The following is a 55,455-nucleotide window of genomic DNA, read 5'->3' as shown; positions in this document are numbered from 1 at the left end:
TGCCCTACCCGGTCGTCCGCCGGCCGACGGGCATGCTGCTGCCCACCCGGTCCACCGCGCGGGCCGCGGTGGACCTGGCCCGCCGGTACGGCTGCGACACCGCCGTCTACGGCGCGGCGGCCCCGCTGGGCCTGATCGCGCCGGCGCTGCGGTCGGCCGGCGTGACCCACCAGCTCGGCATCACCCACGGGCACGAGACCGGCTGGGTCGCCGTCCCGGGCGGCCGGCAGCTCATGCGCCGGATCGCCGGCCACCTGGACGTGGTCACCTACATCAGCGAGTACACCCGCGGCCGCCTGGAGCCGGCGCTGCAGGACCGGGCGCGGCTGGCCCAGCTGTCCCCCGGGGTGGACGTCGACGCCTTCAGTTCCGCCGTGGACGGCGGCGCGGTCCGCCGCCGCTACGGCCTCGGCGACGCCCCGGTGGTCGTCTGCGTCTCCCGGCTGGTCGCCCGCAAGGGCCAGGACGTGCTGGTCGCCGGCTGGCCGCGGGTGCTGGCCCGGCACCCGCGCGCCCGGCTGCTGCTGGTCGGCGGCGGCCCCGAGGAGGCGGCGCTGCGGCGGGCCGTGGCCGACCGGGGGCTGGGAGAGTCCGTCGTCCTCACCGGCGCGGTGCCGCCGGCGCAGCTGCCCGAGCACTACGCCGCGGGCGACGTGTTCGCCATGCCCTGCCGCACCCGGCGCGCCGGCCTCGACGTCGAGGGGCTGGGCATGGTCTACCTCGAGGCGGCCGCCTGCGGCCTGCCCGTGGTGGCCGGCACCTCCGGCGGCGCCCCGGAGGCCGTGCAGGAGGGCGTCACCGGCTGCGTGGTGCCCGACCCGCGCTCGGCCGGGGCGGTCGCCGACACCGTGGGTGGCCTGCTCGACGACCCGGGGCGGGCGCGGGCGATGGGGCGCGCGGGCCGCGCCTGGGTCGAGCAGCGGTGGTCCTGGACGCGGATCGCCGAGACCTTCGCGCAGCTGCTGGAGCCCGGACGGCACTGAGCCCCCGCCCGCGGGTGCGGGACGGGGGCCCAGTGGCGGGGGCTCGGCGGCCGGGGCTCAGCGGGAGTAGAGGGACTCGACCTCGGCGTCGAACTCCTTGAGGACGACCGACCGCTTGAGCTTCAGGCTCGGGGTCAGCATCCCGTTGTCCTCGGTGAAGTCCGTGGTCAGCACCCGGTACTTCCTGATCGCCTCGGCCTGCGAGACGGCCTTGTTGGCGTCGGCGACCGCGGCGTCGAGCTCGGCGCGCACGTCGGGGTCGTCGACCAGCGCGTCGACCTTCGTGTCGGCCGGCTTGCCCTTCGACTCCAGCCACTGCGGCAGGGCCTCCTCGTCGAGGGTGACCAGGGCGCCGATGAAGGGCCGCTGGTCGCCGACGACGATGCACTGGCTGACCAGCCGGTGCGCCCGCAGCCGGTCCTCGAGGACGGCGGGGGCGACGTTCTTGCCGCCCGCGGTCACCAGGATCTCCTTCTTGCGCCCGGTGATCCTCACGAAGCCGTCGGCGTCGATCTCGCCGAGGTCGCCGGTGTGGAACCAGCCGTCGGCGTCGATGGCCTCCGCGGTGGCCTGCTCGTTCTTCCAGTAGCCGCGCATGACCACGCCGCCGCGGATGAGGATCTCGCCGTCGTCGGCGATCGCGAACCCGACGCCGGGCAGCGGCCGGCCGACGGTGCCGATGCGCAGCGCGTCGTCGTGGTTGACCGAGGCGGCCGCGGTCGTCTCGGTCAGGCCGTAGCCCTCGAAGACCGTGACGCCGATGCCGCGGAAGAAGTGGCCCAGCCGCTCGCCGAGCGGCGCGCCGCCGGAGATGGCGCCGAGGCACCGGCCGCCCAGCGCCGAGCGCAGCTTGCTGTAGACGAGCTTGTCGAACAGCGCGTGCTGGGCGCGCAGCGCCAGGCCGGGGCCGCCGGTGTCCTGGGCGCGGGACCAGTCGATGGCCACCTGGGCGGCCTTGTCGAAGATCTTGCCCTTGCCGTCGCCCTCGGCCTTCGCCTTGGCCTGGTTGAAGACCTTCTCGAAGACCCGGGGCACGGCGAGCACGAACGTCGGCTTGAACGCGCCGAGGTCCTCGACCAGGTTCTTCACGTCGGGCGTGTGGCCGATGACGGTGCGGGTCTTGACGGCGCCGACCTGCAGGACGCGGGCCAGCACGTGCGCCAGCGGGATGAACAGCAGTAGCGAGCCCTGCACGTTCATGAACCGGCCGAGCAGGCTCATCCCGTTGCCGACCTCGAAGAGGAAGTTGCGGTGGGTGAGCTCGCAGCCCTTGGGCCGGCCGGTGGTCCCGCTGGTGTAGATCAGCGTCGCCAGGCTGTCGGCGTTCAGCGTGGCCCGCCGGGCCTCGAGCTCGCTGTCGGGGACCTCGGCCCCGGCGGCGGTGAGGGTGCCCAGGGCGTCGTCCTCGATGACGTAGACCGGGCCGAGGCCGGGCGCCTGGTCGCGGACGGAGTCGACCGCCGCGGCGTGCTCGCCCTTCTCCACGATCATCGCGGTCGCGCCGGAGTCGGACAGGATCCAGGCCACCTGGTCGGGGCTGGAGGTCTCGTAGACCGGGACGACGACGGCGCCGGCGGTCCAGATCGCGAAGTCGACGACGGTCCACTCGTAGCGGGTCTTGGCCTGCAGGGCCACCCGGTCGCCGGCCTGCACGCCCGCGGCGACCAGGCCCTTGGCCACGCCGCGGACCTGCTCGCCGAACTCGCGCCAGGTGACGTCCTCCCACCGGCCGTTCCGTTGGATGCGCAGGCCGACCTCGTCGCCGTGTTCGGCGACGTTCTCGGCCAGCATGTCGGTGAGGGCCTCGTCCGGGCCCACCTCGGTCGTCGCGGGGACGCTGAACTCGCGCACGCCTGGTCCTCTCTCCGCCACCGCGCCCCGGGCACCGTCGCCCGGCCCACCTGGTGGGGACGCCTGGCCTGCAAATCTAGTCGGTGTCCGCTACTCGTGAGTAGCTGAGGCGGGCGTTCCCCCGCGGCGGCGACCGCACGAGCGGTTAGCCTGCTCCGCATGGCCGAGCAGTCCACCCAGTCGATCGTCGTCGAGGCCCCCGCGGCCGACGTCATGGCGGTCATCGCCGACTTCGACGCGTACCCGAAGTGGGTCGCGGCCGCGAAGAAGGTGGAGGTCCTGGAGACCGGCCCGGACGGCCGCGCCAAGCGGGTCCACTTCGTGCTCGACGCCGGCGCGGTCAAGGACGACTACGTCCTGGACTACACGTGGGAGGGCGACCGCCGCGTCTCCTGGACCCTGGTCAAGGGCCAGATGCAGAAGCGCCAGGAGGGCTCCTACACGCTGGCCGAGGCCGGCGGGCGCACCGAGGTCACCTACGCCATCACCATCGACCTCTCCATCCCGATGCTCGGCATGATCAAGCGCAAGGCGGAGAAGGTCATCCTCGACACCGCGCTCAAGGAGCTCAAGAAGCGCGTCGAGGGCTGATCCGGCGTGACCACCCTGCTCGTCACCGGCCCCGGCGGGGCCGGCACCTCGACCGTGGCCGCGGCCCTCGCCGTCCGCGCCGCCCGCGGCGGCCGGCGCGCCGTGCTGGTGTCCCGGCGGCCGGTCGCCGGCGTCGCGGGTCTCGGGGACGTCGCGGGCCTGCGGGTCGCGACGGCGGACCCGCAGCGGGCGTTCGAGGGGCTGTGGGGCTCGGTCGGTCCCGCGCTGTCCGCGGCGCTGCCCGACCTCGCCGTCCCGCCGGCCAGCTCCGTGACCGCCCCGCCCGGCGCCGCCGACCTCGCCCTGCTCGCCGAGCTCTCTGCCGCCGAGGCCGACGTCGTCGTGGTCGACGGCGGCCCGCTGGAGGCCGCGCTCGCCCTGCTCGCCCTGCCCGGCCAGCTGCGCTGGTGGCTCGGCCAGGTGCTGCCCACCCGGCTGCGCATGCTCGGCGCCGTCCGCACGGCCGCGGTCCGGACCGGCACCGTGCGGCCCGGCCCGGTCGACGCCGCGCTGTCGGCGGTGCCGGTCGTGGAGCGGCTGCTGTCCCGGGTGGCCCTGGACGACCCGGCCGCCACCGAGGTCCGGCTGGTGGCCCAGCCGCGCCCGGCGGCGGTGGCGGCGCTGCGCGACGCGCTGCCGGTGCTCGCCCTGCACGGGCAGCGCCCGGCCGCCGTCCACGCGCGGGTGCTGCCCGACGACGCCGCCGCCGGCGCCTGGTGGGCCGCCCGCGGCGCCGAGCAGGCCGGCGTCCTGGCCGAGCTGGCCGACCTCGCCCCGGTGACCACGCTGCCGGAGCTGCCCGCCGCGCCCGCGGACGCCGACGGGCTCGCCGCCCTGCTCGGCGCCGACGAGGCGCCGCCGGTCCCGCCGCTCGCGGTGCCGGCGCCGGTGCGGGTGCCCGGGGGCTGGCGGCTCGCCGTCCCCCTGCCGTTCGCCCGGCGTGGGGCCCTGGAGCTGACCCGGTGGGAGGACGACCTGGTGCTCACCGTGGGCGGCGCGCGCCGGTCGCTGCGCCTGGACGCGCTGCTGCGCCGCTGCGTGGTCACCGGCGGGTCGCTGGCCGATCCCGGGACGGCGGCGGCGCGGCTGGAGATCGACTTCGCACCTGATCCGCAGCAGTGGCCGGCCGACCTGCTGGCCGCCGAGGGGAGCACCGCATGAGCACCGGCGACGACTGGCTGGACCAGGCGCGGCGGCTGGCGGCCGGGCTGGGCCAGGCGCTCGCCGCCGGCTCCGCCGGCAGCGCACCGCCCGGGGGCGAGCCGGCCGGCGCCCACGGCGGCGACTGCCGGTGGTGCCCGCTGTGCCAGGCCGTCGCCGTGCTGCGCGGGGAGCGCCCCGAGCTGACCGCCGCGCTCGCCGACACGCTCAGTGCGGCCGCCGCCGCGCTGCGGGCGCTGACCCCCGAGCCGCCGCGGGACCCGGCCGAGCCGCCCGCCGAGGAGCGGCCCGACGCCGAGGCTCCCCGCCCCGCCGTGCAGCACATCGAGATCGCCTGAGGTGGCCGCGACCGCCGTCGGTGTCGACATCGGCGGCACGAAGGTCGCCGGCGGGCTGGTGACCGCCGACGGGGTGGTGGTCCGCACGGCCCGGCGCACCACCCCGAGCGGGTCGCCGGCCGAGACCGAGGACGCGATCGTCGCCGTCGTCGAGGAGCTGACCGCCGCCGCCCCCGACCGGCCGGTCGGCGTCGGGGTGGGCGCCGCGGGCTGGTTCGACCCCACCGGGGACACGGTGCTGTTCAGCCCGCACCTGGCCTGGCGGCACACACGGCTGCGCCGCGACCTCGCCGGGCGGCTGACCCTGCCGCTGTGGGTGGGCAACGACGCCGACGCCGCCGCCTGGGCCGAGTACCGCTTCGGCGCCGCGCGGGACGCGGAGCTGGCGCTGATGATCACGCTGGGCACCGGGATCGGCGGCGGCATCGTGCTCGGCGGCCGGCTGCAGCGCGGCGCGCACGGCGTGGCGGGGGAGTGGGGGCACATGCGGGTGGTCCCCGACGGGCGGCTGTGCGCCTGCGGCAACCGCGGCTGCTGGGAGCAGTACGCCAGCGGCACGGCGCTGGCCTCGACGGCGCGGGAGGTGGCCCGCAGCTCGCCGGCCGCCGCGGCCGGCCTGCTGGAGCGGGTGGGCGGCCGGGCCGACGCGCTCACCGGGGAGGACGTCGCGGAGGCCGCGGCCGCCGGCGACGCGCTCGCCCGGGAGCTGATCGCCGAGGTCGGGCACTGGCTGGGGCAGGGCATCGCCGACCTGGCCGCCGTCCTCGACCCCGACGTCGTCGTGATCGGCGGGGGCGTCAGCGCCCTCGGCGAGGCGGTGCTGGGGCCGGCCCGCGACCGACTGGAGCGCGCGCTGCCGGGCCGGGGGTTCCGCCCGGGCCCGCGGGTGGTGGCCGCCGAGCTGGGCGCGCAGGCCGGCCTCGTCGGCGCCGCCGACCTGGTCCGACCCCAGGCCGCCCCCGGCCCCGGCGACGATCAGCTCACCTGATCGTGGAGCGTCCTCCCTCACCGCACACCGTGAGGGAGGACGCCGGACGATCAGGGGACCTGATCCCGGCTAGACGACCGCGCCGTCGTCGCCGTCCTCGACCGACCGCTCGCGCATCCGCGACACCAGCATGTAGACCCCGCCGACGACGGCGGCCACGCCGAGCACCAGCCCGACGTCGAGGGTCAGCCCGACCGCGCCGGGCGCGATGACCAGCAGCGCGCCGACGGCGATCAGCAGGCTCGCGTACAGCGAGTTCGGCGACGGCAGGCCGACCGGCGGCGGGGGCGGGGGCTCGAAGTGCTCCTCGGGCCGGTCCAGCACGGGCAGCTCGTGCGGCGCCGGGGGTGCGGCGTCGGTGGGCTCCCGGTCGACGACGACCCGGCCGTTCTCCGCCTCGAACGCCGAGACGATCCGCGCCCACTCGGCGTCCTCGTCCAGGTCGCGGCGGGCCGGCAGCCGCTCGGGCGACGGGCCGGGGGATCGCCCGCCGGCCCGCTCGGCCGCGTGCTCGTCGCCGTGCCGCTCGACCAGCTCGCGGCCCTCGCGGACCCGCGCCCGGTCGACGAACAGCCGGTCGCTGGGCGGGCTGGGCAGGAACACCGTGCGGGTGTAGGGGCCGACGTCGGTGGCCGGCTCCAGGTAGGCGGCGATCCCGGCGTCGCGCAGCACGTCGAGCAGGTGCTCGCCGACCCGCGGGTCGACGTCCCGCACCGGCGACCACAGGGAGGCGTCGAGCCCGTTGTTGCGCCGGCCGCGGCCGCGGCCGCCCTCGCTCACGGCCCCACCTCCCGCGCCGGCACGCGCTCGCGGATCCACGCGGCCGAGCGCTCGAAGATCGTCGGCGCGTCGTTGTCGAGGGTGGCCACGTGGTAGCTGTCCTCCAGCAGCACCTCGGTGGTGTCGGTGCTCGACACCCCGGCGAGCAGCACCCGGACCGAGGCCGGCTCGACGACGTGGTCGGTCACGCTGCGGAAGACCAGCAGCGGGGCGGTGACGCGGCCGAGGTCGGCGCGGGTCGCCGTCCACAGCCGGCGCAGCCCGAGCACGGCCCGGGTGGGCAGCCTGGCGTAGGCGCGCTCGTCGACCCCGGGCTTCTTGACGTCGTTGGCGATCGCCTTCCAGCTCGGCGTCAGCCGGGCGAGGACCGGCAGCAGCTTGGCGTCCAGCCGCTCGGTCAGCAGCGAGGGGTTGACCAGTACCAGTGCGGCGACCTCGTCGGGCCGCAGCTCCGCGAGCCGGATCGCGAGCGTGCCGCCCATCGACAGGCCCGCGACGACCACCCGGTCGCACTCGGCCCGCAGCTCGTCGAAGGCGCCGGTGACCGCGTCCACCCAGTCCCGCTCGGTGGTGAGGTTGCAGTCCTGCCAGCGCGTGCCGTGCCCGGGCAGCAGCGGCGCCCGGACGGCGAACCCCTCGGCCGCGAGGTGCTCGCCCCAGGGGCGCATGCTGTACGGGGAGCCGGTGAAGCCGTGGACCAGCAGGACGCCGGTCCCCTCCCCGGCCGGCTCGCCGGGGAAGGCGAACGGCTCGGCGCCGGGGGTGACGGACGGCGGCTCGGTGGGGGGCACGGGTCTCCTCGGCGTCCGGTGGCCGCGCCGACGGGCCGGCGTCTCGCGGTACGGGGACGGGCGGATTGTCGTTCCGCCGCGCGGCTCCCTAGTCTGACAGTTCCCGAGGGAGGCGTGTTGTTCTACTGGTTCCTCAAGTTCGTGGCGATCGGGCCGTGGGCCACGCTCGTCTTCCGCCCGCAGGCCGAGGGCGTGGAGAACGTGCCGCGGACCGGAGCGGCGATCCTGGCGAGCAACCACCTGTCGGCGGCGGACTGGGTCTTCATGCCCCTGCAGCTGCGCCGGCGGGTCACCTTCCTGGCCAAGCAGGAGTACTTCACCGGCACCGGCGTGAAGGGCTTCCTGCAGCGCGCCTTCTTCTCCGGCGCCGGGCAGGTGCCGATCGACCGGTCCAGCGCGTCGGCGGCCGAGGACGCCATCCGCACCGGCGTGCGGATCCTGCGCGACGGCAAGCTGCTGGGCATCTACCCCGAGGGCACCCGCTCCCCGGACGGGCGGCTCTACCGCGGCAAGATCGGCGTGGCCCGGATGGCGCTGGAGGTCGGCGTCCCGGTGGTGCCGGTCGCGATGACCTACACCAAGCGGAACGTCCCGCTCGTCGGGCGGCACCTGCCGAAGGTCGTCGTGCGGTTCGGCCGCCCGCTGGACTTCTCCCGCTACGAGGGGCTGGCCGGGGACCGCTTCGTCGAGCGGTCGATCACCGACGAGATCATGTACGAGGTCATGACGCTGTCGGGGCAGGAGTACGTCGACGTCTACGGCGCGCAGGTGAAGAAGTCGATGGACACCACCGGGGTGAGCGCCTCGGAGGCGGTCCGCGGACTGCAGCCGCCGCCGTCGGAGGCCGCCGACCGCGCGCCGGAGTCCCTCGCCGGCTGAGCCGCCGGCGGCTCAGGCGTCGAGCAGCTGGTACAGGAGGCCGCGGAGCAGGCCGACGAGCTCGGCGCGCTCCATCGTCGGCTCGCGCACCCACTGCGTGACCAGGTCCTCGGTGAACGCGAACCACGCTCGGACCAGCTGCCGCCGCCGCGCGTCGTCGGGGAGCCCGAGCGCGGACAGCGTGACGTCGACGAGGGACTCGCGGGTCTCCTCGTACACCCCGGCCACCCACGGGTCGCCGGCGGCCGCGCCGCGGACGAAGGACAGGTGCGCGTCGCGGTAGGTCTCCACCCAGCCGACGTAGCGCTCGAGCATGCCGGTGGCCTGCTCCTCGGCCGGCAGCCCCGGCCGGGGCGCCAGGTGCTCGCGGAGGACGTCGGCCGCGGCCCGGGTGACCGCGGTGTAGTAGTCGCGCTTGCTGGCGAAGTAGTGGAACAGCAGGCTGCGGCTGATGCCGGCCCGCCGCGCCACCTCGTCGATGGTCAGCTCCTGCACCGGGGTGGTGGGCAGCAGCTCCAGGCCGATGGCGACCAGCTGGGCGCGCCGGTCGCCGGCCGACCGGCGCCGGGAGGGCTCCGCTCCGGCGGCCGTCACGGTCAGGCGGCGACCCGGTCGACGGCGGCGGCGAGCAGCCGGCCCAGGGCGGCGACGACCAGCTCCGGCCGCTCCTGCAGCAGCATGTGCCCGGTGCGCGGCTCGACGTGCAGCACCGCGTCGGGCAGCGCCTCGGCCAGCTGCCGGCTGTGCCGCACGGGGGTGAGCCTGTCGCTGGTGCCGACCAGCACCTCGACCGGCACCCGGGACAGCGCGGCCAGCTCGGTGCGCTTGTCGTGCCCGCCCAGCGCCGGGTAGAAGACCGCGAAGGCCCGCACCGTCGAGGCGTGCATGATCTCCGCGCCCTCGCGGACCATCGCGTCGGTCGCGTCGGCGCCGTAGAGCAGCCCGCGGACCATCCTCTGGTGCTGCCGGCTCGACGGCGGGGTGAGCCGCCGCAGCCGCTCGATCACCCGGGCGCCGCCCAGGGCCGCCGTGACCAGGCCGGGGGTGAGCCGGCGGACCAGCCTCTCGGCCGGCGTCGTCGGCTCCGGCGCGAGGTCACCGGCCGACGTCGAGACCAGCAGCGCGCCGCGCACCCGGTCGCCGAACAGCTCCGGCCGAGCCGCGGCCAGGCACATGATCGTCATGCCGCCCATCGAGTGGCCGGCGAGGACGGCGGGGCCCCGGGGCGCGAGCTGGTCGAGCACGCAGCCCATGTCCAGGCCCAGCCGGTCGATCGTGACGGTGGCCGGGTCGTCGTCCCCCGGCGCCCAGGTCGACCGCCCGTGGCCGCGCTGGTCGTAGCGGACCAGCCGCAGCTCGCCGGCCGCGATCCGCGGCACCAGCCGCTCGACCGGGTCGTCCCAGGAGGCCTGCGACAGCGTCCAGCCGTGGGCGAGGACGAGGGTGACCGGCGCGTCGTCGGAGCCGTCGACCGTGGCGTGCAGCAGCGCGCCGTCGTCGGTGCGGACGGCGGCCGTGCGCCGCTCGCGCGTCCGCTCGGCCGGCGGGGTCTGCGCGGTCACGCCGCCACCTCCGAGGGACGCCGGTCGCCGGCCGGGGTGCCGACGTAGTTCTCCCGGTCCAACCGGCGGGTCATCCGCCGGAACCGGAAGGTGAAGTCCGGCCACAGGGTGGTGTTGTGCCCGTGCCGGTCCAGGTACCAGGACGCGCAGCCGCCGGCCAGCCACACGGTGCCCCGCGACCGGCGCGCGATCAGGTCGCGGTAGGCGCGCTGCGCCTCGGGCGTCGTCTCCAGCACGGCGAGGCCCTCGGCGGCCATGGTCTGCAGGGCGTCGTCCACGTATGCCACCTGCGACTCGATCATGTAGACCATCGACGTGTGGCCGACGCCGACGTTCGGCCCGACCAGCAGGAACAGGTTCGGGAAGCCGGCCACCGTGGTGCTGCGGTTGCTCACCATCCCGTCGGCCCAGACCTCGGCCAGGGTGCGCCCGTCGCGGCCGGCGATGCGCTCGGCGATCGGCAGGTCGGTCACGTGGAAGCCGGTGGCCAGCACGATCGTGTCGGTCGGGCGCTCCAGGCCGTCGCGGGTGACGATCGAGTGGGGCCGGACCTCGGCGATGCCGGCGGTCACCAGCTCGGCGTTGGGCGCCGTCACCGCCGGGTAGTAGTCGTTGCTGATCAGGATCCGCTTGCAGCCGATCGTGTAGTCCGGCGTCAGCGCGGCGCGCAGCCGCGGGTCGCGCACCTGGCGGGCCAGGTGCGCCCGCGCCACCCGCCCGACCGGCTTGAGGAACCGCCGCCGCTTGGCCATGCCGACCACGAGCAGCTCGCGGACCAGGTACAGGACCCCGCGGACGAGCTTCTGGAAGCCGGGCAGCCAGCGGTACAGCCGCTGCGTCCACGGCTTCACCGGGTGGTCGGTGCGGGGCACGATCCACGGCGGCGTCCGCTGGTAGACGGCGAGGCTCGCCACCTCGGGCTGGATCGCCGGGACGATCTGGATCGCCGAGGCGCCGGTGCCGATCACCGCCACCCGCTCGCCGGTCAGGTCGTGGCCGGCGTCCCAGCGGGCGGAGTGCATGACCGTGCCGGCGAACGAGTCCAGCCCGGGGATGTCCGGGTAGGTGGGGTCGGCCAGCGCGCCGGCCGCGGAGACGAGCACCGTCGCCCGGAACTCGCCGGCGGTGGTGGTGACCACCCACTGCCGGTCGGCGTCGTCCCACCGGGCCTCGGTCACCTCGGCGCCGAACACGCACCGCTCGCGGACGCCGTAGCGGTCCGCGGTGGCCTGCAGGTACGCCTGGATCTCGGGCTGCTCGGAGTACGACCGTGGCCAGTCCGGGTTGGGCGCGAAGGAGAAGGAGTAGAGGTTGGACTGCACGTCGCAGGCCGCGCCCGGGTAGGCGTTGTCCCGCCACGTGCCGCCGACGTCGTCGGCCCGCTCCAGGAGCACGAAGTCGTCCTCACCCCGCCGGCGCAGCGCGATGGCCATCCCCAGGCCGGCGAAGCCGGTCCCGATGATCGCCACGCGCACCGTGCGTGGGCCGCCGGCCGGCGCGGTGCCGGGCTGGCTCTCGAGCGTGCTGGTCACCGGTGGGCGCTCCCGTCCTCGGCTTGCTGAGCAACGGTCAGCAAGCTACAACGGCGGTTGAGCAGTGCTCAACACGAGCGCTCCGAGCCCCGGGAGTCCCCTCATGGCGCTTCTGTCCCGCACGCGCACGCCGCTGGCCGGCAAGACGGTGCTGATCACCGGGGCCGCCCGCGGCATCGGTGCCGCCCTCGCCCGCAGGGCCGCCGCCCGCGGGGCGCGGGTCGCGCTGGCCGGGCTGGAGCCCGAGCTGCTGGCGCAGGTGGCCCACGAACTCGGCCCCGAGCACCTGTGGGTCGAGTGCGACGTCACCGACGCCGAGGCGCTGGCGACGACGGTGCGGCGGGTGGTGGACACCTTCGGCGGCCTGGACGTCGTCGTCGCCAACGCCGGCATCGCCCCGCTGACGACCGTGATGACCAGCTCCGCGCACGCGCTGGCGCGCACCATCGAGGTCAACCTGATCGGCACGATGCTGACCGCGCACGCCGCCCTCCCGGCCGTCGCGGAGCGCCGGGGGCACGTGCTGCTGGTCAGCTCCGCCGCGGCCTTCACCGTGCTGCCGGGCATGAGCGCGTACTGCGCCTCCAAGGCCGGCGTCGAGCGGTTCGGCGACGCGCTGCGGCTGGAGGTCGCCCACCGTGGCGTCACCGTCGCCAGCGCCCACCCGACCTGGATCGACACCGACCTGGTCCGCGACACCGAGGCGGCGCTGCCGACCTTCGCCGAGACGCGCAAGCGGCTGCCCGGGCCGCTGGGCGCCTACACCTCGGTGGAGGCCTGCGCCGAGGCGCTGGCCGACAACCTCGAGACCCGCGGGCGGCGGGTGTTCGTGCCCCGGTCGGTCGGCACCGTGGCCGCGCTGCGCCAGGTGGTCACCGGCGCGCTCGCCGAGCGCGTGATGGCCCGCGTCGCCGCCGGCGCCGTGCCGCAGCTGGAGCGCGACATCGCGGCGCTGCACGGCCAGGAGTTCGGGCGCTCGTCGGTGGGGAGCCGGCGCCGCACGGCCTGACCTCCGGCGAGCCGCCGGGACCGGTCGCGCACACACTGTCGGGGTGTCTCTGGACCCGACCGGCCTGGCGTACGCGGCGGCCGGGGCCGCGACGCTCCTCGCGGCCCTCCTGCCGCGCGCGCTGAGCCGCGCCCCGCTGTCGATGCCGATGGTCTTCGTCGGGATCGGGGTGCTCGGCTTCGCCCTCGTCGAGGGCCTGCCCTCGCCGGACCCCGTCCAGCACGGCACGGCCACCGTGCACCTCACCGAGGTCGTGGTGCTGGTGTCGCTGATGGGCGCGGGGCTGGCGCTGGACCGCCCGGTCGGGTGGCGGCGGTGGTCCACCACCTGGCGGCTGCTCGGCGTCACCATGCCGCTGACGATCCTGGCCATGGCCCTGCTGGGCGGGTGGCTGCTCGGTCTCGGCGCCGCCGCGGCGCTGCTGCTGGCGGCGGCGCTGGCGCCCACCGACCCGGTCCTGGCCAGCGAGGTGCAGGTCGCCGAGCCGACCGAGGACGTGGAGAGCGAGGACGAGGCCCGCTTCGCGCTGACCTCCGAGGCGGGGCTCAACGACGGCCTGGCGTTCCCCTTCACCTACGCCGCGATCGCCGTCGCCGCGGCGGGCCTGGCGCCGGCCGGCTGGCTGGGGGAGTGGTTGCTCGTCGACGTCCTCTGGCGGCTGGTCGCGGGCGTGGCCACGGGCATCGGGGTGGGCTGGGCGCTGCGGGCGCTGTTCTTCTCCCGGCCCGCGGAGCGGGTGGGGCTGGCCGAGCGCGCCGAGGGGTTCATCGCCCTGTCCGGCATCGCGCTGGCGTACGGCCTGGCCGAGCTGATCGGCGGGTACGGGTTCGTCGCGGTGTTCGTCGGCGCCTGCACCGTCCGCGCCGCCGAGCGGCAGCACGGCCGGCACGCGGTGCTGCACGCCTACGTCGAGCAGCTGGAGCGGCTGCTCACCGTCGTCGTCCTCGTCCTGGTGGGCGGGGCGGTGGCGCGCGGCGTGCTGGCCGGCATCGGGTGGGAGGAGTACGTGTTCGCCGCGCTCTTCCTCCTCGTGGTCCGGCCGCTGACCGGCTGGGTGGCGCAGCTGGGCGGGGACACCGGACGGTGGGAGCGCAACGCGATCGCCTTCTTCGGCGTCCGCGGGGTGGGCTCGCTGTACTACCTGGCGTACGGCCTGGAGGAGGCCGAGTTCCCGGGCGCCGAGCAGTTGTGGCGCGTCACGGTGCTGGTCGTGCTGGGCTCGGTGCTCGTGCACGGCATCTCGGCCGGGCCGGTCATGCTCTGGCTGGACCGGCGGCGGGCGCGGCGGGCCCGCCGGCTCCACGGCACCGAGGACAAGGCGCCGGTCACCGCCGTCTAGCCCGGGCGCCGTCAGCGCGTCCAGCGCCCGGCCCGGCCCAGCGCCTCCCGCCAGCGGTCGTGCCGGCCGTCGTCGCGGCGGCCGGGCTCGGGCTCGAAGCGGCGGTCCAGCGCCCACGTCGCGGCGAGCTCGTCCTGGCCGGCCCACACGCCGGTGCCCAGCCCGGCGAGGAAGGCGGCGCCCAGCGCGGTCGTCTCGGTCACCCGCGGGCGGCGCACCGGCACGCCGAGCTGGTCGGCCTGGAGCTGCAGCAGCAGGTCGTTGGCGCTGGCGCCGCCGTCGGCCGACAGCTCCGGCACGTCCAGCCCCGCCTCGGCGACCATGACGTCGACGACGTCGCGGACCTCGAAGGAGATGGCCTCGAGGGTCGCGCGGGCCAGGTGCGCCCGGGTGGTGCCGCGGGTGATGCCGACGATGGCGCCGCGGGCGTGCGGGTCCCAGTGCGGGGCGCCCATGCCGGTCAGCGCCGGCACGAAGACCAGGTCGCCGGAGTCGGGCACCGTGCGGGCCAGCCCCTCGATCTCGGCGGCGGAGTCGATGAGGCCCAGCCCGTCGCGCAGCCACTGGACCGCGGCGCCGGTGACGAAGATCGAGCCCTCCAGCGCGTAGACCAGGCCGTCGCCGACGTCCCACGCCACGGTGGTGAGCAGGCCGGCGTCCGAGCGCACCGGCGTCGTCCCGGTGTTGGTGAGCACGAACGAGCCGGTGCCGTAGGTGCACTTGGAGTCGCCGGGGGAGTAGCAGGCCTGGCCGAAGAGCGCGGCCTGCTGGTCCCCGGCGATGCCGGCCACGGGCAGCGAGAGGCCGAGGAACGCGTCGGGGTCGGTGGTGCCGACGACGCCGGAGCTCGGCACGACCTCCGGCAGCGCCGCCCGCGGGACGTCGAACAGCTCGCACAGCTCGTCGGACCAGGTGCCGGCGGTCAGGTCGAACAGCAGCGTGCGGCTGGCGTTGCTCGGGTCGGTGACGTGCACCGCGCCGCCGGTCAGCCGGTGCACCAGGTAGGAGTCGACCGTGCCCAGCGCCAGCGAGCCGTCGCGCACGCCGGCCCACACCCGCGGCTCCTCGGCGGCCAGCCAGCAGTACTTGGTTCCGGTGAAGTAGGGGTCCAGCCGCAGCCCGGTGAGCTCGGCGACCCGCGGCTCGTGCCCGGCCTCGCGCAGCCGGTCGCAGATGCCGGTGGTGCGCCGGTCCTGCCAGACGATCGCCGGGCGCGGCGACCGGCCGGTGCGGCGGTCCCAGACGACGGCGGTCTCCCGCTGGTCGGTCAGGCCCACGCAGGTCGGCTGCTCGCCGGTGCCGGCCAGCGCCGCGCGGCAGGCGGCGAGCGTCGCCGTCCAGATGTCCTCGGGCTCGTGCTCCACCCAGCCCGGGCGCGGGAACAACTGCGCGAACTCCCGGTAGCCGCGGGACAGGACGCCGCCGTCGGAGCCCACGACCAGCGCGGTCACCCCGGTCGTGCCTGCGTCGATGGCGAGAACGGGCATGCCGGCGAACCTATCGGCGGCCGCGGGACGGCGCAGGTGCCGCGCAGGCCCTCCGCACGACAGCCGGGCGGCCGTGCCCCAGGATCGAGCGGTGGCCATCGGCATCGAGCTCGTCCGCCCGCCCGGTCTGACCGGCACCGCGCCCTACGCCTACGCGGCGGTCACCGACCCCGGGCGCATGGTCTTCACCGCCGGCGCCTGCCCGCTGGACGCCGACGGGACGACGGTCGCGGTCGGCGACGTCGCCGGACAGGCCCGGCAGGCCGTGGCGAACCTCGTCGCCGCGCTCGAGGCGGCCGGCGCCGGCCTGGGCGACGTCCTCAAGACCACCGTGTACGTGGCCACGACCGAGCGCAGCGACCTCGTCGCCGCGTGGGACGTCGTCCGGGAGGCGTTCGGCGAGCACGACGCCCCGAGCACGCTGGTCGGGGTCACCGTGCTGGGGTGGCCCGACCAGTTGGTCGAGGTCGAGGCCGTCGCCGTGCGCGACAGCTGGGAGGAGCCGGCGCCCCCGCACGACGGCGGGGGCGAGTGAGGGTGCGGCGGTTCTTCTACGACACGGAGTTCATCGAGGACGGGACGACGATCGACCTGGTCTCCATCGGCGTCGTCGACGAGACCGGCCGCGAGTTCTACGCGGTGAGCACCGAGTTCGACGAGCGCCGGGCGATCCCCTGGGTGCGCCGCAACGTGCTCGACCAGCTCCCGCCGCCGTCGGACCGCGCCTGGCGCAGCCGGCAGCGGATCCGCGACGACCTGCTCGCCTTCCTCACCGGCCCGGGGGAGGAGGTCGAGCTGTGGGCGTGGTTCGCCGCCTACGACCACGTGGCCCTCGCCCAGCTGTGGGGGCCGATGACCGCGCTGCCGCGGGCGGTGCCCCGCTTCACCCGGGAGCTGCGCCAGCGCTGGGACGACGCCGGGCAGCCGCCGCTGCCGCCCAAGCCGGCCGGCACCCACGACGCGCTGGTCGACGCCCGGTACAACCTCGCGCGGTGGCGGGCCATCGAGGAGGCGGCACGCCGCTGACGTGCGGTTGGATGACCCCGACCGGCCCGACCAGCGCGGAGGTCCCCATGCGGATCGGCATCCTCACCGGCGGCGGCGACTGCCCCGGCCTCAACGCGGTCATCCGCGCGGTGGTCCGCAAGGGCGTCGAGCAGCACGGCGACGAGGTCATCGGGTTCCGCGACGGCTGGCGCGGGGTGCTGGAGGGGGACGTCGTCCCGCTCGACCTGGCCGCCGTCCGCGGGCTGCTGCCGCGCGGGGGCACGGTGCTGGGGACCTCGCGCACCAACCCCTTCGCCACCGACGGCGGCGCGCAGCGGCTGCGCGACACCCTGACCCGCCTGGGCATCGACGCCCTCGTGCCGATCGGCGGCGAGGACACCCTGGGCGTCGCCGCCCGGCTGGACGACGCCGGCGTCCAGGTCGTCGGCGTGCCGAAGACGATCGACAACGACCTGGCCGGCACCGACTACACGTTCGGCTTCGACACCGCGGTCGGCGTGGCGATGGAGGCCATCGACCGGCTGCACACCACCGGCGACAGCCACCACCGCACCCTGGTGGTCGAGGTCATGGGCCGGCACGCGGGCTGGATCGCGCTGCACGCGGGGATGGCCGGCGGGGCGAACGTCGTCCTGGTCCCGGAGCGGCCCTTCGACGTCGAGGCCGTCGTGGCGCACTGCCGGCACCGGTTCGAGTCCGGCTACTCGCCGATCGTCGTGGTCTCCGAGGGCGCCCGGCCGCTGGACGGCGCGCTGGTCACCTCCACCGGGGAGACCGACGCCTTCGGCCACGTCCGGCTGGGCGGGATCGGCGCGGCGCTGGCGCAGGTGATCGAGGAGCGCACCGGCCGCGAGGCGCGCGCGGTGGTGCTGGGGCACGTGCAGCGCGGTGGCACGCCGTCGCAGTTCGACCGGGTGCTGGCCACCCGGTTCGGGCTGGCGGCCGTCGACGCCGTCCACGACGGTGCCTCGGGGGTGATGGTCGCGCTGCGCGGCACGGACATCGTCCGGGTGCCGATCGCCGAGGCCACCGCGGAGCTGAAGCTGGTGCCCCTGGAGCGGTACGCCGAGGTGGAGGTGTTCTTCGGCTGACCCGTGCTGCTCGGGGAGGCCGGGGCCCCGCCGTACCCTGGGCACCGTGACGCTGACCGATCCTGCTGAGCTGGTCCCGGACCTGGACCGGTGGCGGGGGCTCCCCGCCGCCCAGCAGCCCGAGTGGCCCGACCGCGCCGCGCTCGACTCCGTCCTCGGCACGCTCTCCACCGTGCCGCCCATCGTGGCGCCCAGCGAGGTCGACACGTTGCGCGCGCAGCTGGCCGAGGTCGCCCAGGGGCGGGCCTTCCTCCTGCAGGGCGGCGACTGCGCCGAGACCTTCGACCTCAACACCGAGCCGCACCTGCAGAGCACCACGCGCACGCTGCTGCAGATGGCCGTCGTCCTCACCTACGGCGCGAGCGTCCCGGTGGTCAAGGTCGGCCGGGTGGCCGGCCAGTACGCCAAGCCGCGGTCGTCGAACACCGACGCGCTGGGCCTGCCCTCCTACCGCGGCGACATGGTCAACTCGCTGGAGCCGGTGCTCGAGCAGCGCATCCCGGACCCGCACCGGCTGGTGCGCGCCTACGCCAACTCGGCCGCCGCGATGAACATGATCCGCGCCTACGCCCGGGGCGGCCTGGCCGACCTGCACGCGGTGCACGACTGGAACAAGGACTTCGTCGCCACCTCGCCCGCCGGCGTCCGGTACGAGGTCATCGCCCGCGAGATCGACCGGGCCCTGGCCTTCATGAAGGCGTGCGGGATCGACTCCGACGCGCTGCGCGGGGTGGAGCTGTACAACAGCCACGAGGGGCTGATCCTCGACTACGAGCGCGCGCTGCTGCGGGTGCACGAGGGCCGGGCGTACGCCGCCTCCGCCCACTTCGTGTGGATCGGCGAGCGCACCCGCCAGATGGACGGCGCGCACGTCGAGTTCTTCTCGAAGATCGCCAACCCGATCGGCGTCAAGATCGGCCCGACGACGACGCCGGAGCAGGCCGTCGAGCTCGTCGAGCGGCTCGACCCCGAGGGCCTGCCCGGCCGGCTGACCCTGATCAGCCGGATGGGCAACGGGAAGATCCGCGACGTCCTGCCGGCCATCGTGGAGAAGGTGACCGCCAGCGGGCACACCGTCGTGTGGCAGTGCGACCCGATGCACGGCAACACCCACGAGTCCTCCACCGGCTACAAGACCCGGCACTTCGACCGGGTGGTCGACGAGGTCCTCGGCTTCTTCGACGTGCACCGCGCGCTGGGCACCTGGCCCGGCGGCATCCACGTGGAGCTCACCGGCGAGGACGTCACCGAGTGCCTCGGCGGGGCCATGGAGATCAGCGACGAGGACCTCAACAGCCGGTACGAGACGGCCTGCGACCCGCGGCTGAACACCGGCCAGTCGTTGGAGCTGGCGTTCCTCGTCGCCGAGATGCTGCGTGGCTGACGCCGCCGCCCTGGTCGACCTCCGCTCGGACACCGTCACCCGGCCCACGCCCGGCATGCGCCGGGCGATGGCCGAGGCGGAGGTCGGCGACGACGTCTACAACGAGGACCCCTGCGTCCGCGCCCTGGAGGAGCGGGTCGCCGACCTGCTCGGCCACGAGGCGGCGCTGTTCGTCCCGTCGGGGACGATGGGCAACCAGATCGGGATGCGGCTGGTCTGCGAGCCGGGCCAGGAGGTGCTCTGCGACGCCGACGCCCACGTCGTCACCTACGAGATGGGCGCGGCCGCGGCCGTGTTCGGCATCTCGACGCGCACGGTCGTCACGGGCGGCCGGCTCGACGCCGACCAGCTGATCGAGCAGGTCCGGGGCCGCGACGACTGGCACCTGACCGCCACAGCCGCGATCGCCGTGGAGAACACGCACAACCGCGGCGGCGGCCTGGTGCAGCCCCTCGACCAGCTCGAGCGGCTGTCGGCGTGGGCGCGGGAGCACGACGTCGCCGTCCACCTCGACGGCGCGCGGCTGTTCAACGCCTCCGTCGCCGCCGGCGTGCCGCTGGCGGCCTACGGGCGGCTGGTCGACACGACGTCGGTGTGCCTGTCCAAGGGCCTGGGCGCGCCGGTCGGGTCGGTGCTGGTGGGCTCGGCGGAGCGGATCGCGGCCGGCCGGCTGTGGCGCAAGCGCCTGGGCGGTGGCATGCGGCAGGTCGGCGTCCTCGCCGCGGCGGGGCTGTACGCGCTGGACCACCACGTGGAGCGGCTGGCCACCGACCACGAGCACGCGCGGCTGCTCGCCGAGCGGCTCGGGGTCGACCCGGCCGGGGTGGAGACGAACATCGTCGTCGTGGACGACGTGGCCGCGCCGGTGGTCGCCGAGGCGGCGAAGGCGCAGGGTGTGCTGATCTCGCAGGTCAGCGCCCGCAAGCTGCGGCTGGTCACGCACCTGGACGTCGACCGGGCCGCGGTCGAGCGGGCCGCCGACGTCGTCGCCGGCCTGACCGGGCGCTGAGCGGGCGCTGAGCGGGCCGGGCCGCCGGCTCGGCGGCCCGGCCCGGCGGCTCAGCCGGCTGCCGTGGGCACGTACGTCACCAGCGCCGGCCCCGCGAACAGCAGCCGGTTCGGCGTCGTGGAGACGCCCCGCTTGACGACGCCCGGGGTCGCGGAGGCGGTGATCGCCGCGGCCACCTCGCTCGGCCGTGCGGCCGGGTGGGACTGCAGGTAGACCGCCGCGGCACCGGCCACGTGGGGGCTGGCCATGGAGGTGCCGCTGATCGTGTTGGTCGCCGAGGGGCTCGTGTACCAGTCGCTGAGCACGGACACACCGGGCGCGTACAGGTCGACGCAGGTGCCGTAGTTGCTGAACGACGCGACGGTGTCGGTGCGGTCGGTGGCGGCGACGGTGAGCGCGCCGGGCACCCGCGCGGGGGAGTAGCCGCACGCGTCCTGGGGGCGGCCCTGCGCGTTGCCGTTGCCGGCGGCGACGACGACGGTGACGCCGTCGTCGATCACCTCCTGGACCGCGGTGTCGACGGCAGAGTCGGCCGGGCTGCCGAGGCTCAGGTTCGCCACTGCCGGCACCCCCGGGAGGTGGTCCCCGGCCACGAACTCGAGGCCGGCGATGACGTCGTCGGTGTAGCCGCTGCCGGTGCAGTCCAGGACGCGCACGGCGACCAGCGCCACGTCCGGGGCCACGCCCCGCTGCTCCCCGCCGATCGTGCCGGCGACGTGCGTGCCGTGGCCGTTGCAGTCCGCGGCGGGCACGGCGCCGTCCACCAGGTCCACGCCGTCGCGGACCCGGTTGGAGAGGTCCTGGTGGCCGGCGTGGATGCCGGTGTCGACGACGTAGGCGGTCACGCCCACGCCGGTGCCGGCCGGGGAGTAGGTGCCGTTCAGCCCGGTCCGCTGGTCGATGCGGTCCAGGCCCCACGGCGTGCTGCTCGTGGACGCGGGCTGCGGCCTGGCCTGCACGACGACGACGGGCTCGACGTCGACCACGCCGGGCCGCCGGGCCAGCCGCTCGGCCGCTGCCTCGGGCAGCTCGACGGAGAAGCCGTTGAGGACGTGCGTGTAGGTGTGCCCGATGCGGCCGCCGAGGGCTCGCGCGTGCTGGAGGGCGGACGACCGCGGCGCGTCGTCGGCCAGGACGACGATGAAGTCGCCCCGCGGGGACGCCGGCGCGGCCGAGGCCGGGGCGGCGGTGGCGGCGGCGCCGACGGCGGTCAGGACGGTCGCGGTCAGCGCGGCCAGGGGACGGCGGATGGACACGGGCGGGCTCCTCGGGCGGTTCTCGGTCCCCTCGTCGGGGGTCCCGGCAGCCAACACGACGAGACCGTTGCGGCCCGATTCCCACGCGGGCGCGGGACGGGAGTGGCGGACGGGGCGCCCGGGACGACGACGGGCCCGCACCCCGAGGGGTGCGGGCCCGCAGCAGCCGGGGAGCCCGGTCAGCCGTTGCCGGTGGTCGGGTGGTCGATCTGGCCGGCGAGGTAGAGCTGCTCGCCGATCGTGTCCATGAGGTGGAGCTGGGTCTCGAGGTAGTCGATGTGCTCCTCCTCGTTGCGGAGGATCTCCTCGAACAGGTTCTTGGTGACCCGGTCGCCGACCTCGTCGCAGTACGCCGCGGCCGGGCGCAGCCGCTCGACGACCTCGAGCTCGATGGCCATGTCGGCCTCGAACTGCTCGCGGACGGTCTGGCCGATGCGCAGGGCCAGCAGCTTCTGGTAGTTCGGCAGGCCCTCGAGGAACAGGATGCGCTCGGTGATCCGCTCCGCGTGGACCATCTCCTCGATGGACTCCTTGCGGGTGTACGCGGCGAGCTTGTTGTAGCCCCAGTTCTCCTGCATCTTGGCGTGCAGGAAGTACTGGTTGATCGCCGTCAGCTCGCTCGTGAGCTGCTCGTTGAGCATCTGGATGACGCGGGCGTCGCCTTGCATGGGGTCCTCCCTGGGGTCCGGCTGCCACGAGGCTAGCCGGAGCCGCGGGGGTGCCACCTCTTCAGGCCACCCTTGCCATGGGTAGCCTCACCTGCGCTTTTGCGCCGATCAGGCCGCCGGAGCGGCCAGCTGGAGGCCGTGCAACGGGGCTCCGGCGCTCAGCCGGTCGCAGATCCGGTCGAGGCAGCTGCCGCAGCCGGTGCCGGCCCCGCAGGCGTCGCCGACCTCCTCCTCGCTGAGCGCGCCCGCCGCGATCACGCCCGAGAGCTCGGTCTCGGTCACGGCGTAGCAGATGCACACGTACACGGCGCGCTCCTCGGGGTGGTGCAGCGGGAAGGCGCCCCTAAGTTAGCCGAGCCTTGCCTGTGTGCCAAGGCTCACCGGCGAGGAATCCGGGAGCACGTCGTCCGCGGGTATGACAGAGCGACATCGCCCCGTGCAGGAGAGCCACATCGCCCCGTGCAGGAGTGTGGTCCTGCGCGGTCTCGCCCTCAGGCCGCGGCGTCGTCCTCGGCCGGGCCCGCGGCGACGGCCGTCCCGTCGCGCAGCGCGCACAGCAGCGCGATGTCGCGGGCGTGCCCGCCCCACGGCGTCCCGTCCGCCTCGCTCGGGGTCTCGACGACGACCGGGACGCCGGACGTCGACGGGTGGGCCAGCAGCTCCGCGAACGGGGCCGCCCCGATCTCGCCGGCGCCGATGGTGGTGTGCCGGTCCCGCTTGGACCCGCAGCCGTCGAGGGAGTCGTTGGCGTGGACCAGGCCCAGCCGGCCGGGGCCCACGGCGGCCTCCAGCGCGTCGAGGGTCGCCGTCATGCCGCCGGGGGCGGCCAGGTCGTGCCCGGCCGCCCAGGCGTGGCAGGTGTCGAAGCAGACGCCGACCAGCGGGTGCATGTCCAGGGCGGCGAGGTACGGGCCGAGGTCCTCGACCGTCGCCGCGAGCGACCTCCCCCCGCCGGCCGTGGGCTCGATCAGCAGCCGCGGCCCGTCGGCGGGGGCGGCGTCCAGGACGGGCAGCAGCCGCTCGTGCAGCTGGCGCAGGGCGGCGTCGTAGCGGTCCTCGCCGACGGCCGAGCCCGCGTGCACGACCACCCCGGCGCAGCCCAGCTGCGCCCCGCGGGCCAGGTTGTGCGCGATGCTCGCGATCGAGGCCTCGACGGTCGCCTCGGTGGGCGAGCCGACGTTGACCAGGAACGGCGTGTGGACGAACGCCGGGACCCCGCGCTCGACGCACCCGGCGGTGAAGGCGGCGTCCTGGGCCGGGTCGCCCGCGGTCAGCTTCCAGCCGCGCGGGTTGCCCACGAACACCTGGACGGCGCGGGCGCCGGTCGCGTCGGTGTACGGCAGGCCGCCCTTGGCCAGGCCGCCCTTGATCTGGATGTGCGCGCCGACCGGCGGCGCGACACGGGGTGTGCGCACGTGCTCCCTCAGAAGGTGACCAGCAGCCTGATCGTCGTCCCCCACGCGACGGTGCCGCCGCTGGGGTTCTGGTAGCGGACGGTCGAGCCCGCGATGAAGGTGTCCACCTCGACCTGCAGGCCCAGCGCCTCCAGCTGGGCGGTGGCCTCGTCGGCGTCCATGCCGCGCACGTCGGGGACCTCGACCTGCGGCAGGCCCTCGGACACCTGGATGGTGACCGTGCTCGCGTAGGGGATCACCTCGCCGGTGCCCGGGGAGACGGCCATGACCTCGCCGGTCTCCACGTCGGGGCTGCGGCCGGTGGTCCGCTCGACGCTGAAGCCGAGCTGCTCGAGCGTGGCCTCGGCGTCGTCCGCGGGCTGCCCGACCACCGCGGGGACGGCGACGGGCTCCGGGCCCCGGCTGACGTAGACCGTCAGCGCCGAGTCGCGCGGCATCGGCGTCCCGGGCGCGGGGTCGAAGCCGGTGACGTGGCCGGCGGGGACCTCGTTGTCGTAGTCGGGGACCTCGGTGACGGCCACCGGCACGCCGTCGAGCGCGGCGCGGACGTCCTCGATGGTCTGGCCGGCCCACGCCGCGTCGACGAAGAACCGCTCGGGGCCCTTGGAGACGGTGAGCCGGACGTCGGTGCCGCGGATGGCGTCGCCGTCGGCCGGGTCGGCGGAGATCACCTCGCCGGCCGGCACGTCCTCGCTGAAGACCTCCTCACAGCAGTCGGGGTCCAGCCCCGCCTCCTGCAGCTGGCCGATCGCGGCGTCCTGGTCCAGGCCCCCCAGGTCGGGGACCGTCGTCCAGCGGCCGGAGCCGAACCACCAGCCGATCGCGCCCACGGTGACCGCGAGCAGGACGACGACGGCGACGGCCAGGCGGGCGCGGCGGCGGCGGATGTGGTCGGGCACGCCGGGGCGGGGCCGCGGCGGGGTGGGGCGCGCGCCGGCCACGTCGGTGGTCGGGCCGGCGCCCATGCCCGGCATCATGCTGGTCCGCGAGCCCCGCGGCCGGCTGCTGCCGCCGAGGACCTCCGTGCCGTCGCCGGGGGAGCTGGGGTGCCGCTGGGGCGCGGTGGACCGGGGCCGGTTGGTCGGGCGCAGCGTGTCCGGGCCGGCGGAGCTGCGGCCGGTCGGCACCGGCACCCGGGGGATGCCGACGTCGCTCCGGACGTCCTCGAGGTCGGCCAGGAACGCGCCGGCGTCCAGCGGCCGGACGACGGGGTCGCGGCGGGTGGTGCGGGCGACGAGCTCGTCGACCTGCCACGCCAGCCCGGGCACCTCCTCCGACGGCGTCGGGACGTCGTGGTGCACGTGCTGGTAGGCCACGGCCAGCGGGGTGTCCCCGCCGTAGGGCGGGTGCCCGGTGAGCATCTCGAACAGCACGATGCCGGCGGCGTAGACGTCGCTGCGGGCGTCGGACCTGCCGCGCTCGAGCTGCTCGGGGGAGAGGTAGGCGACCGTGCCGATGAGCACGCCGCCGGTGTGGCTGGTCTGCCCGGTCCCGGCGACGGCGCGGGCGAGCCCGAAGTCGGCGACCTTGACCACGCCGTCGAGGCCGATCAGCACGTTCTCGGGCTTGATGTCGCGGTGCACGATGCCGGCGCGGTGGGCGGCGGCCAGCCCGGACAGCACCGGCTCCAGGACGGCGAACGCCTCGGCGACGGTCAGCCGGCCGCGGGCCTGCAGCAGGTCGCGCAGCGTGCGGCCCCGGACCAGCTCCATGACGAGGAACACCAGGCCCTGGTCGCTGCCCTGGTCGCTGACCGACACGACGTTCGGGTGGCTGAGCATCGCCGCCGCGCGTGCCTCCCGGGTGAACCGGTCGACGAACGACGGGTCGTGCATCAGGTGCTCGGCCATGACCTTGACCGCGACGGTGCGGTCCAGCCGCAGGTCGGTGGCGGCGTAGACGGTGGACATGCCGCCGCGGGCGAGCCGCTCCTCGAGGCGGTAGCGCCCCTCGAGGACCAGCCCCACCACGGGGTCGGTCACGGCGGTGTCCACGCGGTCGAGTGTAGGAGCGACGGGCGCCGCTCCGGCCCTGCACGCGCCGGAGTCGGTCCCGGTCGGACCAGCAGTCCCACCGGTCCCGCCGCCGTCCTCCCTCACCGCAGCGCGTCCTCCCTCACGGTGTGCGGTGCGGGAGGACGCGCCACGATCAGGTCACCTGATCCGGGCCGTGCTCAGCTCAGGTCGAGGCCCGGGTAGAGCGGGTGGGCGGCGAGCAGCTCGGCGGCCGCGGCGCGGGTCTTGTCGGCCAGCCCCTCGTCGATGGCGTACCTGGCCTTGGACGGGCTGCCGTCGCGCGTGGCGGTCGGGCTGGTGGCGGCCAGGACGTCGGTGATCAGCTCGGCGACCCGGTCGAAGTCGGCGGCGCCGAAGCCGCGGCTGGTCAGCGCGGGGGTGCCGATCCGGACGCCGGAGGTGTACCAGGCGCCGTTCGGGTCGGCCGGGACGGCGTTGCGGTTGGTCACGATCCCGGCGTCCAGCAGCGCCGACTCCGCCTGCCGGCCGGTCAGCCCGAAGCCGGAGACGTCGATGAGCACGATGTGGTTGTCGGTGCCGCCGGTGACCAGCGTCGCGCCGCGGCGGGCGAGGCCCTCGGCCAGCGTCTTCGCGTTGTCGGCGACGGCCCGGGCGTAGCCGGCGAACTCCGGCCGGCGGGCCTCGGCGAAGGCGACGGCCTTGGCGGCCATGACGTGCGGCAGCGGGCCGCCGAGCACCATGGGGCAGCCGCGGTCCACGGCGTCGGCGTACTCGGGCTGGGCGAGCACGAAGCCACCCCGCGGACCGCGCAGCGACTTGTGGCTGGTGCTCGTGACGACGTGCGCGTGCGGCACCGGGTCGAAGTCGCCGGTGAACAGCTTCCCGGCGACCAGCCCGGCGAAGTGCGCCATGTCGACGACGAGGGTCGCGCCGACCTCGTCGGCGATCTCGCGCATCTTCGCGAAGTCCACCCGGCGCGGGTAGGCGGAGTAGCCAGCCATCATGATCAGCGGCTTGAACTCGCGGGCCCGGGCGCGGACGGCGTCGTAGTCCAGCAGCCCGGTGGCCGGGTCGGTGCCGTAGGAGGACTGGGCGAACATCTTGCCGCTGATGTTGGGGCGGAAGCCGTGGGTGAGGTGGCCGCCGGCGTCCAGGCTCATGCCGAGCATCCGCTGGTCGCCCAGCGCGCGGCGCAGCGTCGTCCAGTCCTCGTCGGTGAGGTCGTTGACGTGCCGGACGCCGGCGCGCTCCAGGGCCGGGGACTCGACCCGGGTGGCCAGCACGGCCCAGAAGGCGACGAGGTTGGCGTCGATGCCCGAGTGCGGCTGCACGTAGGCGTAGGGGGCGCCGAACAGCTCGCGGGCGTGCTCGGCGGCGAGCGCCTCGACGGTGTCGACGTTCTGGCAGCCGGCGTAGAAGCGGTGCCCGACGGTGCCCTCGGCGTACTTGTCGCTGAACCAGTTGCCCATGGTGAGCAGCACCGCCGGGCTGGCGTAGTTCTCGCTGGCGATCAGCTTGAGCGAGGCGCGCTGGTCGGCCAGCTCGCTGCTGATCGCGTCGGCGACGCGGGGCTCGACGGAGGAGATGACCTCCAGCGCGGCCCGGTAGGCGGTGCTGGCGGCGGAGGCGTCGAACGGGGTGGCGTGGGTCATGGCGGGCTCCTGCGCGGCGGTCTCGTCGGAGTGGGTGCCCAGGCGCCCGGCGGGGGGTTGCAGGCCGCTCCCCGGTGGTTCGTCCCACCTCGATGCGCCAGTCACGGCCCGCCGGCGATGCTACCGGGCAGCAGGGGGGACCGGACCACGGTCTCCCTCGGGATGGTGGGGACGTCGCCGAGCCCGCACAGCGTCATCGTGGTCGCGAGCTCGGCGGTCAGCCCCTCGAGCACGGCCCGGACGCCGTCGGCCCCGCCGGTGGCCAGCCCCCAGATCACCGGGCGCCCGACGAACACCGCGCGGGCGCCCAGGGCCAGCGCGGTGAGGACGTCGGAGCCGGCGCGGATCCCGCCGTCGACGTACACCTCGGCCGCGCCGCCGACCGCCGCGACCACCTCGGGCAGCGCGTCGGCGGTGGCGACCACGGGGTCGGCCTGCCGGCCGCCGTGCGCCGACACCCACACCGCCGCGGCGCCCGCGTCGACGCAGCGGGCCGCGTCGTCCCCGCGCAGCACGCCCTTGACGACGACCGGCAGTCCGGAGAGCCGGCCGAACCGCTCGACGTCGGCGAGGGTCCAGACCGGGCTGTCCGCGGCCGGGACCGCCCCGCCGGGCCGGTTGGGCAGCGGCAGGTCGGCGGGCAGGGCGAAGCCGGACGCCAGGTCGCGCAGGCGCCGGCCGAACACCGGCAGGTCCACGGTGAGGACCAGGGGCGCGGTAGCCGGCGTCCCCGGCGCGGCGGGCCAGGTCGTCGGTGTGCGCGGGGGAGTGCAGCCGGTACAGCTGGAACCAGCGCGGCCCGGCGGGCTCGACGGCGGCCACGTCGGCCAGGGCGGTGGTCGCCGAGGTGGAGACGGTCATCAGCGCGCCGGCGGCGGCCGCGCCCCGGGCGGTGCCCCGCTCGCCGTCGGGGTGGGCCAGCGCCTGGTAGGCCCACGGCGCGACGCCGACCGGGGTGGCCACCTCCGCGCCGAGCAGGGTGGTGCGCAGCCGGACCGCCGCGACGCCGGTGAGCACCCGCGGCCGCAGCCGCCACGCCCGCCAGGCCGGCGTCGCCTCGCGGAGGGTGACCTCGCCCTCGGCGCCGCCGGCGTAGAAGTCGGCGACGTCGGCCGGCAGCAGCTCCCGGGCGCGGGCCTCCAGCGCGGGCAGGTCGAGCGGCTCCGGGCGGGCGCCCGCGTCGTCGGGCAGCTCCTCGCCGCGGCGGCGCCGGGTCGGGGCGCCGGGGCCGCCGAGGGCGCGGGTGACGGACCCGGGGTCCGGGGTGGGTCCGTCCGGAGGTCGCGCCATAGGCTCGGAGCCTATGGAGACGCTCACCCCCGCGGAGGTCGCCGAGGTCCTGGGCGTCTCGCCCAACCGGGTGCGGCAGCTGCTGCGCGAGCACAAGCTGATGGCCGTGCCCGGCAGCGGCAACAGCCGCATCCCCGCGGACTTCCTGCAGGACGGCCAGGTGCTCAAGCACCTCCCCGGGCTGATCACGGTGCTCAAGGACGGCGGCTTCCGGGACGAGGAGGTCTTCGAGTGGCTGTTCCGGGCCGACGAGACGCTGCCCGGCACCCCGGTGGACGCGCTGCGCGGCGACCGGCACACCGAGGTGACGCGCCGGGCCCAGGCCCTGGCGTTCTGAGCGTGCATCCGCGCCGGGGCGGCGGGCCGAAGCTGGTCGCGTGGGCTCCCTGACGTACCTGGCGCTGCTCGCCGGGTGCCTGGTGGTCACCGCGCCGCTGGAGGTCGTGCTGCGGGTGCGGGTCTACGCCCGCTGGCGGCGGCTGCTGGTGGCGGTGCTGCCGGAGTTCGCCGTCTTCGTGGTGTGGGTGCTGTACGCGATCGCGCAGGGGCACTGGGACTACTCGGCGGAGCTCACCCTCGACGTCCGCCTGCCCGGCGGGATCCCGGTCGAGGAGGTGCTGTTCTTCCTCGTCGTCCCGCTGTGCTCGGTGCTGGCGCTGGAGGCCGTGCGGCGGGTGACCGGCTGGGACGCCGGCTACCCGGCCGAGGAGGCCGACCCCCGGCCGGCGGAGGTCGCCCGGTGAGCTACTCGGCCCTCGCGGTGGCGGCCGTCGTCGCCGTCCTCGTCGTCGACCTGCTCGTGTACCGCACCCGCATGGTGACCCGCCGGGTGTTCTGGGTGGCCTACGCGATCATCGTGACGTTCCAGCTGCTGATGAACGGCGTGCTCACCGGGCTGGAGGTCGTCACCTACGACGAGCGCGCCGTCTGGGGACCGCGGATCGCCTACGCCCCGGTCGAGGACCTGCTCTTCGGCTTCGCCATGGTCACCCTGACCCTGGCCAGCTGGGCGGCGGTCAACCGGCGGGCGAACACCGCCAGGCGCCGCGGCCTCGACACCCGCACGCGCCGGTCGAGCACCCGGTAGCCGGCCTCCTCGATCTCGTCGAGGATCCCGCCGTAGAGGGCGGTCGCGGCCCGCACGCAGTCCCGCGACTCGGGCGCGAGCAGCGGGGTGCCGGGGGCGGCGTCGTCGTAGCGGCGGCGGACGATCGCGACCATCTCCCGCATGAGCGCCTCGAACCGGGCGTCGTGCCGCCGCTGCGCCAGCTGCTCGCGGGTGACGCCGTGCGCGGCCATCAGGTCGGCGGGCAGGTAGACCCGGCCGCGGTCGACGTCCTCGGCCACGTCCCGGCAGAAGTTGGTGAGCTGGAAGGCCTCGCCCAGCGCGATCGCGTGCGGCGCGGCCTCCTCGCGGAGGACGCCGGGCGCGGTGCCCAGCACCGGCAGCACCTGCAGGCCGATCACCGACGCCGAGCCCCACATGTAGCGGTCGAGGGCGTCCATGTCGGCGTAGCCGGTGACGGTGAGGTCGCTGGTCATGGCGGCGAGGAAGTCGACGAGGTGCTCGACCGGGATCGCGTACCGGCGGTAGGTGTGCACCAGCGCCAGCCGCACCGGGTCGGCCGACCAGCCGGCCTCCAGCTCGGCGAGCACCGCCCGCGACCAGTCGCCGAGGTCGCGCTCGGGGTCGGCGCCGGGGTGGTCGACGAGGTCGTCGGCGGTGCGCGCGGCGGCGTACAGGGCGTGCACGGCCGGCCGCCGCTCGGCGGTGAGCAGGCGGGTGGCCAGGTGGTAGCTCTTGCCGTGCTCGGCGGCGACGGCGGCGCAGTGCCGGTAGGCGGCGGTGAGCTGCGCCTGCTGCTGCTCCCGGGTGGGCGGGGGCTCGACGAGCGTCATGCCACCCCCTCCCCGGGCGATGCCGCACTCCTGCGCCGTGCAGGAGTGCGGTGTCGCCCAGGAGGGGTCCGTCCGGTGATCCGCTCCGCGGCCAGCCGGCCGCTGATGACGACCATGGGGACGCCGACGCCCGGCTGCACCGACGACCCGGCCAGCACGACGTTCTCCGGCCCGCGCCGCGGCAGCGTCGGCGGGCGGAACGGCCCGGTCTGGCCGAAGGTGTGCGCCAGCGCGAACGGCGTGCCGGCGGCCATGCCCTGCGCGGCCCAGGTCAGCGGGGTGTCCACGTGCTCCACCTCGATCGTGTCGGAGACCCCGGTGTACCCCCGCGCCTCCAGGGTGGCCAGCAGCTCCTCGCGGTAGCGGGGCGCCAGCGCCGTCCAGTCGATGGACGGGTTGCCGCCGCTGCGCGGGTCGAGGTTCGGCGTCGGCGCGACCACGCTGAGCACCTGGCCGCCGCCGGGCGCCAGCGAGCGGTCGGTGACCGACGGCATGCTGATCAGCAGGCTGGGGTCGCTCATCGGCCGCCCGTCGCGGGTCAGCTCGTCGAACACCTGCCGCCAGGAGTCGCCGAAGCTGATCGTGTGGTGCGCGGAGCCGGGCAGCTCCGCGCGGACGCCGAGGTGCAGCGCCACGCAGCTGGGCGAGTACACCGGCCGGCGGGGCCCGCGCAGCCCGGGCACGAGGGTGTGCGGCGCGTCGGCGGTGACGACGACGGCGTCGGCCGGCAGCCGCTCGCCGTCGTCCAGCACGACACCGGTGACCCGGGGGCCGGTCACGTCGAGCCGCCGCACCGGCGTGGAGTACCGCAGGACGACGCCCGCGTCGGCCGCGGCCCCGGCCAGGGCGCGGGGGACGGCGCCGATGCCGCCCACCGGGTGCCAGACGCCGGCGCCGATGTCGAGCTGGGCGATCACGGCGTAGGCGGCGATCGCGCGGTACGGCGAGACGCCGGCGTAGAGCGCCTGGAAGCTGAACAGCCGGCGCAGCCGGTCGTCGGTGAAGTGCCGCTCGACGTGCCGGGACAGCCGGCCGAACCCGCCGCGGCGGGCCAGCCGGACCAGCTCGGGGCCGAGCAGGTCCAGCGGGGTGTCGAGGTTGCGGTCGATGAAGGTGCGCAGCTGCAGCCGGTACAGCTCGGCCAGGTCGGCGAGGTAGCGGCGCAGCGCCGCGGCCTCGGCCGGTCCGCACAGCGCCTCCACCTCGGCGGCGAACGCGTCCGGGTCGGCGTGCACGTCCAGGTGCGAGCCGTCGGCGTACTGCGCCCGGTAGGAGGTGGTCAGCGGGACCAGCTCGAGCCGGTCGTCCAGCTTCTCGCCGACGGCGGCCAGGGTGTCGGCGACCAGCTCCGGCGCGGTGAACACCGACGGGCCGGTGTCCAGGACGTAGCCGCGGCCGGCGACCACGCCGGCGCGCCCGCCGGGGCCGGGGCCGCGCTCGACGACGGTGACCTCGCGGCCGGCGCCGCGCAGCCGCAGCGCGGCCGACAGCCCGGCCAGGCCCGCGCCGACGACGACGACGCGGTCGGTGCGCCCGGGAACGACTCGCACGGTGCTCGTCGGCCGTCAGGCGGTGCGGGAGGTCGCGGCGACGGCGAGCGCGTCCAGGGCCGCGCGCGCCTCCTCGGCGATCGGCGCCTCCGCGATGGCCGCGCGGGCACGCGCGGTCTGCTCGCCGATCCGTTGCTCCACCCGGGCGCGGGCGCCGGTGGTCTCGATGAGCGCGCGCAGCGCGTCGAGGTCGGCGGCGTCGCAGTCGGGGTTGCCCAGGCACTCGGTGAGCAGCCGGCGGCCGGCGTCGTCGGCCTCCTCCTCGGCCAGCGCGACCAGCAGCGTGCGCTTGCCCTCGCGCAGGTCGTCGTCGGCGGACTTGCCCATCACGTCGGGGTCGCCGAAGACGCCGAGGACGTCGTCGCGCAGCTGGAACGCCTCGCCCAGCGGGAGCCCGATCGCCGTGTACACCTCGGCGGCGCGCGGCCCGGCGCCGGCCAGCGCGGCACCGAGCTGCAGCGGCCGCTGCACGGTGTAGCCGGCGCTCTTGTAGCGGGCGACGGTGAGCGCGCCCTGGGCGCCGGGCAGCCCGCCCGCGGCACGCAGCAGGTCGAGGTACTGGCCGGCCGTGACCTCGGTGCGCATCGTGTCCCACACCGACCGGGCGCGGGCCAGGGCGGCGGCGGAGATGCCCGAGCGGCGCAGCAGCTCGTCGGACCACACCAGCGCCAGGTCGCCGACGAGGATGGCCGCGCCGACCCCGAAGGTCCCCGCGTCGCCGGCCAGGCCGTCGTCCCCGTGGCGGGTGGCGAACCCGACGTGGGTGGCCGGCCGGCCGCGGCGGGTGAGCGCGCCGTCCATGACGTCGTCGTGGACCAGGGCGCTGGCGTGCACGAACTCCAGCGCGGCGACCGCGCGCAGCACGGCGGCGTCGTCCTCGGCCGGGCCGGAGACGGTCTCGACCGCGCCGCGCCAGCCCCAGTAGGCGAAGGCCGGGCGCAGCCGCTTGCCGCCGTCGGCGACCGCGGTGACCTCGTCGACGACCGGCCCGAGGACCGGGTCCATGCCGGTGAGGACGGCGCGCTGCTCCTCCAGGAAGCCGGTGAGCGCCGCGGCGACCGCGCTGCGGATGCGGGGCAGGTCGGCCCGCTCGAGCGGGGCGCTGCTGAGCGGGACCGGCGGCGGGGGCGCGGGCTGGCGGCGCTCCGCCCCGGTGATCACCGGATCAGTATCGCCCCACCGGGTGGGGCGCTGCTGGGCCGGGCGCCGTGGGCCCGGTCGCTGCCGGTCGGGGCGGGGGAGCGGGTGCGGGGTCATGCCGGGGGCCTCCTCGTGCCGGTGCCGTCGGCTCTTCGCGTCGGCCGCACCCGGCGGATGCACCCGTGCCGGGCCGGGCGCGGGGAGGTGCCGCCGTATCCTGCACAGCCATGACCCGGACCGTCCGAGAGCTGCTGGCCCAGGGCGCGCCCACGTGGTCGTTCGAGTTCTTCCCGCCGAAGACGCCCGAGGGCGAGCAGCAGCTGTGGACGGCGCTGCGCCGGCTGGAGCCGCTGCAGCCCTCGTTCGTGTCGGTGACCTACGGCGCCGGGGGCAGCACCCGCGAGGGCACCGTGTCGGTCACCGAGCGGATCGCCACCGAGACGACGATGACGCCGCTGGCCCACCTGACCGCCGTCGACCACAGCGTCGCCGAGCTGCGGCACGTGGTCAGCCGGCTCGCCGCCGCGGGGGTGCGCAACCTGCTGGCCCTGCGCGGCGACCCGCCCGGCGCCGACCCGCAGGCCGAGTGGGTGGCCCACCCCGAGGGGCTGAGCTACGCGGCGGAGCTGGTCGAGCTGATCCGGTCGATGGGCGACTTCTCCGTCGGCGTCGCGGCCTTCCCGGAGCGGCACCCGCGGTCGCCGGACTTCGACTCCGACGTCGCGCACTTCGTGGCCAAGTGCCGGGCCGGCGCCGACTACGCGATCACCCAGATGTTCTTCCGCACCGAGGACTACCTGCGGATGCGCGACCGGGTCGCCGCCGCCGGCTGCGACGTGCCGATCATCGCCGGGGTCATGCCGGTGACCAACGCCCGGCAGATCGCCCGGATCGTGCAGCTGTCCGGGCAGGCCTTCCCCGAGGAGCTGGCCGCCCGGTTCGCCGAGCTCGACGGCGACCGGCCCGAGGACAAGGCCGCGGTGCGCGCCTTCGGCGTCGAGGTGGCGACGGCGATGTGCCGCACGCTGCTGGACGAGGGGGTGCCCGGCATCCACTTCATCACCATGAACCGGTCCACGGCGACCCGTGAGGTGTTCGCCAACCTCACGGAGGACCCCGCTGCCCCCCACGACTCGCAGGCTCGCCGCGGGCCCCTGCAGCGGAGCCGAGCGGCGGGGGTCGCGGTCAGCTGACCGGCGCACGCCGGGCCGCCAGCCCGGCCGCCTGCGCCGCGGCCCGCCGCAGGGCCTCCCGCTCGGCCGCGTAGCCGCCGAGCACGCCGATCACCGGGATGTTGGACAGCGCCCGGGCGCCCAGCCGGCCCTTCGGGCGGGCGTCGAGGGCGTCGTCGATGCGGCCGAGCAGCCGGGAGGCGCGCCACAGCGTGCGCGCCGCGCCGCGCATGCCGGCGCGCTCGTCGCGGGCGCCGAGCGCCGCCTCGGTGTAGGTGCCGCGGGTGCGCTCCAGCAGCGGCCGGACCCGGTCCGGGGGCAGGTCGCGGTCCAGCAGCACCCGGGCCAGCAGCGACACCCGCTCGGCCGGGTCCTCGATGCGGTGCTCGCCGGCCACCCCCAGGACGACGACGGCCTGCGCGGCCGAGCCGACCGTGTTCTGCAGCGGCAGCAGGTCGGCGAGCTTGCCGGCGAAGCGGGGCGCGGCGGAGACCAGGGCGGCGAACCGGGAGACCCGGTCGGCCCACCACATGTCCCGCTCGGTCCAGGGCAGGTCCGCGGGCCGGCCCAGCCGGCGCACCAGGGGACCGGTCAGCCGGTCGACCCGGCGGAGCACGTCGACGACGGCGGCATCACTGTTCGGCGGGGCCATGGCCGGTGCCCTACCCACGCGTGGCGACGGGTCATGCGGCGGGTGGGTGGTAGGACCGGCGCGTGGAGACGTGGGAGCTGGTCGCCCGGGAGCGGGTCCGGGACACGCTGGCGCGCTACAACTGGGCCGGCGACGCCGGGCGGGCCGAGGAGCTGGCCGCGGCGTTCACCCCCGACGGGGTCCTCCAGCTGCGCGGCGGCGCCACGGCCACGGGCCGGGCGGAGATCCGGGAGCTGATCGGCGGGGTCGCCGGCGCGCCGCCGGTGGACCCCGGGGTGCGGCGGCTGGTCCGCCACCTGCTGACCAACACCCGGTTCACCGCGGTGTCGCCGGAGGAGGTGACGACCGCGTCGTACTTCACCGTGGTCACCGAGCGCGGGCTCGACCACACCGGCCGGTACCGCGACACGTTCGTGCCGGTGGGCGACGAGTGGCTGATCGCGCACCGGCTGGTGTCGACGGACTGGATCCGGCCGGACACGGCGATGGGCGGCGGGCGGCGGGACTGAGCGCCCCGCTGGTCGCGGGCCGGGCCGCCGGCTGGTGGACTGCCCCCGTGGACCGGGTGCCGTGCTGAGCCGCGAGGAGTACCTCGCCGCGTGGTCGCGGTGGCACGGCGGGACCGATCCGGCCGGCAACCGGCTGGTCCGCGGGTGGCTGAGCGCGGCCTACGCGCTGGCCCGCCCGGTGGCCGGGCTCCCGCCTGTGGTCGCGACCGCGGTCGGGCTGCTGGTCGCCGTCGCCGCGGTCGGGCCGGCGGCCGCGGGCGGCGGCTGGCTCGTCGCCGCCGGCCTGCTCGTCGGCCTCTCCGGGCTGCTGGACTCCCTCGACGGCGCGCTCGCCATCGCCACCGGCCGGGCCTCGCGCCGCGGCTACGTCCTGGACTCCGCGGTGGACCGGCTCACCGAGGCCGCGTACGCGGCCGCGCTGTGGGTCGCCGGCGCGCCGGGCTGGCTCGCCGCGGTGTTCGGGGCGCTGTGCTGGCTGCCCGACTACCTCCGGGCGCGCGCCGGGCAGGCCGGGGTCGCCGAGACCGGGGACATCTCGGTGTGGGAGCGCCCCACCCGGGTGGCCATGACCGGGATGACCCTGGGCGGCGCCGGGGTGATCGCCGCGGCCGGGTCCGGCGGGGCCGCGGCGGTGGTCACGGCGGTGGTCACGGCCGGCGCCGCGGTGGGCGCGCTGCTCGGCGCGGTCGCCGTCGTCCAGCTCGGCGTGGGCATCCGCCGCTCCCTGACCGACTGAGTTCTCCTACTCTTGACGGGCCCGATCCCGCGCCGCCGGCGCTGGTCTCCCAGCCGAGGAGCGCTCGTGCCCGTCGCCGTCACCGGCTCCATCGCCACCGACCACCTCATGACCTTCCCGGGGAAGTTCACCGAGCAGTTCGTCGAGGGCCAGATGGAGAACGTCTCGCTGTCGTTCCTCGTCGACGACCTCGTGCAGCACCGCGGCGGCGCCGGCGCCAACATGGCCTACGGCCTCGGCCTGCTCGGCGTCGGCCCGGTCCTCGTCGGGGCGGTCGGCAGCGACTTCGCCGACTACGAGGCCTGGCTGAACCGGCACGGCGTCGACACCGGCAGCGTGCGGTGGTCGGAGCTGAAGCACACCGCCCGGTTCGTCTGCACGACCGACCAGGTGAACAACCAGATCGCCTCGTTCTACTCGGGCGCCATGTCGGAGGCCTGCGAGATCGAGCTCGCGCCGGTGGCCGACCGGGTCGGCCCGCTCGACCTGGTCGTCATCGGCCCCAACGACCCGACGGCGATGGTCCGCCACACGCAGGAGTGCCGGCAGCGCGGCTACGCCTTCGCCGCCGACCCCAGCCAGCAGCTGGCCTGGGCCGACGGCGCGATGATCCGCGACCTGGTCGCCGGGGCGGAGCTGCTGTTCACCAACGAGTACGAGGCGGCCCTGCTGCTGCAGAAGACCGGCTGGACCGACACCGAGGTGCTCGACCGCGTCGGCCTGTGGGTGACCACCCGCGCCGCCGACGGCGTCCTCGTCCGCTCGGCCGGCGCCGACCCGATCGAGGTCAAGGCGGTCCCCGAGACCAAGCCGGTCGAGCCCACGGGCGGCGGGGACGCGCTGCGCGCGGGCTTCATCGCCGGCCGGGCGTGGGGGCTGTCGGTCGAGCGGGCCACCCAGCTGGGCTCCGCGGTGGCGACCGAGGCGGTCGAGGTGATCGGCACCCAGGAGTACGAGCTGCACCGGGAGCCGTTCCTGGCCCGCTTCGCCGAGGCCTTCGGCGCGGACGCGGCCGCCGAGATCGCGGAGCACCTGCCGGCCTGAGCCCCCGCCGGGATCAGGTGACCTGATCCCGGAGCGTCCTCCCTCAGGGTGTGCGGTGAGGGAGGACGCGCCGCGGTGAGGGAGGACGGCGGGAGGAGCCTGGTCAGTCCCCGCGGACGCGCTCGCCGATCGCCGGGTCCTCGGCCCAGTGGCGGTAGGGGATCCGGGCGATCTCCAGCACCTCGCCGATCGTGGACCACTCGTTGCCGCCGAGCCGGGCCAGCGGCCGCAGCTCCTCGATCCGCGGGCGCCCGTCGCGCACGGCGCTGGTGTGGACGCTGATCAGCTGCACCCGGCCGAACACCACCGTGCTGTCGCCCAGCCGCATCGTGGAGTGCAGCGTGCACTCGATCGACACCGGGGACTCAGCGACCCGCATGGCCGCCACCCGCTCGCTGGGCTCCAGGTGCACCCCCGCGTGCTCGGCCTCGCTCTGGTCCGGCGGGAAGTCGGTACCCGTGGCGTTGACCTGCTCGAACAGCGGCTCGGGGGTGAGGTTGACGGTGAAGTCGCCGGTGGCCTCGACGTTGTTCAGGGAGTCCTTGCGGCCCACCGAGGTGAACTGCACGACCGGCGGCTCCACGCAGGCCACCGTGTAGAAGGAGTGCGGCGCCAGGTTGTGCACGCCCTCGGCCGAGCGGCTGCACACCCAGGCGATCGGCCGGGGCACCACCACCGAGTTGAGCACCCGGTAGAACGACCGGCCCGCCATCTCCGCGGGGTCGAAGACGGTCCGGTCGGGGGAGGGCTGCGCGGTCACCGGGTCATCCTCGGCGACCGGTCCCGGGCCCGGGGCGGCGGGGTGGCGCCGATGAGTTCCGGCCGCGCCCGCCGTCCCTGCTGCATGACGACGACGAGGGTGATCAGCGTCTCCGTGCCGGTCCGCGACCAGGACGAGGCCCTGGCCTTCTACACCGGCGTCCTGGGCTGCGAGGTCCGGATCGACGCCGAGCCCTGGCCGGGGGCTCGCATCGTCGAGGTGGTGCCGCCCGGCTCGTCGGTCGGGATCGTGCTCCTCCCGCCGGACGGCGAGATCCCGGTCGCGATCCGGCTGGGCACCCCGGACGCCGAGGCCGCGCACGCGCGGATCCGGGAGGCGGGGGTGGTGCTGCACAACGAGGAGGTGCTGCACCTGGAGGGCGCGCCGCCGATGTTCTCGTTCCTCGACCCCGACGGGAACGGGCTGGTCTACCTGGAGGAGCCCGGCGACTGACCGAGGGCCCGGCCGCGCCAGCTGAGCGTGCCGCGCCGGTGCCCGGCGACCGAGCGGGCCAGCAGCAGGTCGAACGCCAGCAGCGACAGCGGGTGGGCGAGGGCGTCGGGCCACACCCGGCTGCCGGTCGCCGCGGCGCTCACCGCGCGCCCGGCCACCGCGGCGGCGTAGCCGAGCAGCCCGGCGCGCGAGCCCCGCAGCGCCGCGACCGCCGGGACGACGCCCACGGCGCTGAGCCCGACCGCCGCCGCGACGCTCGCCGCGGGGGAGCCGCCGACCGCGGCCCACAGCGACTTCGCGTAGCCGGCCGACAGCGCCGTCCACCCCTCGTACATCCGGCACGCGGCGAGCTCGGCGCCGGCGACCGGCACGGCCCGCCCGCCGGCGCGCTTGACCGCGCGGGCCAGCGCGACGTCCTCGAGGACCTCGCCGCGGACGGCGGCGTGCCCGCCGGCGGCCAGGTAGGCCGGCACGGTCATCACCAGGAACTGGCCGTTGGCCGCGGTGAGCGACGGCCGCCGGGAGCGCTCGGCCAGCCGCAGCGGCAGCGTCGTCGCCCACAGCCACGGCGACAGCGGCTGCACCAGCCGCTCGGCCAGGGTGCCGGCCAGCGGCCGCGGCCACGGCGAGGCCAGGTCCAGCCCGTGCGCGTCGAGGACGGCGACCGCGCGGGCGATCGCGTCGGGGAACAGCCGCACGTCCGCGTCGAGGAACACCAGCACCCCGTCGGGGTCGGCCGGCACCCCGGCGGCCCCGGTCGCGCAGGCGTGCGGCTTGCCCAGCCAGCCCGGCGGCGGGGGCGGGGCGGCGACCAGCCGCACCCGCGGGTCGCCGACCGCGCGCACCACGTCGGCGGTGCCGTCGACCGAGCCGTCGTCGACCACCACGACGGTCAGGTCGGGCACGCCCCGCTGGGCGAGCACGGCGGCCAGGCACTCGCCGACGTGCCGCTCCTCGTCGCGCACCGGCAGCACGACGGCGACCGGGCGCAGCACGGGCGGGTGCCGCTCCGGCGGGCGGCGCAGCAGCCGGACGTTGACCGCCGCGTGCGCCGCCATGGCCACCGCGGCGGCCGACAGCCCGCGGACGACCCGACCGCTCACCGGCGGGACCGGGCGGCCTGCACCGCCAGCACGGCGAGCACCGGCACCGCCAGCACCACGCCCCACGCGGCCGAGCCGGGCAGGTCGAGCCAGCCGGCGTGCGCCAGCGCCCCGCCCAGGGTCATCCAGGCGAGCGCCGCGAGCGGGGCGCCGTCGCCGGTGCGCGGGGCCGTCGCCGTCCGCGCGACCAGGACGTCGAGCAGCGCCATGAGCACGAGCCCGGCGAGCAGCCAGCCGGCCAGGTTCGTCAGCGGCACGGTGTCGATGCCGGGCAGGCCGGGGGAGGGGTGCGCCCAGGTCCAGTAGCCGGCCTGCACCATCTGCGGGTCGAGGACGACGTCCCACGCGGCGAACACCGCGGCCGCGGCCGCGACCCGCGCCGCCCGCCGCCGGCCCGGCCGCCCCCCGCGGGTCAGCCGGTCGCCGAGGAGCAGGCTCGGCCAGGCCATCATCAGCCAGGCCAGGGGCACCAGGAACGGGACGCCGAGCAGGGTCGGGCCCAGGTCGTCGCTGTAGGTGTACTCGCCGTAGGGGAAGCCGGTGGCCAGGCCGACCGACTCGAACCCCACCGCGGCCAGGGCGACGACCGCCAGCACGCCGAGCCCGGTGCGGGCGCCGCGGCTGAGCGCCGCGTGGACGACCGACAGCGCCGCGGCGAGCAGCACGATGGCCCAGCTGACCGCGGTGCGGGCCGCGCCGTCGGTCAGCGGGTAGGAGATCGCCGTCAGCACCAGGAGGGCGACGAGCGCCCAGGGGACGACCGCCCGCGGGCCGGTGGCGCGCACCCGCTCGGCGCGGACGGCGCTCACCCGCGCGCCCGGGCCGCCAGGCCCGCCAGCGCCCGCCGCCCGCGCGCCAGCGGCCCGCGGTCGGCCAGCACCAGCCGCGCCGCCGTCCGCCCGGAGTTGCCGGAGACGCCGCCGCCGGGGTGCGTGGAGGCGCCGGCCAGGTAGAGGCCGGGCAGGCCGGGCACCCGCTGGCCGGCCAGCGCCGGGGTGGGCCGCAGCGAGAACATGCTCGCCAGCCCCATCTCCACGTGCATGACGTTGCCACGCAGCAGCGACAGCTCGCGTTCCAGCGCGACCGGCGTCTGCACGTACAGCTCGCGCACCGAGCCGGCGAAGCCCGGGGCGTACCGGTCGACGGCCGCCACCAGCTGCTCGGCCGCGGGCGCGGCCAGCGCGTCCCAGTCGGCGCCGCCCGCCAAGGCGTACGGGTACCACTGGCCCCACACGGTGACCACGTGCCGCCCGGGCGGGGCCAGGGTGTCGTCGGAGGCGGAGAAGCACATCGCCAGCGGCACCGGCTCGCGCGGCAGCCGGCCGGCGGCGAAGTCGCCGTGCGCGGCGGCCAGCTGCGCCCGGTCGGTGCACAGCAGCTGCAGGCCGCCCAGCGCCGCCTCGGCCGGGACGCCGGGATAGGCCGGCGGGGCGTCGGTCAGCGCCCGCAGCACCAGGCCGAAGCCGTTGCCCAGCGGCGGCGCGGCGGCGGCCAGCGCCGGGGGAGCGGCGTCGCCGGCGAGGTCGCGGGTGACCAGCACGTGGCAGGCGGCGACCACGACCGGCGCGCGCAGCTCGCGCCCGGACGCCGTCGCCACCCCGGCGACCCGGCCGTCCTCGACGAGCAGCCGCTCGGCGGCGTCGCCGAGGGAGACCCGGCCGCCGTCGGCCTCCAGCCGCCGCCGCAGCGCCGCCGTCAGCCCGCCGGACCCGCCGACGGGGTGGCCGGGCGGGACGTCGTGCAGCAGCGCGACCCAGCCGACCATGGCCGCCGTCCCGGGCTCGCTCATCGGCGGCCCGGACTGCGCGCCGAACCAGGCCAGCGCCGCCTTGAGCCGCTCGCTGGTGAACCAGCGGTCGAGCAGCGCGTCGCCGGAGCCGAGGAAGTCGACGGCGAGCTCGCCGCCGGGGGTGCGGGGCCGGCCGTCGCGCGGGGCGCCCAGCGGCCAGAAGGCCCGCACCAGGCGGCCGGGGCTCGGCGGCCCGGCGAAGGAGGCGACGACGGCGCGGCTGCGCGGCCCCCACTCGGCGACGAACCGGCGGTAGGCGTCGGCGTCGGCCGGCCCGCAGGCCGCCGCGATGGAGGCGCAGGTGGCGTCCAGGTCGACGGAGAGGACCAGCGGCCGACCGTCCGGGCCGGGGTCGCCGGGTGCCGGGGCGGGGGCGAAGCCCCACGGGTCGCAGTCGACGTAGCGCAGGCCGTGCACGGCCAGGTCCAGCTCCTCGACGATGCCGCTGTGCCGCACGATCACGTGCGCGCTCGAGCCGCGGTCGACCCGCACGCCCGGCCAGCGCTCCACCGTGGAGACGGCGCCGCCGAGCACCTCGTCGCGCTCGACGACCTCGACGTCCAGCCCGGCGCGGGCCAGGTAGCAGGCGGCCACCAGCCCGTTGTGGCCCGAGCCGACGACAACGGCGTCCCGGGCGACGGTCCGGGGCAGGCGGTCGGCGGGGTTCACACCCGGTCGTTCGGCGCGGCGGCAGGACGCGGATGCAGCGGCAGGCGGGCGCCGAGGATCGCGAAGGGGCGGGCGTCGCCGGGGAAGTGGTGGCCGCGGGCCAGGTCGACGAAGCCGTCGGCGTGGTACAGCCGGAAGGCCTTGGTGTCGGCGTCCGGCGTGGACAGCAGCGCCGCCGGGTTGGGCAGGTCGGCGACCAGCGCGTGCAGCAGCTGCCGGCCCAGCCCGCGGCTCTGGGTGTCGGGGTGCACGTGCAGCTCGCAGACCTCGAAGGCGCCGGGCAGCCAGCGCTTCGCCGTCCGCCGGTCCAGCGCGGCGCGGACCTGGTCGTGCCACCACTGCCCGGGGGCGACCTCGTAGCCGTAGCCGAAGCCGACCAGCCGCTCCCCGTCGGCGTCGGCGGCGAACGCCCCGACGGCGCGGAAGCCGGGCCGCTCGGTGTGCTGGATGGCGTAGCCGTAGCGGCCGGCGACCACCGAGGAGGAGTAGCCCATCGCGGCGCCGTAGATGGCCAGCGCCTCGTGCATGTGGTCGCGGATCCACGCGGTCGGCAGCTGGGCGACCCGCGTGGCGGGGGTGGTGGTCATGCCTGTACCGCCTCGGTGCGGGGCATCTCCGCCGGGCCGGGACCCACCTCGGCGGGGGTGCCGTCGGTGAGCTCGAGGAGCTCGTCGTAGGTGGTGGGGAAGACGGTGTGCGGGTGCCCGGCGGCCGCCCACACCTGCGCGTGGCGGGCCAGTTCGACGTCGACGAGCGTGCCGATCGGCGCGGGGTGGCCCACCGGGGCGACGCCGCCGATGGCCTGGCCGGTGTGCTCGCGGACGAAGTCGGGCCGCGCGACCCGGACCTCCGGGACGCCGAGCAGCCGGGCGACCTGCTGCGTGTCGACCCGGTGGGCGCCGCTGGTGAGCACGAGCAGCGGGCCGCCGCCGACGTCGAACACCAGGCTGTTGGCGATCGCGCCGACCGGGACCCCGAGCTGGGCCGCGGCCTGGGCGGCCGTGCGGGCGCTGTCGGGGAGCTCCCGCACCTCTCCGGTCGCGCCGGCCGCGCGGAGCCGGCGGACGACCTCGGCGACCCGGGGGGAGTCGGCGGCTGGCATGCCGGCGATCCTCCCACCCGCCGCGCGACCTCGGCCGCCCGGGCGACGCCGCCGGTCAGCCCCGCGCCCAGGCCCGCAGCGCCGCCGCGCCGGGGCCGGCCAGGTCGTCCAGGCGCACCGGGCGGCGGGTGATCGCCAGCGCCAGGGCCTCGACCGGCGCCTCGACCCGCGGCCCGCTGCCGCGGCTGTCGCCGAGGTCGGTCGCGACGTAGGTCAGGTCGGGCAGCCCGCGGGGCAGGAAGCCCGGGACGGCGCGCCGGCTGACGACCAGGTCGAGGGCGTCGGCCCACGGGGCGAGCGGCCGGCCGTGCGCCAGACCGAGCGGCACGGTGATGTCGAGCCGGTGGACGAGCAGGTCGGTCAGCGGGGCGTGCCAGTCCGCGCCGGGCGGGGTGAAGCGGTTCCCCGCGTGCGCGCGCAGGTCGGCGACGAGGGCGGCGGTCGGCAGCCGGGCCCGCTCATCGGCCATGAGGTGGTTGGCCCGGTCGAAGGAGCCGCGGGCGCGCACCATCGCGCGGAGGAACCGGGGGACGGAGCCGGTGGGCCCGACCATGACGTGGCCGGCCACGTGCCGGACGGTCCAGCCGCGGCAGAGGCTCGGCGCCGCCCACTGCTCGGGGGTGAGGGTCTCCAGCAGGTCGGCGAGGGCGCGCCGCTCCTCGGCGATCGTCGTCCAGGCGGTCGTCTCGTCCACGCCGGCGATCGTGGCAGGAGGGGGCGACGTCCGGTCGCCCCCCCGGTCCGGGACCGGCCGTCCGAGCTGCGGGGCCGTCGTACCCCGCTCGTAGCGTGCGGTCGTGGAGGGCGGGGGAGGACGGCGGCGCGCCGACGCCGGTGCCGGCTTGACGGCGGCGCGGGGGTCGGGTGTACTCGATGTGTTCGAACACGCGTTCGAACGGCGTCGCTCCCCGTGCCCGCCGGGTCTTCCCCGCCCGTGGGCACGGTCCGGGCCGGCGCGCGGGGCGGCGAGCGGTGGGGAGTCTGAGATGAGCCGGGTGCTGAACGGGGTCGGCGGTCGGGTCGGCGAGGAGGTCCAGGTCGAGCGCGGCCCGCTCGGCCCGGTGCAGTTCTGGCGCGGCCAGTCCCGCTACGTCGTCGGGGAGCTGCTGGACACGTGGGTGGAGACCCCGGCCTGGTGGCACCGCGCAGCCGGAGGGGGAGCCTCGGGGGACCTCGTCGCCACCCGGGAGGTGTGGCGGCTGGAGGCGGTGCGGGCCGGCCGGTCCCGGATGAGCTTCGCCGGCGTCTACGACCTGTCCTGGGACGCCGCGGAGAACCGCTGGTCGCTCGTGCGGGTGCACGACTGATGGGCGCGCTGCGAGCCATGTCCTACGACCGCTACGACCGGTCCGCCGAGCAGCTGCCGCTGCCCCCGCCGGTGCCGGCCGCCGCGGCCGGGCTGCTCGGCCAGGCCGGCCGCGGGCTGGCCGAGGCCGCCGCCGCCACCGACGCCCGGGAGCGGTACGCCACCGCGCACCTGGCCGCGCTGCGGGCCGCCGCGGCCGTGCTGGCCGCCCGCACCCGCCCGGAGTCCGGCCGCCGCCGCCCGCGCAGCGCCTGGGCGCTGCTGGGCGAGGTCTGCCCCGAGCTGGGCGAGTGGGCCACCTTCTTCGCCGCCGGCGCCGCCAAGCGGGCCGCGGCCGAGGCGGGGCTGTCCCATGCGGTCACCGAGCGCGAGGCGGACGACCTGGTCCGCGACGTCGAGGCGTTCCTCGGCGTGGTCGAGACCGCCCTGACGCAGCTGCCGGAGCCGGCCCCGCGCCCGCGGGTGGTCGGCGGCACCGCCCACCGCGGCACCTCGTCGCGCGGCACCACCCGCACCCGGAGGTGAGCGGGCTCGCGAGCTCACCCGGAGACACAGCACCGCCGGGAACGCGGCGGGCGAGCGCCGGCGGGGACGCGGCGTGACCGACCCCTTCGTCCACCTGCACGTCGCCTCGGGCTACTCCATGCGCTACGGGGCCAACCACCCGGGCGACCTGGTCACCCGCGCCGCCGAGCACGGCATGCGGGCGCTGGCGCTGACCGACCGCGACGGCCTCTACGGCGCGGTGAAGTTCGCACTGGCCTGCCGGGCGGCCGACGTCCGTCCGCTGTTCGGGGTCGACCTGGCGGTCACCCCCGCGGTCGACAGCAGCGTCCCGCCGGCGCTGGCGCACGCCCTCGGCTCGGGGCCCTCGGGGGTGGCGGGGGCGCGGCACCGCTCCCGCCGTCCCCCCGCGCCCGACCCCGACGGTCCGGTCGAGGGTGAGGGTGGGCCGGGGCGGGCCCGCCGCTCCCCGGCGCGCGGCGGGGCCAGCGTCGACCCCCGGCTGCCGCGGGTCACCTTCCTGGCCCGCAACGGCGAGGGCTGGCGGTCGCTGTGCCGGCTGACCAGCGCCACCCACCTGCGCGGCACGCGCGGCGAGCCGGTCGGCTCGCTGGCGCTGGCCGCCGAGCACCCGCGCGGGCTGGTCGCCCTGCTGGGGCCGGACTCCCCGGTCGGCCGGGCGCTGGCCGCCGGCCGGGCCGACGTCGCCGCGGCCCGCCTGTCGGCCTGGCGGGCGGTGTTCGGCCCCGGGCAGCTGGCCCTGGAGGTCGTGCACCACCGCGGCCGGGGCGACCGGTCGCGGGCGCAGGCGATGCTGCGGTTCGCCGACGAGACCGGGATGCCGGTGGTGCTCACCAACGCCGTCCGGTACGTCGACGCCCTGGACGCCCCCACCGCCGACGTGCTCGACGCCTCCCGCCGGCTGGTCGCCCTCGACCAGCGGCACGTCGACCGGCGCACCGCCGAGGGCTACCTGAAGTCCGGCAAGGAGATGGCCGAGGTCGCCGAGGACCTCGTCGGCCCGGACCGGGACGCGGCGCTGCGGCTGCTCGAGCGCACCGCCCGGCTGGCCGAGCAGTGCGTCGTCGACGTCAAGGAGGACCTCGGCATCGGCACGGTGCGCTACCCCGAGCTCGACGTCGTCACCACCCCCGCCGAGGCGGGCATGGACCCGGCGCAGGTGCTGCGCGCCCGCTGCGAGGCGGGGCTGGGCCGGCGGGGCATGGCGCCGACCGGCACGGTGCGGCGGCGGCTGGAGGAGGAGCTCGCCGTCATCGAGCAGCTGGGCTACCCGTCCTACTTCCTCACCGTCGCCGACGTGGTCGACCTCATCACGAGCTTGAGGGTCCGTGCGGCGGCGCGCGGGTCCGGCGCGGGCAGCCTGGTCACCTACCTGCTCGGCATCTCCGACGTCGACCCGCTGCGCTACGGCCTGCTGATGGAGCGGTTCCTCTCGCCGCTGCGCCACCAGCTGCCCGACATCGACATCGACGTGGAGTCCGCGCGCCGGATGGAGGTCTACGACGCCGTCCTCGACCGCTTCGGCGCCGAGCGGGTCAGCTGCATCTCGATGATGGACACCTACCGGGTGCGGCACGCCATCCGCGACGTCGGCGCGGCCCTCGGCCTGCCGCCGGCCGAGGTCGACGCCGTCGCCAAGGCCTTCCCGCACATCCGGGCCAACCAGGTGCACGCCGCGCTCAAGGACCTCCCGGAGCTGCGCGCCAGCCGGCTGGGGTCGAAGCGGGCGGGTGGCTCGGGGGACCTCGACCTGCTGTTCGACCTCGTCGCCCGGCTCGACGGGCTGCCCCGGCACATCGCCCTGCACCCGTGCGGGGTGCTGCTGTCCGACGCCACGCTGCTCGACCGCACCCCGGTGGAGAACAGCTACCTCGGCTACCCGATGAGCCAGTTCGACAAGGACGACGTCGAGGAGCTCGGGCTGCTCAAGCTCGACCTGCTGGGCATCCGGATGCAGTCGGCCATCGCGCACGCCCTCGACGAGGTGGCCCGCGTCGAGGGGGAGACCGTCGACATCGACGCGATCCCGCGCGACGACCCGGCGACCTTCGAGCTGATCCGCAGCACCCGCACGCTCGGCATGTTCCAGATCGAGTCGCCCGGCCAGCGCGAGCTGGTCGGCAAGTTCGGGCCCGAGACGTTCGAGGACATCGTCACCGACATCTCGCTGTTCCGGCCCGGGCCGGTGAAGAGCGACATGGTGACGCCGTTCCTCATGGCCCGGAACGGCTGGCGGGAGCCGGTCTACCCGCACCCCGACCTCGCCCCGTTCCTCGAGCAGACCGCCGGGGTCGTGGTCTTCCACGAGCAGGTGCTGCAGATCGTGGCGCAGATGACCGGCTGCGACCTCGCCCAGGCCGACGAGGCGCGCCGGGCGCTGGGCGACCGCGACCTGCACGACGAGGTGCGCACCTGGTTCAAGCCCCGGGCGCTGGAGCGCTACCCGGTCGAGGTGGTCGAGAAGGTGTGGGAGGTGCTGGTCGCCTTCGGCTCGTTCGGCTTCTGCAAGGCCCACGCCGCGGCGTTCGCGCTGCCCACCTACCAGTCCGCCTGGCTGAAGACCCACCACACCGCGGCCTTCCTCGCCGGGGTGCTCACCCACGACCCGGGGATGTACCCGAAGCGGCTGATCCTCGACGACGCCCGCAACTTCGGCGTCCGGGTGCTGGGCCTGGACGTCAACGCCTCCGGGGCCACCTACCGGGTGGAGCGCCTCGAGCCGGAGGAGACCGGTGGGGACGACGCCGACGGGGCGGGCCTCGGGGAGGGAGGCGGCGCCGGGGCGTGGCGGCGGCCGGAGTGGATGCCCGCGTCGCTGCCCGACACCTCCCGGCACGGCATCCGGCTCTCCCTGGCCGACGTCAAGGGCATCTCCGAGGACGAGGTCGCCCGGGTCGTCGCCGGCCAGCCCTACCGCTCGCTGAACGACTTCTGGCAGCGGGCGTCGGTGTCCCGGCCGGTCGTCGAGCGGCTGGTGCTGGCGGGCGGGTTCGACTCCCTCTACGGCTTCGGGGTCCGCGACCGGGAGGCCGGCCGGCCCACCCGCAGCCGGTCGGCGGTCACCCGGCGCGACCTGCTGCTGCAGATCAGCGAGCTGGACCGGTGGAGCCGCAGCGGCGCCCGGGCCGGCTCGGTCGGCCAGCTGAGCCTCGACCTGCTCGGCCTGGAGCTGCCGGAGGAGGAGGCGCAGGAGGGGCCGGAGGAGACCGTGCTCGGCTGGGCGGCCGGCAGCGGGCTGCCGGAGTTCACCGACGCCGAGCTGGTCCGCGCCGAGCTCGAGGTGCTCGGGCTGGACGCCAGCCGGCACGTCGTCGACTTCTACCGCCGCTTCCTCGCCTCGATCGGTGCGGTGCCGGCCGGGGACCTGCTGGGGTGCCGCAGCGGGGCGGAGGTGCTCGTGGCCGGGGTGAAGGTGGCCACCCAGACCCCGCCGATCCGCTCCGGGCGCCGGGTCGTGTTCGTGACCCTGGACGACGGCACCGGGTGCACCGACTCGACCTTCTTCGAGGACGTGCAGGGGCCCTACGCGGCGACGGTCTTCCACTCGTGGCTGCTGGTGATCCGCGGGGTGCTGCGGCGCACCGGCCCCCGCGGGGTGTCGATCCGGGCCACCGGCGCCTGGGAGCTGCCGGCCCTGTACGAGGCCTGGGAGACCGGCGGGCTCCCGATGGTCGCCGAGCAGATGGCCGCCCCGGGGAACTACACCGAGCAGGCGATCGCCGGCGCCGCGGCCTCCCACGGCTCCCGGCCGGTGGTGGTCAAGCCGGTGCTGGTCCACCCGACCGGCTTCCGGATGTCGCCCTACGCCGACATCAAGCCCGCGGGGGAGGACGCCGGGACGGCGGCGCGGCGGGCGGCCGCCACGCGCGGGGCCGCCCCGCCGCGCAAGCTCTGGCACTCCAGCCCCGGCAGCTCCGGCCACTGAGGAGGCGGGGTGCGCGGGCGGTCAGCCCGGCCCGCCGATCAGCCGGGACATCAGCCGGTGGAACTGCGCGACCTCGTCGCTGCTCCAGTCCGCCGTGAGCCGGCCGAAGACCTCCTCCTGCCAGCGGTGGGCGTCCGCGAGCAGCCGGGCGCCCGCAGGGGTGACCAGCACCCGGCGCCGCCGCCGGTCGCCGGGGTCCGCCGCCGCGGCCAGCAGACCGCGGTCGACCGCGCCGGCCACCAGCCGGCTGGCGCCCGAGTGGTCGAGCCCGAGCTGCTCGGCGACGTCCCGCACGGACGCCGGGGCCGGAGCCCGGGCGGAGACGGCCTCGACGACCATCACGTCCCGGCCCCGCTCCCGGCTCGGCTCCCCGCCGGCGCCCGCGCCGCGCCCGGCGTCCCCGCCGTCCCCGCCGCCTCCGCCGCGCCCGGCGTCCGCGCCGTCCCCGCCGTCGGTCGCCGTCCAGCGCCGGGACCAGTAGCGGACGAACCGGAACAGCGTCTGCCCCGGGCCGGGCGGAGCCGCCTCAGCCACGTGCGCCCGCCCCGTCCCCGGGCGCCGCCACCAGCACCGCCGGGTCCAGCGCCAGCACCTCCGCCAGCGCGCCGGCCACCCGCAGCGCCTCCTCCGCGGAGGGGTACCGCAGCGCCGCGCAGACCCGGTCGCCCGCCGTGACGAAGCACGTCGCGACGTCGGCCCCGCCCGGGTCCTCGGGCCAGGTGGCGTGCTGCTCGACCACGGCCACCCGCTCGCCGACCGCGTGCTCCGCCCGGGGCTCCAGGCGCACGCCGGACCGCTCGATCCAGCCGACGAACTCCGCCGCCGCGACGCGGCCCGCCCCCCGCGGCCCGCTGACCACCACCGGGTCGGTGACCGCCGTGACCGCCGCGCCCGGGTCGCCGGACCCGACCGCCGCGTGCCACCGGCGCACCGCTGCCCGCATCGCCTCCACGACCCCAACGTATGCGGATCGCACATCGGGCCAGCGGCAGGATGGGGTGGTGACCCGGGACCTGCGCGTCTGCTTCGTGGGCGACTCCTTCACCGCCGGCGTCGGCGACCCCGAGCACCTCGGCTGGACCGGCCGGCTCGCCGCCGCCACGGAGCGCGCGGGCCTGCCGCTGACCCGCTACGTCCTCGGCGTGCGGCGGCAGACCAGCGCCGAGGTCGCCGCCCGCTGGGCGGTCGAGTGCCTGCCCCGGCTCGCCGGCCCCTGGGAGTCGCGGGTGGTGCTCTCGACCGGCGTCAACGACACGGCGCTCGAGGACGGCGCCCCGCGGCTCGACCCCGCCCGGTCCGTCGCCGCGCTCGGCGAGATCCTCACCGGCGCCGCGACCGCGGGCTGGCCGGTGCTCGTCGTGGGCCCGCCGGCCGTCGCCGACGACGACCACGTCGAGCGCACCGCGGCCCTCGACGAGCGCTTCGCCACCGTCTGCGCCGGCCACGGGGTGCCCTACGTCCCCGTCGTCCGGGCGCTGGCCGCCGACCCCACCTGGCGGGCCGAGGTCGCCGCCGGCGACGGCGCCCACCCGGGCGCGGCCGGCTACGCCCTGCTGGCCGGGCTGGTGCGGCCGGCGTGGACGGCGTGGCTGGCCGGCGACCGATGAGTTCGCCGCACCCGGGCCGTCCCCCTCTCGACGGGGACACCGCCGACGAAGGGACGACCGTCATGCCGAAGACCGTGATCTGCCTGTGGTTCGACACCGAGGCGGAGGAGGCGGCCCGCTTCTACACCTCCGTGTGGCCCGACTCCGAGCTGCTCGGGACCGTCGCCTACGGCCCCGAGGACCCGCAGCGGGAGGGGCAGGCGCTGACCGTGAGCTTCCGCCTCGGCGACACCGAGTACATCGGCCTCAACGGCGGCAAGCAGGACTGGGCGTTCAGCGAGGCCATCTCCTTCCAGATCATGTGCGCCGACCAGGCCGAGGTCGACCACTACTGGGACCGGCTCACCGACGGCGGCGAGGAGAGCCAGTGCGGCTGGCTCAAGGACCGCTTCGGCGTCTCCTGGCAGGTGGTGCCGATCCGCATGATGGAGCTGCAGGCCGACCCCGACCCCGACCGCCGGCAGCGCGCGATCCAGGCCATGTTGACCATGCGCAAGCTGGTCGTCGCCGACCTCGAGCGCGCCGCCGACGCCGTCCCGGCCTGACGGCGGGGCCGCGGGCGCGGGGCGGCACTAGGCTCCGACGGGTGCCGCCCTCCGCCTCCGCCTCGCCCGCCGCGGAGCAGCTGCCCGCCCGCACCGCCGCCGTGTGGGCGGCGCTGGACCCGGTCGTCGCGGCCGGCACGTCGCTGCGGGTGCTCGACGTCGGCGGCGGCAGCGGCACCCTCGCCGTCCCGCTGGCGCGGCTGGGCCACGACGTGACCGTCGTCGACCCCAGCGCCGACGCGCTGGCCACCCTGCGCCGGCGCGCCGACACCGCCGGCGTGGGCAGCTCGGTCCGGGCCGTGCAGGGCGACGGCGACCGGCTGCACGAGCTGCCCCTGGCCGACGGCGGCGACGGCGGCTACGACCTGGCGCTGTGCCACGCCGTCCTCGAGGTCGTCGACGACCCCGCGGTCACCCTCGGCGAGGTCGCCCGCGCGGTCCGGCCCGGCGGCACGGTCAGCGTGGCCACCGCCAACCGGGCCGGCGCCGTCCTCGCCCGCGCCCTGGGCGGCCACCCGAAGGAGGCCCTCGCCCTGCTCGACGGCCGCGACCCCGCGCCGGCGCGCACCCGGCCGGCCGCCCGCCGGTTCGGCCCCGAGGACCTGCTCGCGCTCGTCCGCGACGCCGGTCTGGAGCCGGGGGAGTGGCGCGGGGTGTCCGTCGTCGCCGACCTGCTCGACGCCGCCTCCGACGCCGACCCCGAGGCCGTGCGCCGGCTCGAGCTGCGCCTGGCGGTCCTGTCGCCGTTCCGGGACGCCGCCGCGGGGCTGCACGTCCTCGCCACCCGCCCGTGACCACCCCGCTCCCCGCGGACCTCGCCGCCCCGGACTACGGCCGCGCCACCCTCGCCGACGTCCTGCCCGGCGTCGCCGCGGCCCTCGGCGTCCCCGTGTCCCGCGGCGACCTGCCCGCCGACCCGCTGGGCCTGACCGGCGCGCTGGCCGGTGCCCGCCGGGTCGCCGTCCTCCTCGTCGACGGGCTCGGCGCCGACCTCGTCCGGCAGCACGCCGACCTCGCCCCGACCCTCGCCGCGCTGGCCGCCCCGGTCGGCGACCTCACCGCGCCGTGCCCCAGCACCACGCCGGTCAGCCTCACCACGCTGGGCACCGGCCTGCCGCCGGGCAGCCACGGGGTGCTCGGGTTCGTCACCGCCGTCCCCGGTGAGGAGCGCACGCTCAACCACACCCAGTGGGCCGACGACCCCGACCCGCGCGCCTGGCAGTCGCGGCGCACCGTCTTCGAGCAGGCCGCCGACGCCGGCGTCGCGGTCGCCTCGGTCGCGCCCTACGCCTACCGCGGGTCCGGCCTGTCCGACGCGGCCTACCGGGGCTCGGCCTACAGCGGCACCGTCGGCGCCGGGGACCTGGTCGCCGGCCTGCTGCAGGCGCTGACCGCCGGGCCGCGGACCCTCGCCTACGGCTACACCCCCGAGCTCGACCTCACCGGGCACGTCCGCGGGGTGGACTCGCCGGCGTGGCGGGCGCAGCTCGCCCTGGTCGACCGGATGGTCGAGCAGGTCCTCGCCGGGCTGCCCGACGACGCCGCCCTGCTGGTGACCGCCGACCACGGGATGATCGACGTCCCCGCGCACACCCGGCTCGACCTGGACGACGAGCCCGACCTGTTCGACGGCGTCCGGCTGCTGGCCGGCGAGCCCCGGGCCCGCTACGTGCACGCCGTGCCCGGCGCCGCCGAGGACCTGGTGCAGCGCTGGCGCGCCGTCCTCGGGCACCGCGCCTGGGTGGCCGGCCGCGAGGAGGCGTTCGCCACGGGCCTGTTCGGCCCGGTCGACCCCGCCGTGGCCGAGCGGGTCGGCGACGTCGTCGCGCTCGCCCGGGGCAGTTGGGCGCTGACCGCGACGCAGCGCGAGCCCGGGCCCAGCCGGCTGCAGGCCTACCACGGCTCCCTCACCGGCGTGGAGCTGGCGATCCCGCTGCTGCTGGCCCGGGGGCGCACGCTGGCCTGACCGATGAGTTCCCCGTCCGGCGCCGGTCCGGGGGAGGGAGACCCGAGGGACCGACGAGGAGCGACCTATGACGACGACCGCGCCCAGGAGCGTCACGTTCGACACCACCGTGGCCGCGCGCGGCACCAACACCGGCATCGAGGTGCCCGACGAGCTCGTCGCCGAGCTGGGCGCCGGCAGGCGGCCGCCGGTGCTGGTGGACCTGGACGGCCACGAGTACCGCACCACCGTCGGCGTCATGGGCGGCGTCTGCATGGTCAGCGTCAGCGCCGCCGTCCGGGCCGCCACCGGGCTCGGCGCCGGTGACCCGGTGCGGGTCACGCTGACCGTCGCCGACACCCCGCGCGAGGTCGTCGTCCCCGACGACCTGGCCGCCGCGCTGGCCGCGGACGAGACCGCCGGCGCGTTCTTCGCCACGCTGTCCAACAGCCTGCAGCGCCACCACTGCGACAACGTCACCGGCGCCCGGACGCCGGAGACCCGGCAGCGGCGCGTCGAGAAGGCCGTCGCGCTGTTCCGGGAGGGCAGGCAGCGCTAGAGGCGGCGGCGCTCCGTGGACGTCGCCGTCCGGCCGCCGGCGGTGACCGCCGTGGACAGCACCTCCCACACCCGCGCGTGCGCGTCGTGCGACGCCGAGCAGGTCAGCCGGAACGCCTGCTCGGTGGGGCGGCACTCCAGCAGGACGACGACGTCGCCGTCCACGCCGGCCAGCGTGACCTCCCACCGCTCCACCGGGTCGCCCGCCGGGGTCAGCCGGGTCGCCCGCCGGGCCGGCAGGTCCTCGACGCCGAGCAGGCCGAGCTCGGTGCGGGCGTGGTGCTGGGCGGCCTGCACGGCCGGCGGCAGCCCCGCGCGCCCGCGCAGGAACGGCAGGGCCACCTGCTCCTTCTCGTGCGCGGCCAGCAGCTCGGTGCCGTCGCCGGGGACCCGCCCGTAGTAGACGCCCAGCGGCAGGACGACGACGTTCGCGGCGAACCGGTCCCCGCCGAGGTGGCTGCACTCCCACACGTCCGCGCCGGCGGCGAGCAGCCCGCGGGCCACCGGCCGGCCGCGCAGCGCGCAGCAGGCGTCGTGCCCGCCGTGGCTGCACACCAGGTAGGTCAGCTCCTCGCGGGGCTCGCCGACGCTGCCGTCCCACGGCGCGTCGGCGACCTCGGCGTCGGACCCGCGCACCGACCACCAGGCGCCCTGCCGCCCGGGCCGGCCGTCCACGTAGGCCCAGCGCCGGCCCGACTCGCCGGCGCGCGCGTCCGGCCGCCGGATGAGCAGCAGCCGCACGCCCTCCGCCCGCGCCCGCTGCGCCAGCCGGGCGGCCGCCCGCGGGTCGATGCGCGACTGCGTCAGCGCGTCGCGGCCCCACGGGCCGGGCTGCTCGATCAGGACCCAGCGCTGGGCCGGGGCCGCGGTGGCGGTGGGGGAGTCGCCGCGCTGCAGCGCCCGCACCGAGCAGCGCTCGTCGCCCAGCTTCCCCGCCGGCCGGTTCGCCGGCGGCCGCGCGGCATCCGGGGGCGCGGTCCCGGTCGTCGGCGCGGTCACGTCCGGGGGAGTGCCCGGGTCACCGTCCCGTCCCGAGCGCGCCGTCACGGGCCCCATCGTGCCCTGCGCTCCCGGCGGAGGGGAGCACCGCGTCCGGGACGACGACGACCGACTCGGTCACCAGCCGCCGCGCCAGCGTCAGCTGGTCGGCCGGATCGAGGCCGGGCAGGTCGGCGACCTTCAGCTCACCCGTCGCGAGCAGAGCGGCCAGCGCGGGGGCCGTCGACGCGGGCAGGTCGTGCCGGCGGCGGCCGGTGACGAGCACGACGCGGCCGTCGGCCGGCTCGCGCAGCTGGCAGCGCAGCCGGCGGCGGAGGCTCAGCACGGTGTCCGGCGTGAGCGCGGCGGCGGCGGTGGCCTGCGCCAGCGGGGCGACCGGCTCGGGGCGCACCTGCGCCCAGGTGCGGTCGCGCACCCGGTCGGCGATCTCCGCCGGGTCGACCCGGTCCAGCCAGTCGCGCAGCCCGGCGAGGACGGCGGCCACGTCGCCGGCCGAGGCGGCGGGGTCGGCCAGGTCGAGACCCAGCGGGAGCGACCGGCGCAGCTCCCGGTCCCCGGCGGCCAGCTCGCGGACGACGTCGAGCGCCGCCTCGGCCGCCGCCCAGCGGGTCACGGAGTGCACGCCGACGGTCAGGTGGGCGCTCGTCTCGCCCAGCGCCGTCGCCGCGTGCAGGTAGCCGCGTGGCAGGTAGAGGACGTCGCCGGGGCGCAGCACCGCGTCGATCACCGGCTCGCCCAGGGCCGCGGCGGCGACCTGCTCGCGGCGCTGCTCCCAGGGCTGGCTGCGCAGCGGATCGGGGTGCACCGGCGGGTGGATGCGCCAGTGCTTCGCGCCGGCGACCTGCAGCACGAACACGTCGTGGACGTCGTAGTGCGCGGAGAACCCCTGCGACGACGGCGGGGTCACGTAGGCGTTGACCTGCGTGGGGTGGCCGAGGTCCGCGGCCAGCTGGTCGGCGAACTCGATCAGCGGCGGCCACAGCCGGTGCAGCCCCTGCAGGACGACGGTGCTGCCCTCGGCGAACAGCCGGAGCACCGAGTCGGAGGAGACCTGGTCGGCGACCTCGGCGCCGGCGCCGCCGGGGCCGGTGAACCGCTTGGCGTCGACGACCGCGCCGTCCTTGGCGATCCGCAGGAACGGGGTGCGCAGCCCACGGCGGGACAGCAGCTCGTCGACGGCGGCGAGGTCGAGCAGGTCGGAGAAGTCCCGGGGCGTGTCAGCACCGCGGTCGGCGGCACGGGTCAGCAGCGGCCGGCGGGCCCAGTGCTCCTCGGCGAAGACCCGCGGGTCGAGGGCGGTGCACCGGCGCAGGGGGGGGGGGGGGGGGGGGCGGGCGCGCCCCCCCCCCCCCCGGCGGGCCGGCGTCGGCCGGGTCGTCTACCACTCGGTGCTGCGCCCGCAGGCGCGCGCGATGCCGCACCACGCG

General features: G+C 76.7%; 57 protein-coding genes, 2 pseudogenes and 1 riboswitch (1 of these 60 only partly in view). Of the genes and pseudogenes, 29 read left to right on the top strand and 30 right to left on the bottom strand.

The features are described 5' to 3' along the window. A protein-coding gene (locus tag ACI79F_RS17510; RefSeq protein WP_456544865.1) for a glycosyltransferase family 4 protein crosses the window boundary here: on the top strand, positions 1–983 show its 3' portion. It extends 151 nt beyond the left edge of the window; only the last 983 of its 1,134 coding nucleotides appear in the window; its start codon lies beyond the left edge, outside the window; its stop codon occupies positions 981–983. A 57-nt stretch (positions 984–1,040) separates the two neighbouring features. Here ACI79F_RS17510 and ACI79F_RS17505 read toward each other — a convergent pair whose 3' ends face one another. After that, on the bottom strand, positions 1,041–2,834 hold the full coding sequence (locus ACI79F_RS17505) for an AMP-dependent synthetase/ligase (protein ID WP_456544864.1): 1,794 nt from the start codon (positions 2,832–2,834) through the stop codon (positions 1,041–1,043). A 159-nt stretch (positions 2,835–2,993) separates the two neighbouring features. Here ACI79F_RS17505 and ACI79F_RS17500 point away from each other — a divergent pair, with 159 nt between their 5' ends. Genes ACI79F_RS17500 through ACI79F_RS17485 form a run of 4 tightly spaced genes read left to right on the top strand, consistent with a single transcriptional unit; the run spans position 2,994 to position 5,912 of the window. Beyond that, positions 2,994–3,425: an SRPBCC family protein gene (locus ACI79F_RS17500; RefSeq protein WP_456544863.1), complete on the top strand. Its 432-nt coding sequence runs from the start codon at positions 2,994–2,996 to the stop codon at positions 3,423–3,425. 6 nt (positions 3,426–3,431) lie between these two features. Then, a complete protein-coding gene (locus tag ACI79F_RS17495) occupies positions 3,432–4,586 on the top strand; it encodes an ArsA-related P-loop ATPase (RefSeq protein ID WP_456544862.1) in 1,155 nt (384 codons plus the stop codon). Beyond that, the gene (locus ACI79F_RS17490; RefSeq protein WP_456544861.1) at positions 4,583–4,924 is read left to right on the top strand and encodes a hypothetical protein; all 342 of its coding nucleotides are present in this window, start codon (positions 4,583–4,585) and stop codon (positions 4,922–4,924) included. Before ACI79F_RS17495 ends, ACI79F_RS17490 begins: the two co-directional genes overlap by 4 nt. 1 nt (position 4,925) lies before the next feature. Further along, the gene (locus tag ACI79F_RS17485; protein ID WP_456544860.1) at positions 4,926–5,912 is read left to right on the top strand and encodes an ROK family protein; all 987 of its coding nucleotides are present in this window, start codon (positions 4,926–4,928) and stop codon (positions 5,910–5,912) included. Positions 5,913–5,981: 69 nt separating this feature from the next. On the opposite strand, the gene ACI79F_RS17480 is transcribed toward ACI79F_RS17485, so the two are convergent. Both ACI79F_RS17480 and ACI79F_RS17475 read right to left on the bottom strand, forming a co-directional pair. Next, entirely contained in the window at positions 5,982–6,692 is a 711-nt protein-coding gene (locus ACI79F_RS17480; RefSeq protein WP_456544859.1) for a DUF308 domain-containing protein, read from the bottom strand. Next, positions 6,689–7,483, bottom strand: a complete 795-nt coding sequence (locus ACI79F_RS17475) for an alpha/beta hydrolase (protein ID WP_456544858.1) — start codon at positions 7,481–7,483, stop codon at positions 6,689–6,691. Before ACI79F_RS17475 ends, ACI79F_RS17480 begins: the two co-directional genes overlap by 4 nt. A 114-nt stretch (positions 7,484–7,597) precedes the next feature. Between ACI79F_RS17475 and ACI79F_RS17470 the strand changes: the two genes are divergently transcribed. After that, the gene (locus ACI79F_RS17470; RefSeq protein WP_456544857.1) at positions 7,598–8,362 is read left to right on the top strand and encodes a lysophospholipid acyltransferase family protein; all 765 of its coding nucleotides are present in this window, start codon (positions 7,598–7,600) and stop codon (positions 8,360–8,362) included. 12 nt (positions 8,363–8,374) lie between these two features. Here the strand turns inward: ACI79F_RS17470 and ACI79F_RS17465 are convergent, their stop codons facing one another. From ACI79F_RS17465 to ACI79F_RS17455, 3 genes are read right to left on the bottom strand one after another with little or no spacing between them, the layout of a single operon-like run. Further along, on the bottom strand, positions 8,375–8,956 hold the full coding sequence (locus tag ACI79F_RS17465) for a TetR/AcrR family transcriptional regulator (RefSeq protein ID WP_456544856.1): 582 nt from the start codon (positions 8,954–8,956) through the stop codon (positions 8,375–8,377). A 2-nt stretch (positions 8,957–8,958) separates the two neighbouring features. Beyond that, a complete protein-coding gene (locus tag ACI79F_RS17460; protein WP_456544855.1) occupies positions 8,959–9,924 on the bottom strand; it encodes an alpha/beta fold hydrolase in 966 nt (321 codons plus the stop codon). Further along, on the bottom strand, positions 9,921–11,456 hold the full coding sequence (locus ACI79F_RS17455; protein WP_456544854.1) for a flavin-containing monooxygenase: 1,536 nt from the start codon (positions 11,454–11,456) through the stop codon (positions 9,921–9,923). Before ACI79F_RS17455 ends, ACI79F_RS17460 begins: the two co-directional genes overlap by 4 nt. Before the next feature lie 103 nt (positions 11,457–11,559). On the opposite strand from ACI79F_RS17455, the gene ACI79F_RS17450 reads away from it, so the two are divergent. Both ACI79F_RS17450 and ACI79F_RS17445 read left to right on the top strand, forming a co-directional pair. Continuing rightward, positions 11,560–12,465 (top strand): short-chain dehydrogenase/reductase, encoded by a 906-nt coding sequence (locus ACI79F_RS17450; RefSeq protein ID WP_456544853.1) that lies wholly within the window; start codon positions 11,560–11,562, stop codon positions 12,463–12,465. Positions 12,466–12,508: 43 nt separating this feature from the next. Further along, positions 12,509–13,804, top strand: coding sequence for a cation:proton antiporter domain-containing protein (locus ACI79F_RS17445; RefSeq protein WP_456544852.1), 1,296 nt, complete (start codon positions 12,509–12,511; stop codon positions 13,802–13,804). A gap of 11 nt (positions 13,805–13,815) precedes the next feature. Here the strand turns inward: ACI79F_RS17445 and glpK are convergent, their stop codons facing one another. Beyond that, on the bottom strand, positions 13,816–15,291 hold the full coding sequence (glpK, locus tag ACI79F_RS17440) for a glycerol kinase GlpK (RefSeq protein WP_456544851.1): 1,476 nt from the start codon (positions 15,289–15,291) through the stop codon (positions 13,816–13,818). 91 nt (positions 15,292–15,382) lie between these two features. On the opposite strand from glpK, the gene ACI79F_RS17435 reads away from it, so the two are divergent. The 5 genes from ACI79F_RS17435 to ACI79F_RS17415 are packed head-to-tail and all read left to right on the top strand — an operon-like array spanning position 15,383 to position 19,783. Next, positions 15,383–15,826: a RidA family protein gene (locus tag ACI79F_RS17435; protein ID WP_456544850.1), complete on the top strand. Its 444-nt coding sequence runs from the start codon at positions 15,383–15,385 to the stop codon at positions 15,824–15,826. Next, positions 15,823–16,317: a polyadenylate-specific 3'-exoribonuclease AS gene (locus ACI79F_RS17430; protein WP_456578923.1), complete on the top strand. Its 495-nt coding sequence runs from the start codon at positions 15,823–15,825 to the stop codon at positions 16,315–16,317. Before ACI79F_RS17435 ends, ACI79F_RS17430 begins: the two co-directional genes overlap by 4 nt. Before the next feature lie 11 nt (positions 16,318–16,328). Then, the gene (locus ACI79F_RS17425; protein ID WP_456578922.1) at positions 16,329–17,390 is read left to right on the top strand and encodes an ATP-dependent 6-phosphofructokinase; all 1,062 of its coding nucleotides are present in this window, start codon (positions 16,329–16,331) and stop codon (positions 17,388–17,390) included. Between the two features lie 46 nt (positions 17,391–17,436). Further along, the gene (locus ACI79F_RS17420; RefSeq protein WP_456544847.1) at positions 17,437–18,774 is read left to right on the top strand and encodes a class II 3-deoxy-7-phosphoheptulonate synthase; all 1,338 of its coding nucleotides are present in this window, start codon (positions 17,437–17,439) and stop codon (positions 18,772–18,774) included. Further along, positions 18,767–19,783: a threonine aldolase family protein gene (locus tag ACI79F_RS17415; RefSeq protein WP_456544846.1), complete on the top strand. Its 1,017-nt coding sequence runs from the start codon at positions 18,767–18,769 to the stop codon at positions 19,781–19,783. Before ACI79F_RS17420 ends, ACI79F_RS17415 begins: the two co-directional genes overlap by 8 nt. Before the next feature lie 50 nt (positions 19,784–19,833). Here the strand turns inward: ACI79F_RS17415 and ACI79F_RS17410 are convergent, their stop codons facing one another. The 8 genes and pseudogenes from ACI79F_RS17410 to ACI79F_RS17375 all read right to left on the bottom strand — a co-directional run. Next, the gene (locus ACI79F_RS17410) at positions 19,834–21,039 is read right to left on the bottom strand and encodes a S8 family peptidase (protein ID WP_456544845.1); all 1,206 of its coding nucleotides are present in this window, start codon (positions 21,037–21,039) and stop codon (positions 19,834–19,836) included. A gap of 179 nt (positions 21,040–21,218) precedes the next feature. Then, positions 21,219–21,707 carry a bacterioferritin gene (gene bfr, locus ACI79F_RS17405; RefSeq protein WP_456544844.1) on the bottom strand — a complete coding sequence of 163 codons (489 nt, stop codon included), beginning with the start codon at positions 21,705–21,707 and terminating at the stop codon, positions 21,219–21,221. Between the two features lie 108 nt (positions 21,708–21,815). Beyond that, positions 21,816–22,013 carry a (2Fe-2S)-binding protein gene (locus tag ACI79F_RS17400; protein ID WP_456544843.1) on the bottom strand — a complete coding sequence of 66 codons (198 nt, stop codon included), beginning with the start codon at positions 22,011–22,013 and terminating at the stop codon, positions 21,816–21,818. A gap of 185 nt (positions 22,014–22,198) precedes the next feature. Further along, entirely contained in the window at positions 22,199–23,122 is a 924-nt protein-coding gene (locus tag ACI79F_RS17395; RefSeq protein WP_456544842.1) for a deoxyribonuclease IV, read from the bottom strand. 8 nt (positions 23,123–23,130) lie between these two features. Then, positions 23,131–25,116: a Stk1 family PASTA domain-containing Ser/Thr kinase gene (pknB, locus tag ACI79F_RS17390; protein ID WP_456544841.1), complete on the bottom strand. Its 1,986-nt coding sequence runs from the start codon at positions 25,114–25,116 to the stop codon at positions 23,131–23,133. Positions 25,117–25,295: 179 nt separating this feature from the next. After that, positions 25,296–26,750, bottom strand: coding sequence for a glycine hydroxymethyltransferase (locus ACI79F_RS17385; RefSeq protein ID WP_456544840.1), 1,455 nt, complete (start codon positions 26,748–26,750; stop codon positions 25,296–25,298). 29 nt (positions 26,751–26,779) lie between these two features. Then, positions 26,780–26,865, bottom strand: a riboswitch (ZMP/ZTP riboswitch). Next, positions 26,852–27,448, bottom strand: a complete 597-nt coding sequence (locus ACI79F_RS17380; protein WP_456544839.1) for an alpha-hydroxy acid oxidase — start codon at positions 27,446–27,448, stop codon at positions 26,852–26,854. It overlaps the preceding riboswitch by 14 nt. A gap of 73 nt (positions 27,449–27,521) precedes the next feature. Continuing rightward, positions 27,522–28,040 (bottom strand): annotated as a pseudogene (locus tag ACI79F_RS17375) (alpha-hydroxy-acid oxidizing protein); the annotation flags it as partial. 13 nt (positions 28,041–28,053) lie between these two features. Here ACI79F_RS17375 and ACI79F_RS17370 point away from each other — a divergent pair. The 3 genes and pseudogenes from ACI79F_RS17370 to ACI79F_RS17360 form a co-directional block, all read left to right on the top strand. Next, positions 28,054–28,377 carry an Rv2175c family DNA-binding protein gene (locus tag ACI79F_RS17370; RefSeq protein WP_456544838.1) on the top strand — a complete coding sequence of 108 codons (324 nt, stop codon included), beginning with the start codon at positions 28,054–28,056 and terminating at the stop codon, positions 28,375–28,377. A gap of 40 nt (positions 28,378–28,417) precedes the next feature. Then, positions 28,418–28,783: a lycopene cyclase domain-containing protein gene (locus tag ACI79F_RS17365; protein ID WP_456544837.1), complete on the top strand. Its 366-nt coding sequence runs from the start codon at positions 28,418–28,420 to the stop codon at positions 28,781–28,783. Further along, positions 28,681–28,989, top strand: a pseudogene (locus ACI79F_RS17360) (hypothetical protein); the annotation flags it as partial. The gene ACI79F_RS17365 and the pseudogene ACI79F_RS17360, both read left to right, overlap by 103 nt. Here ACI79F_RS17360 and ACI79F_RS17355 read toward each other — a convergent pair. Genes ACI79F_RS17355 through ACI79F_RS17345 form a run of 3 tightly spaced genes read right to left on the bottom strand, consistent with a single transcriptional unit; the run spans position 28,986 to position 32,650 of the window. Next, a complete protein-coding gene (locus ACI79F_RS17355; RefSeq protein WP_456544836.1) occupies positions 28,986–29,939 on the bottom strand; it encodes a phytoene/squalene synthase family protein in 954 nt (317 codons plus the stop codon). The pseudogene ACI79F_RS17360 and the gene ACI79F_RS17355 overlap by 4 nt on opposite strands. After that, positions 29,936–31,489 (bottom strand): phytoene desaturase family protein, encoded by a 1,554-nt coding sequence (gene crtI / locus ACI79F_RS17350; RefSeq protein WP_456544835.1) that lies wholly within the window; start codon positions 31,487–31,489, stop codon positions 29,936–29,938. The genes ACI79F_RS17355 and crtI overlap by 4 nt, the downstream gene beginning before the upstream one ends. A gap of 15 nt (positions 31,490–31,504) precedes the next feature. Then, positions 31,505–32,650, bottom strand: a complete 1,146-nt coding sequence (locus tag ACI79F_RS17345) for a polyprenyl synthetase family protein (protein ID WP_456544834.1) — start codon at positions 32,648–32,650, stop codon at positions 31,505–31,507. Positions 32,651–32,856: 206 nt separating this feature from the next. On the opposite strand from ACI79F_RS17345, the gene metF reads away from it, so the two are divergent. Then, a complete protein-coding gene (metF, locus tag ACI79F_RS17340) occupies positions 32,857–33,822 on the top strand; it encodes a methylenetetrahydrofolate reductase [NAD(P)H] (RefSeq protein ID WP_456544833.1) in 966 nt (321 codons plus the stop codon). Here metF and ACI79F_RS17335 read toward each other — a convergent pair. Continuing rightward, the gene (locus ACI79F_RS17335) at positions 33,815–34,453 is read right to left on the bottom strand and encodes a hypothetical protein (RefSeq protein WP_456544832.1); all 639 of its coding nucleotides are present in this window, start codon (positions 34,451–34,453) and stop codon (positions 33,815–33,817) included. The genes metF and ACI79F_RS17335 overlap by 8 nt on opposite strands. Positions 34,454–34,515: 62 nt before the next feature. On the opposite strand from ACI79F_RS17335, the gene ACI79F_RS17330 reads away from it, so the two are divergent. From ACI79F_RS17330 to ACI79F_RS17320, 3 genes are all read left to right on the top strand, one after another. Continuing rightward, complete coding sequence (locus tag ACI79F_RS17330) at positions 34,516–34,962, top strand: nuclear transport factor 2 family protein (RefSeq protein ID WP_456544831.1); 447 nt, start codon at positions 34,516–34,518, stop codon at positions 34,960–34,962. 61 nt (positions 34,963–35,023) lie between these two features. Next, positions 35,024–35,698, top strand: coding sequence for a CDP-alcohol phosphatidyltransferase family protein (locus tag ACI79F_RS17325; RefSeq protein WP_456544830.1), 675 nt, complete (start codon positions 35,024–35,026; stop codon positions 35,696–35,698). Between the two features lie 66 nt (positions 35,699–35,764). Then, on the top strand, positions 35,765–36,742 hold the full coding sequence (locus tag ACI79F_RS17320) for a carbohydrate kinase family protein (RefSeq protein ID WP_456544829.1): 978 nt from the start codon (positions 35,765–35,767) through the stop codon (positions 36,740–36,742). A gap of 103 nt (positions 36,743–36,845) precedes the next feature. Here the strand turns inward: ACI79F_RS17320 and ACI79F_RS17315 are convergent, their stop codons facing one another. Next, entirely contained in the window at positions 36,846–37,502 is a 657-nt protein-coding gene (locus tag ACI79F_RS17315; RefSeq protein ID WP_456544828.1) for a flavin reductase family protein, read from the bottom strand. Between the two features lie 51 nt (positions 37,503–37,553). Between ACI79F_RS17315 and ACI79F_RS17310 the strand changes: the two genes are divergently transcribed. Then, the gene (locus ACI79F_RS17310) at positions 37,554–37,955 is read left to right on the top strand and encodes a VOC family protein (RefSeq protein WP_456544827.1); all 402 of its coding nucleotides are present in this window, start codon (positions 37,554–37,556) and stop codon (positions 37,953–37,955) included. Here the strand turns inward: ACI79F_RS17310 and ACI79F_RS17305 are convergent. Genes ACI79F_RS17305 through ACI79F_RS17280 form a run of 6 tightly spaced genes read right to left on the bottom strand, consistent with a single transcriptional unit; the run spans position 37,931 to position 43,312 of the window. Beyond that, positions 37,931–39,058 (bottom strand): glycosyltransferase, encoded by a 1,128-nt coding sequence (locus ACI79F_RS17305; protein ID WP_456544826.1) that lies wholly within the window; start codon positions 39,056–39,058, stop codon positions 37,931–37,933. The two genes, ACI79F_RS17310 and ACI79F_RS17305, sit on opposite strands and share 25 nt — an antisense overlap. Further along, entirely contained in the window at positions 39,055–39,867 is an 813-nt protein-coding gene (locus tag ACI79F_RS17300; protein WP_456544825.1) for a carotenoid biosynthesis protein, read from the bottom strand. Before ACI79F_RS17300 ends, ACI79F_RS17305 begins: the two co-directional genes overlap by 4 nt. Then, positions 39,864–41,516: a phytoene desaturase family protein gene (locus ACI79F_RS17295; protein ID WP_456544824.1), complete on the bottom strand. Its 1,653-nt coding sequence runs from the start codon at positions 41,514–41,516 to the stop codon at positions 39,864–39,866. Before ACI79F_RS17295 ends, ACI79F_RS17300 begins: the two co-directional genes overlap by 4 nt. After that, positions 41,513–42,103: a GNAT family N-acetyltransferase gene (locus tag ACI79F_RS17290; protein WP_456544823.1), complete on the bottom strand. Its 591-nt coding sequence runs from the start codon at positions 42,101–42,103 to the stop codon at positions 41,513–41,515. Before ACI79F_RS17290 ends, ACI79F_RS17295 begins: the two co-directional genes overlap by 4 nt. After that, the gene (locus ACI79F_RS17285; RefSeq protein ID WP_456544822.1) at positions 42,100–42,618 is read right to left on the bottom strand and encodes a YbaK/EbsC family protein; all 519 of its coding nucleotides are present in this window, start codon (positions 42,616–42,618) and stop codon (positions 42,100–42,102) included. The genes ACI79F_RS17290 and ACI79F_RS17285 overlap by 4 nt, the downstream gene beginning before the upstream one ends. A 55-nt stretch (positions 42,619–42,673) precedes the next feature. Then, positions 42,674–43,312, bottom strand: coding sequence for a maleylpyruvate isomerase family mycothiol-dependent enzyme (locus ACI79F_RS17280; RefSeq protein ID WP_456544821.1), 639 nt, complete (start codon positions 43,310–43,312; stop codon positions 42,674–42,676). Positions 43,313–43,604: 292 nt separating this feature from the next. On the opposite strand from ACI79F_RS17280, the gene ACI79F_RS17275 reads away from it, so the two are divergent. From ACI79F_RS17275 to ACI79F_RS17265, 3 genes are all read left to right on the top strand, one after another. After that, positions 43,605–43,925 (top strand): DUF6504 family protein, encoded by a 321-nt coding sequence (locus tag ACI79F_RS17275; RefSeq protein ID WP_456544820.1) that lies wholly within the window; start codon positions 43,605–43,607, stop codon positions 43,923–43,925. After that, complete coding sequence (locus tag ACI79F_RS17270; RefSeq protein WP_456544819.1) at positions 43,925–44,449, top strand: SAV_6107 family HEPN domain-containing protein; 525 nt, start codon at positions 43,925–43,927, stop codon at positions 44,447–44,449. Before ACI79F_RS17275 ends, ACI79F_RS17270 begins: the two co-directional genes overlap by 1 nt. A 73-nt stretch (positions 44,450–44,522) precedes the next feature. Further along, positions 44,523–48,374, top strand: a complete 3,852-nt coding sequence (locus ACI79F_RS17265; RefSeq protein WP_456544818.1) for a DNA polymerase III subunit alpha — start codon at positions 44,523–44,525, stop codon at positions 48,372–48,374. Between the two features lie 21 nt (positions 48,375–48,395). On the opposite strand, the gene ACI79F_RS17260 is transcribed toward ACI79F_RS17265, so the two are convergent. Both ACI79F_RS17260 and ACI79F_RS17255 read right to left on the bottom strand, forming a co-directional pair. Next, a complete protein-coding gene (locus ACI79F_RS17260) occupies positions 48,396–48,908 on the bottom strand; it encodes a MarR family winged helix-turn-helix transcriptional regulator (RefSeq protein WP_456544817.1) in 513 nt (170 codons plus the stop codon). After that, complete coding sequence (locus tag ACI79F_RS17255) at positions 48,901–49,326, bottom strand: hypothetical protein (RefSeq protein WP_456544816.1); 426 nt, start codon at positions 49,324–49,326, stop codon at positions 48,901–48,903. The genes ACI79F_RS17260 and ACI79F_RS17255 overlap by 8 nt, the downstream gene beginning before the upstream one ends. A gap of 49 nt (positions 49,327–49,375) precedes the next feature. On the opposite strand from ACI79F_RS17255, the gene ACI79F_RS17250 reads away from it, so the two are divergent. The 5 genes from ACI79F_RS17250 (at position 49,376) to ACI79F_RS17230 (ending at position 53,030) form a co-directional block, all read left to right on the top strand. Then, entirely contained in the window at positions 49,376–49,981 is a 606-nt protein-coding gene (locus ACI79F_RS17250; protein ID WP_456544815.1) for a GDSL-type esterase/lipase family protein, read from the top strand. A gap of 62 nt (positions 49,982–50,043) precedes the next feature. After that, the gene (locus ACI79F_RS17245; protein WP_456544814.1) at positions 50,044–50,526 is read left to right on the top strand and encodes a VOC family protein; all 483 of its coding nucleotides are present in this window, start codon (positions 50,044–50,046) and stop codon (positions 50,524–50,526) included. Positions 50,527–50,567: 41 nt separating this feature from the next. Further along, positions 50,568–51,320 carry a class I SAM-dependent methyltransferase gene (locus ACI79F_RS17240; protein ID WP_456544813.1) on the top strand — a complete coding sequence of 251 codons (753 nt, stop codon included), beginning with the start codon at positions 50,568–50,570 and terminating at the stop codon, positions 51,318–51,320. Next, entirely contained in the window at positions 51,317–52,492 is a 1,176-nt protein-coding gene (locus tag ACI79F_RS17235) for an alkaline phosphatase family protein (RefSeq protein ID WP_456544812.1), read from the top strand. The genes ACI79F_RS17240 and ACI79F_RS17235 overlap by 4 nt, the downstream gene beginning before the upstream one ends. 67 nt (positions 52,493–52,559) lie before the next feature. Then, entirely contained in the window at positions 52,560–53,030 is a 471-nt protein-coding gene (locus ACI79F_RS17230; RefSeq protein WP_456544811.1) for a YdeI/OmpD-associated family protein, read from the top strand. Here ACI79F_RS17230 and ACI79F_RS17225 read toward each other — a convergent pair. Together ACI79F_RS17225 and ACI79F_RS17220 are read right to left on the bottom strand one after the other, a co-directional pair. Next, a complete protein-coding gene (locus tag ACI79F_RS17225) occupies positions 53,027–54,028 on the bottom strand; it encodes a sucrase ferredoxin (RefSeq protein WP_456544810.1) in 1,002 nt (333 codons plus the stop codon). The two genes, ACI79F_RS17230 and ACI79F_RS17225, sit on opposite strands and share 4 nt — an antisense overlap. Before the next feature lie 19 nt (positions 54,029–54,047). Then, positions 54,048–55,064, bottom strand: coding sequence for a cupin domain-containing protein (locus ACI79F_RS17220; protein WP_456544809.1), 1,017 nt, complete (start codon positions 55,062–55,064; stop codon positions 54,048–54,050). Positions 55,065–55,455: the final 391 nt, after the last annotated feature.

Source organism: Blastococcus sp. SYSU D00868, assembly GCF_054050575.1.
Note: the sequence above shows the minus strand (reverse complement) of the source record. Positions and strands in the feature narration are given on the sequence as shown.

Coding starts and splice junctions, on each gene's coding strand:
- ACI79F_RS17450 (WP_456544853.1), top strand. CDS start 11,560: ATGGCGCTTCTGTCCCGCACGCGCACGCCGCTGGCCGGCAAGACGGTG.
- ACI79F_RS17425 (WP_456578922.1), top strand. CDS start 16,329: ATGACCCCGACCGGCCCGACCAGCGCGGAGGTCCCCATGCGGATCGGC.
- ACI79F_RS17385 (WP_456544840.1), bottom strand. CDS start 26,750: ATGACCCACGCCACCCCGTTCGACGCCTCCGCCGCCAGCACCGCCTAC.
- ACI79F_RS17275 (WP_456544820.1), top strand. CDS start 43,605: ATGAGCCGGGTGCTGAACGGGGTCGGCGGTCGGGTCGGCGAGGAGGTC.
- ACI79F_RS17285 (WP_456544822.1), bottom strand. CDS start 42,618: ATGCCAGCCGCCGACTCCCCCCGGGTCGCCGAGGTCGTCCGCCGGCTC.
- ACI79F_RS17310 (WP_456544827.1), top strand. CDS start 37,554: ATGAGTTCCGGCCGCGCCCGCCGTCCCTGCTGCATGACGACGACGAGG.
- ACI79F_RS17500 (WP_456544863.1), top strand. CDS start 2,994: ATGGCCGAGCAGTCCACCCAGTCGATCGTCGTCGAGGCCCCCGCGGCC.
- glpK (WP_456544851.1), bottom strand. CDS start 15,291: ATGCCCGTTCTCGCCATCGACGCAGGCACGACCGGGGTGACCGCGCTG.
- ACI79F_RS17270 (WP_456544819.1), top strand. CDS start 43,925: ATGGGCGCGCTGCGAGCCATGTCCTACGACCGCTACGACCGGTCCGCC.
- ACI79F_RS17335 (WP_456544832.1), bottom strand. CDS start 34,453: ATGGCCCCGCCGAACAGTGATGCCGCCGTCGTCGACGTGCTCCGCCGG.
- ACI79F_RS17245 (WP_456544814.1), top strand. CDS start 50,044: ATGCCGAAGACCGTGATCTGCCTGTGGTTCGACACCGAGGCGGAGGAG.
- ACI79F_RS17490 (WP_456544861.1), top strand. CDS start 4,583: ATGAGCACCGGCGACGACTGGCTGGACCAGGCGCGGCGGCTGGCGGCC.
- metF (WP_456544833.1), top strand. CDS start 32,857: ATGACCCGGACCGTCCGAGAGCTGCTGGCCCAGGGCGCGCCCACGTGG.
- ACI79F_RS17290 (WP_456544823.1), bottom strand. CDS start 42,103: ATGACCACCACCCCCGCCACGCGGGTCGCCCAGCTGCCGACCGCGTGG.
- ACI79F_RS17230 (WP_456544811.1), top strand. CDS start 52,560: ATGACGACGACCGCGCCCAGGAGCGTCACGTTCGACACCACCGTGGCC.
- ACI79F_RS17370 (WP_456544838.1), top strand. CDS start 28,054: ATGGAGACGCTCACCCCCGCGGAGGTCGCCGAGGTCCTGGGCGTCTCG.
- bfr (WP_456544844.1), bottom strand. CDS start 21,707: ATGCAAGGCGACGCCCGCGTCATCCAGATGCTCAACGAGCAGCTCACG.
- ACI79F_RS17355 (WP_456544836.1), bottom strand. CDS start 29,939: ATGACGCTCGTCGAGCCCCCGCCCACCCGGGAGCAGCAGCAGGCGCAG.